This window comes from Achromobacter sp. 18P8.1.1, assembly GCF_057799415.1.
Genome location: NZ_JBYOKH010000039.1, coordinates 1 through 56,574, shown reverse-complemented (window position 1 = coordinate 56,574; position 56,574 = coordinate 1). Strand labels below are relative to the sequence as shown.

Annotated in this window: 50 protein-coding genes, 1 tRNA gene and 1 pseudogene (1 of these 52 only partly in view); 20 read left to right on the top strand and 32 right to left on the bottom strand. The window is 64.7% G+C overall.

Annotated elements, in window-relative coordinates:
• Together nadC and AC27VE_RS22120 are read right to left on the bottom strand one after the other, a co-directional pair.
• A protein-coding gene (gene nadC, locus AC27VE_RS22125) for a carboxylating nicotinate-nucleotide diphosphorylase (protein ID WP_006225932.1) crosses the window boundary here: on the bottom strand, positions 1-794 show its 5' portion. 91 nt of this gene lie to the left of the window's left edge; 794 of the gene's 885 nt are visible here — the first part of the coding sequence; the start codon lies at positions 792-794; its stop codon lies off the left edge, out of view.
• An 82-nt stretch (positions 795-876) separates the two neighbouring features.
• On the bottom strand, positions 877-1,806 hold the full coding sequence (locus tag AC27VE_RS22120; protein WP_488704967.1) for an NUDIX hydrolase: 930 nt from the start codon (positions 1,804-1,806) through the stop codon (positions 877-879).
• A 212-nt stretch (positions 1,807-2,018) separates the two neighbouring features.
• Between AC27VE_RS22120 and AC27VE_RS22115 the strand changes: the two genes are divergently transcribed.
• Positions 2,019-2,249, top strand: coding sequence for a hypothetical protein (locus AC27VE_RS22115; RefSeq protein ID WP_006225930.1), 231 nt, complete (start codon positions 2,019-2,021; stop codon positions 2,247-2,249).
• 15 nt (positions 2,250-2,264) lie between these two features.
• On the opposite strand, the gene AC27VE_RS22110 is transcribed toward AC27VE_RS22115, so the two are convergent.
• Positions 2,265-3,203 carry a LysR substrate-binding domain-containing protein gene (locus AC27VE_RS22110; protein ID WP_488704966.1) on the bottom strand — a complete coding sequence of 313 codons (939 nt, stop codon included), beginning with the start codon at positions 3,201-3,203 and terminating at the stop codon, positions 2,265-2,267.
• Between the two features lie 139 nt (positions 3,204-3,342).
• Here AC27VE_RS22110 and AC27VE_RS22105 point away from each other — a divergent pair, with 139 nt between their 5' ends.
• Entirely contained in the window at positions 3,343-4,332 is a 990-nt protein-coding gene (locus AC27VE_RS22105) for a Bug family tripartite tricarboxylate transporter substrate binding protein (RefSeq protein ID WP_488704964.1), read from the top strand.
• Between the two features lie 73 nt (positions 4,333-4,405).
• A complete protein-coding gene (locus tag AC27VE_RS22100) occupies positions 4,406-5,698 on the top strand; it encodes a hypothetical protein (RefSeq protein ID WP_488704963.1) in 1,293 nt (430 codons plus the stop codon).
• Here the strand turns inward: AC27VE_RS22100 and AC27VE_RS22095 are convergent.
• Positions 5,695-6,345, bottom strand: coding sequence for a DsbA family oxidoreductase (locus AC27VE_RS22095; protein ID WP_454676131.1), 651 nt, complete (start codon positions 6,343-6,345; stop codon positions 5,695-5,697). The two genes, AC27VE_RS22100 and AC27VE_RS22095, sit on opposite strands and share 4 nt — an antisense overlap.
• 181 nt (positions 6,346-6,526) lie before the next feature.
• The gene (locus tag AC27VE_RS22090) at positions 6,527-8,392 is read right to left on the bottom strand and encodes a PhoX family protein (protein WP_488704962.1); all 1,866 of its coding nucleotides are present in this window, start codon (positions 8,390-8,392) and stop codon (positions 6,527-6,529) included.
• A 188-nt stretch (positions 8,393-8,580) separates the two neighbouring features.
• On the opposite strand from AC27VE_RS22090, the gene AC27VE_RS22085 reads away from it, so the two are divergent.
• Positions 8,581-8,937, top strand: a complete 357-nt coding sequence (locus AC27VE_RS22085; RefSeq protein WP_488704961.1) for a hypothetical protein — start codon at positions 8,581-8,583, stop codon at positions 8,935-8,937.
• Positions 8,938-9,262: 325 nt separating this feature from the next.
• Here AC27VE_RS22085 and AC27VE_RS22080 read toward each other — a convergent pair whose 3' ends face one another.
• A complete protein-coding gene (locus AC27VE_RS22080; RefSeq protein WP_488704960.1) occupies positions 9,263-10,135 on the bottom strand; it encodes a hypothetical protein in 873 nt (290 codons plus the stop codon).
• A gap of 485 nt (positions 10,136-10,620) precedes the next feature.
• On the opposite strand from AC27VE_RS22080, the gene AC27VE_RS22075 reads away from it, so the two are divergent.
• Complete coding sequence (locus AC27VE_RS22075) at positions 10,621-11,439, top strand: hypothetical protein (protein WP_488704959.1); 819 nt, start codon at positions 10,621-10,623, stop codon at positions 11,437-11,439.
• Between the two features lie 205 nt (positions 11,440-11,644).
• Here AC27VE_RS22075 and AC27VE_RS22070 read toward each other — a convergent pair.
• The 5 genes and pseudogenes from AC27VE_RS22070 to AC27VE_RS22050 form a co-directional block, all read right to left on the bottom strand.
• Positions 11,645-12,112 (bottom strand): annotated as a pseudogene (locus AC27VE_RS22070) (Arm DNA-binding domain-containing protein).
• 188 nt (positions 12,113-12,300) lie between these two features.
• Positions 12,301-12,391: transfer RNA gene (locus tag AC27VE_RS22065), tRNA-Ser, on the bottom strand.
• A gap of 138 nt (positions 12,392-12,529) precedes the next feature.
• Complete coding sequence (locus AC27VE_RS22060; RefSeq protein WP_488704958.1) at positions 12,530-14,083, bottom strand: SpoVR family protein; 1,554 nt, start codon at positions 14,081-14,083, stop codon at positions 12,530-12,532.
• The gene (locus AC27VE_RS22055) at positions 14,080-15,339 is read right to left on the bottom strand and encodes a YeaH/YhbH family protein (protein ID WP_488704957.1); all 1,260 of its coding nucleotides are present in this window, start codon (positions 15,337-15,339) and stop codon (positions 14,080-14,082) included. Before AC27VE_RS22055 ends, AC27VE_RS22060 begins: the two co-directional genes overlap by 4 nt.
• 12 nt (positions 15,340-15,351) lie before the next feature.
• Positions 15,352-17,268 (bottom strand): PrkA family serine protein kinase, encoded by a 1,917-nt coding sequence (locus AC27VE_RS22050; RefSeq protein ID WP_377785558.1) that lies wholly within the window; start codon positions 17,266-17,268, stop codon positions 15,352-15,354.
• A gap of 882 nt (positions 17,269-18,150) precedes the next feature.
• Here AC27VE_RS22050 and AC27VE_RS22045 point away from each other — a divergent pair.
• Both AC27VE_RS22045 and AC27VE_RS22040 read left to right on the top strand, forming a co-directional pair.
• Positions 18,151-19,407, top strand: coding sequence for a DUF3142 domain-containing protein (locus tag AC27VE_RS22045; RefSeq protein ID WP_488704956.1), 1,257 nt, complete (start codon positions 18,151-18,153; stop codon positions 19,405-19,407).
• Positions 19,394-21,904: a hypothetical protein gene (locus AC27VE_RS22040; RefSeq protein WP_488704955.1), complete on the top strand. Its 2,511-nt coding sequence runs from the start codon at positions 19,394-19,396 to the stop codon at positions 21,902-21,904. Before AC27VE_RS22045 ends, AC27VE_RS22040 begins: the two co-directional genes overlap by 14 nt.
• Here the strand turns inward: AC27VE_RS22040 and ribD are convergent.
• Positions 21,901-23,052, bottom strand: a complete 1,152-nt coding sequence (gene ribD, locus AC27VE_RS22035; protein ID WP_488704954.1) for a bifunctional diaminohydroxyphosphoribosylaminopyrimidine deaminase/5-amino-6-(5-phosphoribosylamino)uracil reductase RibD — start codon at positions 23,050-23,052, stop codon at positions 21,901-21,903. The two genes, AC27VE_RS22040 and ribD, sit on opposite strands and share 4 nt — an antisense overlap.
• Positions 23,053-23,231: 179 nt before the next feature.
• Here ribD and AC27VE_RS22030 point away from each other — a divergent pair, with 179 nt between their 5' ends.
• Entirely contained in the window at positions 23,232-23,795 is a 564-nt protein-coding gene (locus AC27VE_RS22030; RefSeq protein ID WP_088590308.1) for a cysteine hydrolase family protein, read from the top strand.
• A gap of 19 nt (positions 23,796-23,814) precedes the next feature.
• Positions 23,815-24,777: a GlxA family transcriptional regulator gene (locus AC27VE_RS22025; RefSeq protein WP_315139048.1), complete on the top strand. Its 963-nt coding sequence runs from the start codon at positions 23,815-23,817 to the stop codon at positions 24,775-24,777.
• A 45-nt stretch (positions 24,778-24,822) separates the two neighbouring features.
• Here the strand turns inward: AC27VE_RS22025 and nrdR are convergent, their stop codons facing one another.
• Together nrdR and glyA are read right to left on the bottom strand one after the other, a co-directional pair.
• Positions 24,823-25,302 carry a transcriptional regulator NrdR gene (gene nrdR / locus AC27VE_RS22020; protein ID WP_006226702.1) on the bottom strand — a complete coding sequence of 160 codons (480 nt, stop codon included), beginning with the start codon at positions 25,300-25,302 and terminating at the stop codon, positions 24,823-24,825.
• A 215-nt stretch (positions 25,303-25,517) separates the two neighbouring features.
• Entirely contained in the window at positions 25,518-26,768 is a 1,251-nt protein-coding gene (gene glyA / locus AC27VE_RS22015; RefSeq protein ID WP_488704953.1) for a serine hydroxymethyltransferase, read from the bottom strand.
• 204 nt (positions 26,769-26,972) lie between these two features.
• On the opposite strand from glyA, the gene AC27VE_RS22010 reads away from it, so the two are divergent.
• Positions 26,973-27,611, top strand: coding sequence for a LysE family translocator (locus tag AC27VE_RS22010; RefSeq protein WP_035213896.1), 639 nt, complete (start codon positions 26,973-26,975; stop codon positions 27,609-27,611).
• 72 nt (positions 27,612-27,683) lie between these two features.
• On the opposite strand, the gene AC27VE_RS22005 is transcribed toward AC27VE_RS22010, so the two are convergent.
• The gene (locus AC27VE_RS22005; RefSeq protein ID WP_088590302.1) at positions 27,684-28,337 is read right to left on the bottom strand and encodes a YbhB/YbcL family Raf kinase inhibitor-like protein; all 654 of its coding nucleotides are present in this window, start codon (positions 28,335-28,337) and stop codon (positions 27,684-27,686) included.
• A gap of 71 nt (positions 28,338-28,408) precedes the next feature.
• A complete protein-coding gene (tyrS, locus tag AC27VE_RS22000) occupies positions 28,409-29,638 on the bottom strand; it encodes a tyrosine--tRNA ligase (protein WP_006226698.1) in 1,230 nt (409 codons plus the stop codon).
• Positions 29,639-29,905: 267 nt separating this feature from the next.
• Between tyrS and AC27VE_RS21995 the strand changes: the two genes are divergently transcribed.
• Positions 29,906-31,315 (top strand): M23 family metallopeptidase, encoded by a 1,410-nt coding sequence (locus AC27VE_RS21995; RefSeq protein ID WP_488704952.1) that lies wholly within the window; start codon positions 29,906-29,908, stop codon positions 31,313-31,315.
• Between the two features lie 80 nt (positions 31,316-31,395).
• Positions 31,396-32,529, top strand: a complete 1,134-nt coding sequence (locus tag AC27VE_RS21990; RefSeq protein ID WP_488704951.1) for an anhydro-N-acetylmuramic acid kinase — start codon at positions 31,396-31,398, stop codon at positions 32,527-32,529.
• A gap of 96 nt (positions 32,530-32,625) precedes the next feature.
• Here AC27VE_RS21990 and erpA read toward each other — a convergent pair whose 3' ends face one another.
• The 12 genes from erpA to pmbA form a co-directional block, all read right to left on the bottom strand.
• Positions 32,626-32,997 carry an iron-sulfur cluster insertion protein ErpA gene (erpA, locus tag AC27VE_RS21985; RefSeq protein WP_006226695.1) on the bottom strand — a complete coding sequence of 124 codons (372 nt, stop codon included), beginning with the start codon at positions 32,995-32,997 and terminating at the stop codon, positions 32,626-32,628.
• A gap of 86 nt (positions 32,998-33,083) precedes the next feature.
• Complete coding sequence (locus AC27VE_RS21980; protein ID WP_488704950.1) at positions 33,084-33,830, bottom strand: DUF6776 family protein; 747 nt, start codon at positions 33,828-33,830, stop codon at positions 33,084-33,086.
• 45 nt (positions 33,831-33,875) lie between these two features.
• The gene (gene argC, locus AC27VE_RS21975) at positions 33,876-34,940 is read right to left on the bottom strand and encodes an N-acetyl-gamma-glutamyl-phosphate reductase (RefSeq protein ID WP_006226693.1); all 1,065 of its coding nucleotides are present in this window, start codon (positions 34,938-34,940) and stop codon (positions 33,876-33,878) included.
• Positions 34,941-35,139: 199 nt separating this feature from the next.
• The gene (gene rpsI / locus AC27VE_RS21970) at positions 35,140-35,532 is read right to left on the bottom strand and encodes a 30S ribosomal protein S9 (RefSeq protein WP_006226692.1); all 393 of its coding nucleotides are present in this window, start codon (positions 35,530-35,532) and stop codon (positions 35,140-35,142) included.
• 9 nt (positions 35,533-35,541) lie between these two features.
• On the bottom strand, positions 35,542-35,970 hold the full coding sequence (gene rplM, locus AC27VE_RS21965) for a 50S ribosomal protein L13 (protein WP_006217309.1): 429 nt from the start codon (positions 35,968-35,970) through the stop codon (positions 35,542-35,544).
• 307 nt (positions 35,971-36,277) lie between these two features.
• Positions 36,278-36,988 carry an ABC transporter ATP-binding protein gene (locus tag AC27VE_RS21960; protein ID WP_315527890.1) on the bottom strand — a complete coding sequence of 237 codons (711 nt, stop codon included), beginning with the start codon at positions 36,986-36,988 and terminating at the stop codon, positions 36,278-36,280.
• Positions 36,985-37,773 (bottom strand): ABC transporter ATP-binding protein, encoded by a 789-nt coding sequence (locus AC27VE_RS21955; protein WP_427958815.1) that lies wholly within the window; start codon positions 37,771-37,773, stop codon positions 36,985-36,987. The genes AC27VE_RS21960 and AC27VE_RS21955 overlap by 4 nt, the downstream gene beginning before the upstream one ends.
• Positions 37,766-38,647: a branched-chain amino acid ABC transporter permease gene (locus AC27VE_RS21950; protein ID WP_006226689.1), complete on the bottom strand. Its 882-nt coding sequence runs from the start codon at positions 38,645-38,647 to the stop codon at positions 37,766-37,768. Before AC27VE_RS21950 ends, AC27VE_RS21955 begins: the two co-directional genes overlap by 8 nt.
• Before the next feature lie 3 nt (positions 38,648-38,650).
• Positions 38,651-39,532, bottom strand: coding sequence for a branched-chain amino acid ABC transporter permease (locus AC27VE_RS21945; RefSeq protein ID WP_169271846.1), 882 nt, complete (start codon positions 39,530-39,532; stop codon positions 38,651-38,653).
• Between the two features lie 165 nt (positions 39,533-39,697).
• Entirely contained in the window at positions 39,698-40,852 is a 1,155-nt protein-coding gene (locus tag AC27VE_RS21940) for an ABC transporter substrate-binding protein (RefSeq protein WP_006226687.1), read from the bottom strand.
• 261 nt (positions 40,853-41,113) lie between these two features.
• Positions 41,114-42,211, bottom strand: coding sequence for a TRAP transporter substrate-binding protein (locus AC27VE_RS21935; RefSeq protein WP_006226686.1), 1,098 nt, complete (start codon positions 42,209-42,211; stop codon positions 41,114-41,116).
• 287 nt (positions 42,212-42,498) lie between these two features.
• Positions 42,499-43,863, bottom strand: a complete 1,365-nt coding sequence (pmbA, locus tag AC27VE_RS21930) for a metalloprotease PmbA (protein WP_427956643.1) — start codon at positions 43,861-43,863, stop codon at positions 42,499-42,501.
• 58 nt (positions 43,864-43,921) lie between these two features.
• Here pmbA and yjgA point away from each other — a divergent pair, with 58 nt between their 5' ends.
• The 6 genes from yjgA (at position 43,922) to AC27VE_RS21900 (ending at position 48,950) form a co-directional block, all read left to right on the top strand.
• Positions 43,922-44,473 (top strand): ribosome biogenesis factor YjgA, encoded by a 552-nt coding sequence (gene yjgA / locus AC27VE_RS21925; RefSeq protein WP_006226684.1) that lies wholly within the window; start codon positions 43,922-43,924, stop codon positions 44,471-44,473.
• Positions 44,474-44,505: 32 nt separating this feature from the next.
• Positions 44,506-45,183, top strand: coding sequence for an alpha/beta hydrolase (locus AC27VE_RS21920; RefSeq protein WP_006226683.1), 678 nt, complete (start codon positions 44,506-44,508; stop codon positions 45,181-45,183).
• A 408-nt stretch (positions 45,184-45,591) separates the two neighbouring features.
• A complete protein-coding gene (locus AC27VE_RS21915) occupies positions 45,592-46,596 on the top strand; it encodes an ABC transporter substrate-binding protein (protein ID WP_488704949.1) in 1,005 nt (334 codons plus the stop codon).
• Positions 46,596-47,408, top strand: coding sequence for an ABC transporter ATP-binding protein (locus AC27VE_RS21910; RefSeq protein WP_006226681.1), 813 nt, complete (start codon positions 46,596-46,598; stop codon positions 47,406-47,408). Before AC27VE_RS21915 ends, AC27VE_RS21910 begins: the two co-directional genes overlap by 1 nt.
• A 3-nt stretch (positions 47,409-47,411) precedes the next feature.
• Positions 47,412-48,248 carry an ABC transporter permease gene (locus AC27VE_RS21905; RefSeq protein WP_088590297.1) on the top strand — a complete coding sequence of 279 codons (837 nt, stop codon included), beginning with the start codon at positions 47,412-47,414 and terminating at the stop codon, positions 48,246-48,248.
• Positions 48,249-48,257: 9 nt separating this feature from the next.
• Positions 48,258-48,950 carry an isochorismatase family protein gene (locus tag AC27VE_RS21900; protein WP_488704948.1) on the top strand — a complete coding sequence of 231 codons (693 nt, stop codon included), beginning with the start codon at positions 48,258-48,260 and terminating at the stop codon, positions 48,948-48,950.
• A 48-nt stretch (positions 48,951-48,998) separates the two neighbouring features.
• Here the strand turns inward: AC27VE_RS21900 and AC27VE_RS21895 are convergent, their stop codons facing one another.
• A complete protein-coding gene (locus AC27VE_RS21895) occupies positions 48,999-51,440 on the bottom strand; it encodes a bifunctional acetate--CoA ligase family protein/GNAT family N-acetyltransferase (protein ID WP_424626600.1) in 2,442 nt (813 codons plus the stop codon).
• A gap of 129 nt (positions 51,441-51,569) precedes the next feature.
• Between AC27VE_RS21895 and gltX the strand changes: the two genes are divergently transcribed.
• Complete coding sequence (gene gltX, locus AC27VE_RS21890) at positions 51,570-52,976, top strand: glutamate--tRNA ligase (RefSeq protein ID WP_488704947.1); 1,407 nt, start codon at positions 51,570-51,572, stop codon at positions 52,974-52,976.
• Between the two features lie 269 nt (positions 52,977-53,245).
• Here gltX and AC27VE_RS21885 read toward each other — a convergent pair whose 3' ends face one another.
• The 3 genes from AC27VE_RS21885 to AC27VE_RS21875 all read right to left on the bottom strand — a co-directional run bounded on the left by AC27VE_RS21885 (position 53,246) and on the right by AC27VE_RS21875 (position 56,142).
• Positions 53,246-54,448: an MFS transporter gene (locus tag AC27VE_RS21885; RefSeq protein WP_088590293.1), complete on the bottom strand. Its 1,203-nt coding sequence runs from the start codon at positions 54,446-54,448 to the stop codon at positions 53,246-53,248.
• A gap of 98 nt (positions 54,449-54,546) precedes the next feature.
• The gene (locus tag AC27VE_RS21880; RefSeq protein ID WP_006226675.1) at positions 54,547-55,053 is read right to left on the bottom strand and encodes a hypothetical protein; all 507 of its coding nucleotides are present in this window, start codon (positions 55,051-55,053) and stop codon (positions 54,547-54,549) included.
• Positions 55,054-55,242: 189 nt separating this feature from the next.
• Positions 55,243-56,142: a LysR family transcriptional regulator gene (locus AC27VE_RS21875; RefSeq protein ID WP_427956650.1), complete on the bottom strand. Its 900-nt coding sequence runs from the start codon at positions 56,140-56,142 to the stop codon at positions 55,243-55,245.
• 85 nt (positions 56,143-56,227) lie between these two features.
• Between AC27VE_RS21875 and AC27VE_RS21870 the strand changes: the two genes are divergently transcribed.
• A partial coding sequence (locus tag AC27VE_RS21870) for an alpha/beta fold hydrolase (protein WP_488704946.1) occupies positions 56,228-56,574 on the top strand: 347 nt, incomplete at its 3' end.

Sequence of the window (56,574 nt, the reverse complement as noted above, 5' to 3'; positions counted from 1 at the left end):
GCCGTCTCGGGCGTGATGCGGCCCGACGCTTCCGTGATGGCCCGACCGCGCGCCATGGCAACGGCGCGGCGCAGATCCTCTAGGCTCATGTTGTCCAGCAGCACCACGTCCACGCCCAGCGACAGCGCCACTTCCAGCTGCGCCAGGGTGTCCACTTCCAGTTCGATCTTGACCATATGGCCGACGCCGGCGCGTGCGCGCTGCACCGCCGTGGCGACATCGCCCGCCAGCGCGATGTGGTTGTCCTTGATCAGGACCGCGTCATCCAGGCCGAAGCGGTGGTTGCTGCCGCCCCCCACGCGCACCGCGTACTTCTGCACGGCGCGCAGGCCCGGCATGGTCTTGCGCGTGCAGGTGACGCGGGCGCCGTAAGCCGAAATGGCGCGGGCAATGGAGGCGGTGGCCGTGGCCACGCCGCTCAGGTGGCACAGGAAATTCAGCGCCACGCGCTCGGCGGTCAGCATGGCGCGGGCATTGCCGCGTATGCGGGCGATTTCCATGCCCGGCCGCAGGTCGCTGCCGTCGGGCTGCGATACGGTAAATGCGATAGCGGGATCCATCGCGCGAAACGCCAGGCGGGCCAGGTCCAGGCCGGCCAACACGCCTTCCTGGCGCGAGACCAGGCGCGTTTCCGCCACGGCGTCTGCCGGCACGATGGCATCGGTGGTGAGGTCGCCGGCGCGACCCAGATCTTCCAGCAAGGCCGCGCGCACCAGCGGCTCCAGCATGACGTCCGGCAAGGGGGGGACAGCCAGGCGGGAGGCGGTCACGGGCGCTTCGGCTTTAATGCTCATTTTGAGTATTTGTGAGTTAAAAAAAGGCGCGCAGAGATTGCGCACCATTTATGCTAAAGACGAGCATAAGCCTTGTCAAGCGTCAAAGTGCACGCGACAGGGGCAATTTGCTGCCGGCGATCGCGCGCTCCAGCAGCACGTCGCGGCGGAATCGGAACAGCTTGGCGGGGCGGCCGGCCGTGCCCGTCGCCATTTCGCCCGTCTCTTCCACCAGCGCCTGCTGCTCGATCAGACGGCGGAAATTCTGTTTGTGCAGGCCTCGCCCGGCCAGCGCTTCCACGGCCAGTTGCAACTGCAGCAAGGTGAATTGCGCGGGCATCAGTTCAAACACCACGGGGCGGTACTTGATCTTGGCGCGCAAGCGGGCGATGCCGGTAGCCAGGATGCGGCGGTGGTCATGGCGCATCGGCTCGCCCGGCAGCACCGCCCGGCCTGCGCCGCGGCGCGCGGCTTCGGGCACCAGGCCGGCTTCGAACAGCAGCTCGTAGCGTTGCAACACCATGTCTTCGTTCCAGGCGGATCCTTCCAGCCCGAAGGTGATGGCGGCGCGCTGATGACGGCGGGCTCGCACGGCCGCATCGGCGCTGTCTTCGCACCAGGCCGCCAGTTGCGGCACGATCAGTTTTTCGACCAGCGCCGGCGTGCCGGCGCGGCGGTCTTCCCACGGGAAATAGCGGTACCAGTCCTGCCAACCCACCTGCGCCACGCCGGTTTCGCCGGCTTCGCGGGTCAGGCCCAGATAGCTGACGGACATGACCCGCGCGCCCGACTCGTCGGAGCGGTCGCCATCGGCGAAGGTGTAGAGCTGCTCGACATAGCCCAGCGGGTGATGCGTCTGCGTTTCCACCCACGCGCGCAGCCCGGCCTGCAAGGACCGGTGAGACAGTTCGAACGGCCCGGCAGGCAAAGCCCGTGCGTCATCCGTCGTCAGCACGCGAGGCTCGCCGTTGGTCACGGCGACAAGCACGGCAACGAGTTCGGCATGGACGGAGCGTTCGACGGATTCGGTCAAGTTCGGCGTAGGAGTTGGAAGTGGAAAAGTCAGGGTTTGGCGTGCGCGACGACGGCATGCGCGGCGCGAACCGAATTATAAGGTTCTGTCCCTGCAACAGCCCCTTGCAAACGTGACATCGCAATCCGCCTCAGCGCCGGCCCGACGGCCTAAGATGAAACCTGAATCAGGCGCGTCGCCATCCTGGGACGCCCGCAAGCGGAGTCGCCAACATGTTGAAACCCGCCCCTGAAGTCCCCACCGAAAAGCCCGCCGCCGCCGAGGAAAAACCGCAGGCTCCCGATCCCCGCAAAGGCACGGGCATCATGCCCATGCCGGACCAGAGCAAGATGGTTGCCGGCATGCCCCGGCGCGGACGCGCCATCGAAGAGCCGGGTGATCCCGGCGTCATCACGCCCGAAGACGACGTGCTGGATACCTCTTACGAGAACCGCAAGGGCTAAGGCAAAGCCCCCCGTTCATCCAACCGGCCTCGGCGCCTGGTCGTCGGGGCCGGTCTCGTCGTCCAGCGCCGCAAAACGCGCTTCCAGGACGTGGGCGAAGGCCTCGGTCACGTCGGACGGCGCGATCTGCGCCGGATACGCCATGCTGACCTGCACGGGCAGGCGTGGCGTGAACGGCCGTATCGCCAGCTGGCCGGAGAACACCCGCGCGATATAGGCGTTGACCACACCCACGCCGCTGCCGGCCGCGGCCAGCGCGCAGATCGTCGACGAATAAGTAGTTTCGATTTCCCCCTGAGGCTGCACGGCACGCGCCCGCATGGCGCCGCGCAATTGCTGGTGCACATCGTCGTCCGCATTCAGCACCAGCAGCCGGCGCGCATTCAGGTCGCCGATGTCGACCGATTCCTGCCCCGCCAGCGCGTGGTCGGGCCGCATGACGCACACCGCCGAACTGCGATGCAAGCGGCGCAGCGACAGGTTCGCGTCGTCCAGTTCCGCCGTGGTGATGACGACGTCGTACGTGCCATGCAGCAAGCCTTCGCGCAGGTACTGGCTGCCGACGGTTTGCATGTTGATGTGCACATCGGGGTACTGCTGCAGGAAGGCTTCCAGCGCAGCGGGCATCACGCCCAGCCCCAGCGCCGGCGTGCACGCCAGCCGCAGCACGCCGGTGCCGCTGCGGCGCATCGCCGCCACGCGGTCCTCGATGCGCTCCAGGCCCGCGAAGTGGCGCTTGACCGTATCGAACAAGTCCTTCGCCTCACGCGTGGGGCGCAAGCGCCCCCGCTCCAGATCGAACAGCTTCACGCCGCAGGCCTGCTGCGCCTGCGCCAGCAGGCGGCTGACCGACGGCTGCGTGGTGCGCAGCATTTGCGCGGCGCCCGTGGTGGTGCCGGTCAGCATCACGGCACGGAAGGCTTCTATCTGGCGAAAGTTCAGGGGCCGGCTCATAGGCGTTCAATGTATAGCAATCTTGCATAGCCTATGACTAAAAAAGAATTTTTTCAAATACATGGCCGCTCCTACACTCGGTTTTCCAAGGGTGCCATCAGACGCGCCCGCCACAGCATCATCCGATAGGGGAAAGACCATGAATCCATACCGTCCCTGGCGCCGCGCGCTGCGCGCCCTGTGCCTGACGGTCGCGGGCGCGGCGCTGCCGTTGGCCGCCCAGGCGCAAGCCAACTACCCCGACCGCCCGCTGCGCATCGTGGTGCCCTTTACCGCCGGCGGCAGTTCCGACATCCAGGGCCGCCTGCTGGCCGAGCACCTGGGCAAGCTGTACGGGCAGTCGGTCGTCGTGGAAAACCGTCCGGGCGCGGGCGGCCACATCGGGGGCAAGTTCGTGGCGGACTCCGGGCCGGACGGCTACACCCTGCTGCTGGGCTCCATCGGCCTTCACGCGACCTATGGGGTGTACAAGTCGCTGAACTACCGGCCCGCCCAGGACTTGAAGGTGATCACCATCGTGGCCGAAATGCCGCACGTCGTGGTCGCCACGCCCGGGCTGCCGGCCAACACGCTGGCCGAACTCACCGCCCTGGCCCGTGCCAAGCCCGAATCGGTCCACTTCGGCTCGGCCGGCGTGGGCTCGTCGGTGCACATGGTGGGCGAGCTCTACAAGATGGCCGCGCAAGCCCCCATCGTGCACATCCCCTATCGCGGCAGCTCCGCCGCCACCAACGACCTGCTGGGCGGGCAGATCGAACTGCTCTTCGAGAACGTGCCCACCACCATCGGCTACATCCAGGCCAACAAGCTCAAGGCCCTGGCGATCACGGGCGCGACCCGCTCGCCCGCCCTGCCCGACGTGCCCACCGCCGCGGAAGCGGGGCTGCCGGGCCTGACGGTCACCTCCTGGACCACGCTGGCGGCCGGCCGCGACGTTCCAGACGCCCTGATCGAAAAGATCAGCGCCGACCTGCGACGCGTCTATGCCGACCCGGCCTTCCGCGCCGGGCTGGAGAAGCTGGGCATGACGCCCGTGGGCAATAGCCCCGCCGAGGCCCGCGCGTTCGTCGAGCGCGAACGGGCGCGCTGGAACAAGGTCATCGAAACCGAACACATCACCGCCGGCTGACGCCGGTGCGCGGCGGCCCGCCGCCGCGCGCCTTCCCACCCCGGGCACCGCCCTTTTCCCCCGAATGCCATCCATGAACCGCATGATCGCCACGCCCATCCCGTGCCGCCGTCTGGGCGCGCGCCCGCACCACCACTTCTTCGGCTACTACAACAAGACCGTCTGGCACCGCGACGGCCGCTACGTGCTGGGCAACCGCACGCCGATGATGGACGCGGTGCTGACGCCGTCGCTGCGCGCCGAAGTGGGCTACTTCGACCGCGAGGACGGCGACCGCTATCACGCGGTGGGGGCCACGACTGCCTGGAACTGGCAGATGGGCTGCCAACTGCAATGGCTGGACGGCGCGACCTCGCCGCAGATGATCTACAACTGCCGCAGCGACGACGACAGCGGCGTCTATCCCGGCTTGCGCTCGGCGATCCACGACGTGGTCACCGGCCAAACGCGCTATCTGCCGCTACCCATCTACGTCGCCGCGCCGAACAGCCGCTACGCGCTGTGCGTGGACTACCGCAGGCTCTACATCACCCACCAGACCATCGGCTATAGCGACAATGCGCCTGTCGAAGTCGCGCGTGCGCCGGCCTACGACGGCATCCACACGCTGGATCTGGCCACGGGCGCGCACCGGCTGCTGGTCAGCTACGCCGACCTGAGCAACTTCCACCCGCGCGCCTCGATGGAACGCGCCATTCACTGGGTCAGCCACATCGAAGTGAACCCGTCGTCGTCGCGCATCCTGTTCCTGCATCGCTGGACCGAGCGCGTGGAAGACGAGACCTGCTTCCTGCACCGCCTGATCACCATGAACGCGGACGGCAGCGACATGCGCCTGCTTGAATGTTCCGACCATCCGCTGCCGCAACTGGCGGACGATTTCGATCCCACCGCCGTGGGCACCTTCGATTACGAGAAATCCGAATACCAGATTTCCCATCCGCTCTGGCGCGACGACCATTCCATCATCGTCTGGGGTCCGCATGCCGGCAGCATCCACTACCACCTGTATGAAGACGCGCCGGACGGCCGTGTGCAAGTCGTGGGCGACGGCGTGTTGACGGAAAACGGGCACATGAGCTTTTCGCCCGCCGATTCCCGCTGGCTGCTGAGCGACACCTATCCGGATGCCGCCACGCATGAACGCATTCTGTTCATCTACGACATGCAGACCGGCCAGCGCCACGCGCTGGGCAGCTTCTACGCCGACCCGGGCCTGTCCAAGGAAAATCGCTGCGACCTGCATCCGCGCTGGAGCCGCGACGGCACGCAGGTATGCATCGATTCCGTGCACGAGAGCGAACGGCAGATGTACGTGCTGGACGTGGCGGCGATCGTGCAGGCGGCAGGCACCGCGGCGGACTAGCCTTCCTGCGCGACCTGGCGCAACGCCTGCTCAAACGCCTCGGGCGGCTGGCCGCCCGACACCAGATACTGGCCGTTGATGATCACCGACGGCACCGACGTGATGCCGAGCTTGCGCCATTCCTCTTCTTCGGCACGCACCTCGTCGGCGTAGCGGCCGCTGGCCAGCACCTCGCGCGCGGCGGCCTCGTCCAGGCCGGCGTCGCGCGCGGCTTCCGCCAGCACGTCCGCATCGCTGGTGTCGTGGTTCAGGTAGTGATAGGTCTGCAGCAGGCTCTTCTTCAGCGCGATCTGTTGCGCCTGGCCTTGCAGGCCGGCCCAATGGATCAGGCGATGCGCATCGAAGGTATTGAAGGAACGGTTGTCGTCGTCCATGCGCATCGGCATGCCAACGGCGGCGGCCCGTTCGCTGATGACCTTGCGGTTCGCCTGCACGCGCTCGCGGTCATACCCGTACTTCGCCATCAGGCGTTCGATGGTGTTCTGCCCGCCGGCGGGCATGTCGGGATTCAATTCAAACGGCCTGAAATGCAACGCGACCTCGGCCGTGCCTTCAAGCCGGCGCATCGCTTCCAGCAGTCCGCCCAGGCCCACCGCGCACCAGGGGCACGCCACGTCGGACACGAAATCGATGGTGATCTTGGCCATGGCCTTCTCCGGAATGCCGACGGATGCCGCAGCGCGCCGCAGCCGTCAGGAAAATGATTGTCGATATTCCAGAGAGTAAATCAAACCTGGCGGGCGCGATGGAACCCCGTTGGGGCGCCACCCGCAAGCGGCCTGGAAAGCCGGCGCGATACCTCCGCCCTGCCTTCCAGGCCGCCGTCCGTCAGGCGCCTACCGGCTTGCCATCCTGGCGGCGCACCACCACGGTCGCCGACCGCGCATCGCCGCCGCCCGCCCGCACCGTATTCCAGTCCTTGTTGGGATGCTGGATGTTGATGAAGAACGTCGTCAGGTCCGGCGTATAAGCGATGCCGGTGATCTCGCAACCCAGCGGCCCCACCAGGAAACGCTTGGACTCGCCCGTCTTCTGGTCGATGTAGTACATCGAGTTATTGCCGAAGATATTGGTGACGTCCGTGCCGGTGCCGGCATCGGTCTGCACCCACAGTCGCCCCTTGGGGTCCACGCGGATGCCGTCCGGGCTGGAGAACTCGTCGCCCTTGATGTTGCCGGTGATGTTCGATGCCGCGCCGTCCGCCGCGTCCTGGCCAGCCAGGAGCAGCAGTTCCCATTCGAACGTGGTGGCCAGCGGCGAATCCCCGCGCTCTTTCCAGCGCACGATGTGGCCGTGGCGATTGGTCACGCGCGGATTGGCGGCGCTGGTGCGGCGGCGGCTGCTGTTGTTGGTCAGCGTGCAATAGACCGTCTTGTCCACGCCCACCGTGATCCACTCGGGGCGGTCCATCAGCGTCGCGCCCGCCACCCGGGCAGCCGCCTTGGTGTTGATGAGCACGTCGGCCTGGCTGTTGAAGTCGATCAGCGTATTGGTGGGGACGTCGGTCGGACGCACCTGCGTGTAGTTGCCCGGATCGATGGCGCCCACGATCAGGTTGTTCTTACCCACCGCCAGTTCCACCCAGTTGCCGCTGCCATCGTCGTTGAAGCGCGCCGCGTACAGCGTACCTTCATCGAGCAGCTTGCTGTTGTTGGCGCGATTGGCCGCGTCAAAGGGCTTGCTGGGCACGAACTTGTAGATGCAGCCCGGCGTGCCGTCGTCGCCCATGTAGAACGCGACGCGGTTGTTCTCGTCAACCATGAAGGCCGTGTTCTCGTGGTCGAAGCGGCCCATCGCCGTGCGCTTGACGGCCGTCGAGCCCGGGGTGCTGGGATCAATCTCGACCACCCAACCATAGCCGTTCTCGGGCTGCGTCGGATCCAGGTAATTGTCGGTCGTCTCTTCGCAGGTCAGGTAGGTGCCCCACGGCGTATTGCCGCTGGCGCAGTTGTTTAGCGTGCCCACCACCGTCGCGCCCACGACCGAGGCGGCCGGGCCGCTCACGTTGTAGACGGTGTTGCCGGTATAGCGCTTGTTGTAGCGGGAATCGGCCTTGACCGCCCACTTGCCATCCTTGTCGCGCGCAATCTCCACGACCGATACGCCCACGTTGGACAGGCGGGTCTTCACGCCTTCGACGGACACGTCCAGCGTGCTGTTGTCGAGGCTCTCGTGGTTCAGCACCAGCAGGCCGCCCTGGTTGGGATCCACCCCGTCCAGCGCATAGAAGTGCATGCCGTCGTGCTGGCCGCCGGCCTGGGTCTCGGTGGCCGGGTACGACTGCGGCACGCCCAGATAACCGGCCGACCCGATCACGCACTTGTCGCCAGCCGAATACAGCACTTCGGCCACATAACCTTCGGGAACCGTGACCGTGTCGGCCACGATCTTGTCTCCCAGCGGCTTGAACGTGACGGAATAATCCGGACCCGGCTCAGGCGTCGGCACAGGCGTCTCGGGCTTGGGTTGTTCCGGCGGCGCAGCCGTGTCGTCGCCATCGTCGTCATCGCTGCTACAGCCGGCCAGTGCGGTTACGCCAAACACCGACAGAACCGACAGCCCGAAACTGTTCTTCAACAGCGTCCGGCGGGTGGGATTGGCGGCGATGATCTCGTCGAACATCTGGCCGGGAACGGTCACTTCCCCTCGGGCTTCACGGGAGGGCGCGCGCAACTTGTCTGTCAGGTAGGACATTTGGATCTCTATGTTTGAGGACTAAACGGCAAGCAATTTGTCAGCTGATTGAAAGTTGGCTGACGAACGGCTGAGAGATTACGAGACCGATATGACAGACTGGAGACGTTCCGATGAATTCATTGCGCACAGTTTTAGGTAGCATGACGTGCATCAGCGGATGATGCACTCAGCCAAGGCGGCCTTCCATGTCTTTCGCGCGTACCTACTTCCTGAACACGCTAAGCGATGATCAACTGGCTGCATTGCTGGGCCGGCGCGAGGACTTTTTCCTTGAGAATGTCGTGGACATGACCGGCACGGTGCGACGCGCGCAGGCAGTGATCGCCCAGGCGGGACTGACCAGCCGGTACCTGCATGAACCCGCCAATCCCTTCTTGAACCTGCACCACGACATCATCGGCGCGATTCCGCTCATCGGGCCGTTGTGGGTGCTGGGACTGGGTGCGCTCAGGCTTGGCCGCCCGGGCGCGGACGTGACTCTCAAGCAAACGGCCGAACAATCCGTCAGCGTGATGTTTTCGCGCAAAACCCGGGGCGCCTGATCAGCGAATGCGCCCTATCGCGAGCGCCGCGCGCGCTTTCCACGCCGCATTTCCACGTTTGTGCGACAGCAAACAAAAAGCCCCTGACTTCTTTCGAAGTCAGGGGCTTTTTTTAATTCTGGCGGACAGAGGGTCAGCCGAACAATAGCCGGAACACCGCATTAATACTCATATCTTTCAGTACGGCAACCGAAAGGTACCCGCAAAAATACCCCTTTCTGTGTGATTGCTTAATTGATAGAGCACCGTACGGCCGCTTACCCGACCCACCGTGACTCTCGCGCTGGACACATCAGGGAGCTGCCGGAGGTCATCGCGATCATTACTACGCCATCTTATGCAGATGTTTAGCGAACTGCTCGACTGTCATGAGCACCTTTCCACGCGGCCGCCACAACGCATTAAATGCCCGCAGAAGGAAGTTCGTTTCGTTGCTGACGACCACATCAGCGCTAAGGAGGGGAACCATTATTTTGATATCGTCGACAGCATTTCGATCCAGCCGAGCGTTTGGAGTCGCGGTAGGCTCCAGCCCCACGTAGACCAAGCCCCGCATACTTTCGGTGAAGTACGGATACCGCTCCTTCGCGGCGGACCAGCGCGCAGCAACTTCTTCCGGCTTCCGCGTTTTCAGGTGCTTTTTAATTACGGATCGACCCAAAGAGTCTACAAGTCGCTCAAACGGGCCGGTCAAGTGCGCAGCTCCGGCGCCTGAGATTATCAATGCAGAGTTGTCGCGCTCCGCTGTTTGCGTAAGTCGCTCGTCTCTCAAGATTGCATGGATGTCATCGTTCGCCCGGCGTGCTTCTTCGAGATGTCGCTTCGCCTTTTCCCAGAGATCCCACGTCCCATCAGGCGGTGCCTGCTCAATATTGACGAACGCTGTGCGAGCATCTTTGGGCGAAAGATTCGGGTTTGCTTGGCGCATCAAATTGCGAATTATCTCCGAATGCCAAACAGTGGCTAGATCGTCCACAAGCTCGCCGCAGGTGTCCCGCATGAAAGGCGCCCACTGCCGCAACAACAACTCGCGCCGTCTGTCGCTGCCGTAGGTGTATACGACCTCCTTCAGAAGTTGATCGGAGTAGATGGCCACTACTTTGCGACGGCGGCACAGCGCACGCATTGGACTACTTTCTAGCAGCTCAAACGTATCCGGGTGGAAGCAGTTGGAATCAAGCACAACACGAAGGGGCATCGAGTGGTTCTCCAGGAGATTGGCAAATGGCCGCCGAACACTGACAGCCGCGCAATTATGGGGCGCTTTGCCGGCGGGGTAGTTTACGGGGGAGGCTGGGAAAAACCTAACCTTCCTAACCGCACATAGCGAATTGGCCGGAGATCCTTTATTCATGCGGGTTTCCGGAGCTTGAGAAAACCTAACCATTTCCTAACCAAAGCCTAACCCGGTTAGGTTTCTATACCCTAACCTTATAAAAAATAGATATCCTTATAAATCAATGCCTTACGGCGTGGTTAGGTTTCAGGTTAGGTCAGGTTAGGTTTTAAACCTAACCAATATTATTCATACAACTCAATAACTTAAACCCGATTTTCAGGCCCGGTTAGGAAGGTTAGGCTTTTCCCTGCCCTTCCCCAAATGATCGTATCGACCTGCGTTGATAGCTAATGGCAACCCGGGCAGAATATGCGCACCCCCGTTTTAAACCCGTTGGAGACATTGTGAGCACACCGTCAAATTTAGAACGATACAAGAAGGACTTCGAGAGGTTAAAAGCCGATGGCAAGTTGCTTGAACAAGCGTTCGCTCGCTCTTGCTACGGAAAAGAATACGACGACAAAATACTGGAGCGTTTCAACGGCGATAAAGAAAAGGCGACCGCTTATCTCAGTGCCCTGCCCAGCTTTTCGCACACCTACCAAAGCTGGTATTCGGAATGTATCGCGCTAATCAAACAGCTTCTTCCGGACCGGTTAAGCGATTTCGTGCGCTTGTATGAAAAACCCAGGGCACGGAAGGAAATCGACTATGAAAGCTACCGCATTGAGGACGCTTTGCAGGGCCTTCAAGTGACGCGTGGGGGGGAAGTGAAAGTGGACGACACTGCTGCTGCCCCTCTGCTCTCCCAACAGAACGCAATCGTCGATTCTCTGAGTCGGCGATTCGAGAGTTCGCTATATGACATTCGCGCGCTCGTTCAAGCCGACTTGCTGGACTCTGAGTTGGATGCTGCCAAGGAGCTGCTCAAGCATAAGTTCACACGGGCCGCTGGGGCAGTCGCGGGTGTCGTCCTCGAAAAGCATTTGCATGAGGTGTGCGTTCACCACAACATCGCTCTTTCTAAGAAGCATCCAACTATCGCAGACTATAACGAGGCATTGAAAACCGCCGGAACCATTGACACATCGCAATGGCGATTCAATCAGCATTTAGCGGATGTACGCAACCTATGCGACCACAACAAGGAAAAAGATCCAACCATTGATCAAGTCTCGGACTTGATCGACGGGGTTACGAAGGTGACAAAAACAATCATGTAGGCAAAATACACCCACGCCTCTATAGCTGAGAATCACGCTGCACGCACTCCGGCATACTGCCGTAAAGGGCGGAAAAGTGGGGCATCCATCCGGCGAGCAAGATTGATTGAAAACATGCACAAGTCCCAGGTCACTATTGTGAGGGGAGCTGCCCCCAGAATGCGTTCACACTGCGTCGTTCTGCGTCGCCAGGCTAGGCTCCAAATCAGGCTGGAGATGAGCTTAGAGCCTGCCGCCAGGGGGTGACGCGCGGGCGAGTCTTTTCTCGCACATTTAGCGCGCAGGCGTGGAGGGGGGAAGACTGCGCGCCAAGGGGTCCGCGCGCCAGCTTCTTCGCCCACATTTCGCGCGCGACGCCTTCGAAGTCATCGGCCGCGGCCGCCCGAATGGCGTGCTTGTTCTGCTTGCGTTCTGCCATCGGATCCACGCCGGCCGCCAACTGCGCGCGCGCGGCGGCGTGCTTCTCGCGTGCCAACTTGGCGGACACCTCCGGGTACACCCCGAAGGCCATCGTTCTGTCTTTCTCGGCATATCGCTAGTTGTAACGCCAGTACCGAGTACCGTCAGACTTAACCAGAATGTGTAGCCCACCGCCGTCGGCCATCTTGTACGGCTTATCCCGCCCCTTTGCGGCGCGGATTGCGGTGTCTGTCAGCTTGGCGAGCGTGGCCATATCTCCCCTATGAAAACGGGTACTTTTTACGGGAAATGGCCCATCAGGGCCGCGATACCCGGCAAAGTACCCGAAATAGGGGGTTGCTTCCAGTGGTGCTTACTTGGCAAACCTGGGCAAGAAAAAACCCGCACAGCTAATGCTGGTGCGGGTTTCAGGGCATTGCTGGGCAATACCGGTACGAATCTTGGCGGACAGAGGGGGATTCGAACCCCCGATACGCTTTTGACGTATACACGCTTTCCAGGCGTGCGCCTTCAACCGCTCGGCCACCTGTCCTAATTGCTCACGTCGAAGCGGGTCAGAAACACCACTACGAAATTTGCGAATCCGCGATTCTAGCAGAATCTGAACGACCACCACAAGTCGCCAAAGAAAAAGGGACGCACTGGGCGTCCCCTTTGCCTTGCCCCGCCCTCAGGTGGAGGCTGGCGCCTCTTGCTCGCGATACGAACTGATGGTGCCGTCCGGCTCGGTTTCTTCCAGCCGCACCTTGAAGCCCCACAGGCGCGCCAAGTGCTTCATCACCTGCTCGGCATCGTCGCCGGCCAGCGGCCGGCCGCGGCTCTTCAGATGGCGCAGCACGAGCGACCGGTCGGAGTCGCGGTTGAAGCGCACCACCTGGATATCCGGCACCTGGTTGTCGCGGTTGTGCTGCGCGGCCAGCAGGCGGCGGATGTCGCGGTAGCCTTCGTCGTTGTGGATGGCGGCCACTTCCAGCTTCGGATTGGCCTGATGGTCCGAAATCGCGAAGAAGCGAAATTCGCGGATCAGGCGCGGCGACAGGTATTGCGAGATAAAGGACTCATCCTTGAAGTTGCGCATGGCGAAGTCCAGCGTCTTGCCCCAGTCGCTGCCGGCAATGTCCGGGAACCACTTGCGGTCCTCGGGCGTGGGGGCCTCGCAGATGCGGCGGATGTCCGACATCATCGCAAAGCCCAGTGCATAGGGGTTGATGCCGCCATAGCCGCGCTCGTCAAAGCCGCGTTGGCTGACGACGTTGGTGTGGCTTTGCAGGAACTCCATCATGAAGCCGTCGTCCACCAGGCCCTTCTCGTGCAGGCGGTTCAGGATGGTGTAGTGCCAGAACGTAGCCCAGCCTTCGTTCATGACCTTGGTCTGTGACTGCGGATAGAAGTACTGGGCGACCTTGCGCACGATGCGCACCAGTTCCTTCTGCCATGGAGCAAGCTTGGGCGAATACTTCTCGATGAAGTACAGCAGGTTCTCTTCGGGCTCGGGCGGGAACACCGAAGCCTCGGCGCGCGTGTCCTTGTCGGCTTCCAGGCGCGGCAAGGTACGCCACAAGTCGTTGTATTGCAGCCGGGCGTGCTCCTGGCGTTCGGCCTGGCGCGCGGCCTCGCCCTTGAACGACATGGGCGTCGGGCGCTTGTAGCGGTCGACCCCGTGGTGCGACAGCGCGTGGCACGAGTCCAGCAGCGCCTCCACCGCATCGATGCCGTAGCGGTCTTCGCAGGACATCACGTACTTGCGCGCGAACACCAGGTAGTCCAGCACGCCGTCCGCGTCCGTCCATTGGCGGAACAGGTAGTTGCCCTTGAAGAAGGAGTTGTGGCCATAGCACGCATGCGCGATCACCAGCGCCTGCATCGTCATGGAATTCTCTTCCATGAGGTAGGCGATGCAAGGGTTGGAGTTGATGACGATCTCGTACGCCAGCCCCTGCATGCCGCGGCGGTAGTATTGCTCGTTGCGGATGAATTCCTTGCCGTACGACCAATGCGGATAGCCGATGGGCAGGCCCGCCGACGCATAGGCGTCCAGCATCTGTTCCGAGGTGATCACCTCGATCTGGTTCGGATAAGTGTCCAGCCCGAATTCCGCCGCGACCTTGGAGATCGCTTCGTCATAGGACTGGATCAGTTCGAACGTCCATTCGGAACCTTGGGAAATCGGCCGCGCGCCGCTGGCCGATGCCGGCTCCACGAGAGCACCCACGATGGCATTCATGCGGTTTCCTTCTTGAACAGGTCATGGAACACGGGGAAGATCTCGCCGCGGTCGCAGATGCGCCGCATGACGAAATGCGGCTCCAGCTTCTGTTCATACTCCGCCCACAGGCTGCTCTTGCGAGCCTCTTGCGAGTCGGGGATTTCGATATAGGCGAAATAACGGGTCGACGGCAGCAGATGCTCGGCCAGGAAGCGCGCGCTCTTGCCGGCGTCGGCGCCGAACGAATCGCCATCGCTGGCTTGCGCCGCGTAAACGTTCCAGGCCGCGGGCGGATAGCGCTTTTCCAGGATCTCGCGCATCAGCTCCAGCGCGGACAGCACGATGGTGCCGCCGCTCTTGGGGTCGTAGAAGAACGTCTGCTCGTCGACTTCCTCGGCGTTGTCCGTGTGGCGGATGAAGACCAGGTCCACGTGCTCGTACTTGCGCGACAAGAACAGGTACAGCAGCGTGAAGAAGCGCTTGGCCAGGTCCTTCTTGCCTTCGTCCATGGAACCGGACACGTCCATCAGGCAGAACATGACCGCGCGCGCCATCGGAATGGCGACCGACACCCGGTTGCGGTAGCGCAGGTCCAGGTCGTCCAGGAACGGCACGCGGGCAAGGCGCTCGCGGCAGTCCTCGACGTCCTGTTCCAGCGTGCGGATCTCGGTGGCGGGCGCACCCGCCGCACGGGCCTTGGCCAGCGCCTCTTCGGCGTCTTCAAGATCGGCGCGCGCCTTCACGTTCAGCGCCACCCGCCGCGCCAAGGACGACTTGAGCGTGCGGCTGATGCTCAACATGCTGGGCGAACCGGTCGTGGTGTAGCCCGCGCGCTGCCATTTCTTCTGGCTGACTTCACCCAGCTGGTTGCGCGCCAGATGCGGCAGTTCCAGATCCTCGAAGAACAGGTTCAGGAATTCGGCCCGCGACAGGCTGAAGGTGAACTGGTCTACCGATTCGCCTTCGCCGGGCTCGGACCCGCCCTCGCCTTGCCCGCCCTGCGGCCGGTCGATGGTGTCGCCCTTGGCAAATTCACGATTGCCGGGGTGCACCATCTCGCGGTCGCCGCCCGATCCGTGCCGGAACGTCGGCTCGGAAATATCTCGGGCGGGCAGGTTGATCTCTCCGCCTTGATCCATATCCTGAATCGAGCGGTCACGGATCATCCCGTGAACCGCCTTGCGGATCTGGTCCTTGTAGCGCCGCAAAAAGCGCTCACGATTGACGGCGCTTTTATTGCGCCCGTTAAGACGGCGATCGATCAGTGAATTCATGATTCACCTCGCTCAGGAAGACTTCCTCACACGGAGATACCACTCGCACAGCAGTCGGACCTGCTTTTCCGTGTAACCCTTTTCAACCATCCGATCCACGAAGCTCTGATGCTTGGACTTGTCCTCGGCTGACGCCTTGGCGTTGAACGAAATCACCGGCAGCAGATCTTCCGTGTTCGAGAACATCTTCTTCTCGATCACTTCGCGCAGCTTTTCATAGCTGGTCCACGTCGGGTTGCGGCCATTGTTGTTGGCGCGCGCCCGCAGCACGAAGTTCACGATCTCGTTGCGGAAGTCCTTCGGGTTGGCGATGCCCGCCGGCTTTTCGATCTTCTCCAGTTCGTCGTTCAAGGCGCTGCGGTCGAAGCTTTCGCCCGTTTCCGGATCGCGGAACTCTTCGTCCTGGATCCAGCAATCGGCAAACGTCACGTAGCGGTCGAAGATGTTCTGACCGTACTCGGAGTACGACTCCAGGTACGCGGTCTGGATTTCCTTGCCGATGAATTCCGCATAACGCGGCGCCAGGAAGCCCTTGATGAACTCCAGATAGCGCCGGCGGATTTCCTCGGGGTAGTCCTCGCGCCCGATCCGTTGCTCCAGCACATACATCAGGTGCACCGGGTTGGCGGCCACTTCCGTCTGGTCGTAGTTAAAGACGCTGGACAGGATCTTGTACGCGAAACGCGTGGAGACCCCGTTCATGCCTTCGTCCGTGCCGGCGTAGTCCTTGTATTCCTGCAAGGCCTTGGCCTTCGGGTCCACGTCCTTCAGACTTTCGCCGTCGTAGACGCGCAGCTTCGAATAGATGCTGGAGTTCTCGGGTTCCTTCAGGCGGGTCAGCACCGAGAACTGCGCCATCATGTCCAGCGTTCCCGGCGCGCACGGGGCGGCCGACAGCGAGCTGTGATGCAGCAGCTTTTCGTAGATGCGGACTTCTTCGGACACCTGCAAGCAGTAAGGCACCTTGACGATATAGATCCGGTCAAGAAAAGCCTCGTTGTGCTTGTTGTTGCGGAAGGTCTGCCATTCGGACTCGTTCGAGTGGGCCAGGATCGCGCCGTTGAACGGAATCGCGGAGAAGCCCTCCGTGCCCTTGAAGTTGCCTTCCTGGGTTGCCGTCAGCAGCGGATGCAGCATCTTGATCGGGGCCTTGAACATTTCCACGAACTCAAGCAGCCCCTGGTTGGCCAGGCACAGTCCGCCGGAATAGCTGTAGGCGTCCGGATCGTCTTGCGAATGGCGGTCCAGCTTGCGGATGTCGACCTTGCCGACCAGCGACGAGATGTCCTGGTTGTTTTCGTCGCCCGGCTCGGTCTTGGCGATGGCGACCTGGCGCAGCACCGACGGATTCAAGCGCACGACACGGAACTGCGAGATGTCGCCGTCGAATTCCTTCAGGCGCTTGACGGCCCAGGGCGACATGATGCCGCTCAGGTAGCGCCGCGGAATGCCGTATTCCTTTTCAAGCGTGTCGCCGAAGCGTTCCGGATGGAACAGACCCAGGGGCGTTTCGTTGACGGGCGAACCCTTCAAGGCATAGATGGGATAGCTTTCCATCAAGGCCTTGAGCCGTTCCGCGATGGACGACTTGCCGCCGCCCACCGGTCCCAGCAGATAAAGGATTTGCTTGCGCTCTTCCAGCCCCTGTGCGGCATGTTTGAAGAACGCGACGATCTGGCCGATCACGTCCTCCATGCCGTAGAACTCCTGGAACGCCGGATAGCGCCGGATGGTCCGGTTGGAAAACAAACGGGAAAGACGTGGGTCGTTGCGCGTATCCACGATTTCGGGTTCGCCAATCGCCGCCAGCATGCGCTCAGCGGGGCTGGCGTACGCCATGGGATCGCGTTTAGCGAGGTTCAGATATTCCTCAAGGGAAAGCTCTGACTCCTGCTCTTTTGCATACTGCGACTTGAAGCCTTCGACGATGTTTTGCACGGAAACCTCCTACAACACGCGAAAAATTCAGTACGTCCCTACGTGTCCCCATTGTGCCTCAGTGCCTGCGCATTACTAGACAAACTAGCGATAAGCATTGTCGGCCAGGTGTTATGTTGCTTTCGCCACACAGCAACCATGAAGCACGATCGGGGCCCTTTCCATTTAGGCCGCATCCCGCAGATACAAGTTCCGTCAGGGAATGCAACTTACGTGAAGAAGTTATCGGGCATGCCTTCAGCATATTGCTATGGCGAGCACGCTTACCGCGGCCGCACATGAAATGGTCAGCAATCATTTGAAGGGATGAGCGATATCCCGGTGGATTCTTATGATTCGGGCGTAAACCCGATGCGCCCGCTATGCGATGGCAGCGGACGGTCTGAACAGCGCCTTGGCGTCCTTGTTCAGCAGCGTGCCGGTTCGGTCGTGAAAAGCGCCGATATCGCGGCACGGGAATCCGTGGTGACGTGGGCGCGTAGCACCGTGCGGTGAAGGCCGTTAGCACGTAGCGCCAAGTCATGACCCTATGCTAAAGCCAATTGACCGTTTTGTGGCAATTCATTTGACGCATCGGCCAAAATAGTGATGAGGGTTTTCGCCATGAAAAAACCTGTGTGGGAATCGCTCGCAAACTTGATGCGATCGCCATGCCGCATGCGGCGCGGATGCGCTGAGAAAGGCATTTCGCGCGGTTTCAATCGCACAATTAGCAGCCGCGCATGCCGAGTGCTAGTACCCCTTGCGCGAACGCGGATACTTCGCGCGATGGTTGCCGCAGCCAAGCAAACGCGCATCGCCTTCAACGAATAGAATCACGCATCTCGACGCACTCCGCGTTGACCTGAACACGCGATTTTCCGACGCTGCGTCATGTTGCTCCGCTTGCGGCAAGCCTTGGGCCTGATTCTGAACCCTGCGAAAGCGGCGGTTCAACGCGGCGCCGCCATCGGTTTCGCAGCCCTGCTGCTGACGTTAAGCGCTTGCGGAAAGCCCCCGCCCGACCTGTCCAACGATGCTTATGTCTGGCAGCGCCAGTGGACGCCAGCCGTGCAGGAAGCCTTGTCCGGCGGCGCCGACGCCGTGCAGGCGTGGCGCGTGCTGATCGCAGAAATGAGCGCTGACGGCCGATGGTTCGATGCCGCGCCGGACCTGAACGCCCTGGCCGCGGCCCGTCGTCCGGTCGTCATGGTGTGGCGGCTGGATGGCCGGGTCGATGCGTTGAACGCGGAAGGCACGGCGACGCGGATCGCCGCGGCGCGCCAGGCATGGCGCCACGCCGGCATCACGGTGGCGGGCGTTGAAATCGATTACGACTGCGCCACGTCGAAACTGCCGGCTTACCGGGACTTCCTCGCCGCATTGAAACGCCGCCTGGGCCCGGACAGCGCCTTGTCGATCACCGCCCTGCCCACGTGGCTCAACAGCCCCGAACTGGACGCCTTGCTCAAGGTGGCCGATGAATCGGTGCTGCAGGTGCATGCGGTGTTGAACCCCACGCAAGGCCTGTTCGACGCCAAACGCGCGCACGCATGGTTAAGCGCCTTTGCGGACCGCACCCAAAAGCCCTGGCGCGTAGCGTTGCCCACTTACGGCAGCCGTGTCGCCTGGGATGAAGACGGCAACGTGGCGGCCATCGAAAGCGAACGTCCCGCGCTGCAGCCGGGCGGCCGGGCCACGGAGCTTGTCGTGACGCCGGCCGCCATGGCGGCCTTTGTCGACCAGATCCATCAATCCCGCCCGCGGGGCCTGGCCGGCATCGTCTGGTTCCGGCTGCCCACCGCGCGCGACGAACGCGCCTGGAGCCTGGCCACCTGGCGAGCCGTGCTGTTGCGCCAAGCGCTGCAACCCAAGCTGCACGTCGGCGCGCAAGCGATCGCCGATGGCGGCGGCACGCAGGACCTGGTGCTTTCCAATACCGGCAACGCCGACGGCGCGCTTCCCTTCATCGTCCGTTGGAACGGCGTTTGCCGCGGCGCGGACGGCATCAACGGCTACACGCTGGAACGCGACGGCGCGGGGCTCTACCTGCGCCGCGCGCAAGACGGCCTGCTGCGCGCGGGCGGTCAACGCCCTATCGGCTGGATACGCTGTGAAACCCCACCCACCACCTTCCATGTACAACCGTAGATCGATCATCCGCCTGACCTTGTTGGCGTGCGCTGTCGGCGCAGGCATTGCTGTGGCTTGCGGTCCGGACTTTCCGGCGCAGTTGCTGGACGACCGGACCGGCACCTTGAGGAGCACGCCAGCCAACTCCTTCAGCTTCGAGGTGGCGCGCCTGGTTGCGCCCGCCGACGCGCTGCGGGCGCAGGAATCGGCGGCATTGCCCGACGGCAGCTACCGGCAAGACGCCATTCCGGAAGACTTCGACCCCGCGCTCAACGCCGCGCAACGCGCTACCGTCCGTGCGATGCGGGCGATGCCCGACGGCGATCAGGCTTACGCGGCGGGCGATGGCCTGCCCGACGCCATCCGCCTGTACGCCGCCGCAGCGGTCGACATCCGGTCCGCCGCGCCCGCCGATGCCGACGCGGCGCTGGCGCGAGCCCGAGCGCGTTTGCTCGACATCCTGGCGTTGCCCGAACGCCAAGGGGCTGCGCGCAGCGTCTGGGCCGCTTATATGTTGGCTGAAATCGGGGCCGGCGAAACCGGGGACGCGGCAGTCGCCACGCCCAACGGCTCATCCGCCGCGTATGCGCGCGTGCGTCAGCTAGCGCAAAAGGGCGCGCCAGATCCCCTGGGCCTGGCGGTCGCCAGCTACGGCCAGGAGGCCCGCCTGCTGCTCAATGGATCCCTGGGAACGTGCGCGGCCGAGGACTTCCTGGCCGCGACGGCGTGCCCCGACGCCATTGCCACCCCCGCATTGAAACAGGCGATCCGCCTGTATGCGGAGCAGGCGGCGCGCGGTTCAGGCAGCGGCATGGCGTCGCTACGCCTCATCGCAAGCTGGGCGTTGGCGACACCAGTGCGCGCCAGCCGGCTGATCGATGACCCCGTCGCGCAACGGCTGCTGGTCGCCTATGCGCTGGCCAGAGTGGGCGATATCGTGGACGGCAACCCCGACAGCGCGTTCGACATGTTCGCCACGTTCGACCTGAACGGGCAGCGCGGCTACGCCGATGCCGGAGCCGGCGCGGGCAACGTCACGCCCAACCCCGCGCTGCAAGCACTGGCGACGGCGCTGGCCAAACAAGACGTGAGCCGCATCCAGGACGCCGATCGCGTGACCGCGCTGGCCTATCGCGTGGGCCGCTACGATCTGGCGCAAGGCCTGGCCAGCCGGCTCGACACGCCGCTTGCCTGGTGGGTGCGCGCCAAACTGGCGATCCGCCAGGGGGACATGGCCGCGGCGGCGCAAGCCTATGCGCGCGCCGCGAGCGCATTTCCGACCGCCACGGACACCGGTCTTGAAGCCTCGGGCATGGCCCGGCTGAAGGCCGAACAAGGGGTGCTGGCGCTGTCCCGCGGCCAATATATAGAGGCGTTGGACCTGCTGCTGCATGCCTCGCTGCCGGCGGCGGCCGCCGACACCCAGGAAGAAGGCTGGCCGATGTCGCCATACTGGAACGATGCGGCCTATGTCGCGGAACGCGTGTTGACGACGGACGAACTCAAGGCCTATGTAGACCAGCAGGTGCCGGCCTCAGCCGTGCCGCCCGCCCCGGCCGGCTTCGCGCAGTTCGACTACCAGCGCTTCTACGACTGGATGGTGAAGCATCCGATCGCCGATGGGGACCGCCTGCGCGCGCTGCTGGCGCGCCGCCTGATGCGCGAAGGCCGCATGGATCAGGCCCTGGCCTACTTCCCGCAAGACGCCGACGCCCGCTTCGCCACCCTGGCGTATGACGCCGCCGGAGCGTGGCGCGTCACGCCGGCCAGCAGCCATCGGCACGCCGTCCAATACACGGCCGCCCTGCAACAAGCCGGCAGCGCCTGGGGCCGCACGGCGCGGGCAGAAGCCTGGTTCAAGGCCGCGCAACTGGCCCGTCGCCATGGCCTGGAAATCATGGGCTACGAGCAGGATCCCGACTTTGCGGTGTACGACGGCAACTACACCTATGGCGCAGGCCGCAGCCCGGAACCGTGGCGTCAAAGCGCGGATGGCGGCAATCAACCACCCCAAGACACGCCGGCGCAGCGTGCGGAGGCGGCCCTGCCCGGGCCGCTGGTGACACCCGAAGAACGCATGCGCTTCGCCGCCAGCGAAGCCAAGCCGTATGCGCGCTTCCACTATCGGCAGGTCGCAACCGACCATGCGCTGCAATCGGCGGCGCTGCTGCCGAACCGTTCACAGGCGTTCGCCGCCGTGCTTTGCCAAGGCACCCGCTACATCATCGACGACTCGCCCGAACGCGCCCAGGCGGTGTACCAGCGTTATGTAGAGCAAGGCGCCCAGGTACCTTTCAGCGCGACGTTCGGGCGGGAGTGCCCCGCACCGGACTTCCAGGCGGCGGCCTGGTTCCATTACACGCAGGCGTGGAAGGCATGGGAACGCTTGCGCCGCGATCACGGCGGGCTGCTGCTGGCCGCCGGGCTGCTGATGATTATCGCGGGCGCCGCCTGCGTCTTCGCATGGCGCCAGTGCGCGGCGCCCCGCCGGCCGCAGGCGAACGGACGAACTTAGGCGAGCGCGGGCAGCGCCACGCGCTGCATCAATTGCCGCCAGGTGCCAGGCACCCTGGCGCGCAAGCGCATGTCGGCGCCCAGCCGCGCGGCGTCGATGAATTCGTAGCGCTGGGCGGCGTCCAGGTGTTCCAGCATGGGCAGGCGCACCATGCCCGCCGCATCGCCCAGCAGGACGGGCGCCAGATACAGCAGCAGTTCATCCACGCAGCCCGCGGCAACCAGCGCGCCCGACAGGCCCGCCCCCGCCTCCACATGGACTTCGTTGAACTGCTCCTGGGCGAACCAGCGCATCATGGCCGGCAGGTCCACGCGATCCGGCGCTTGGGCCGGCAGCACCACCACGCGCGCGTTCTTGTCGGCCAGGCGGGCTGCCTTGGCCGCGTCTTGGCGGGCGGTGAAGACGATCACTTCGGCGCCATCGAACAGGCGGGCGCCCTCCGGGATCTCGAAACGGCCATCCACCACTGCCTTGCGCGGCTGGCACGGCGTGTCCACCCCACGCACATTGAGTTGCGGATCGTCCTTCAGCACGGTGCCCATGCCCGTAAGCACCACGCAGCTGCGCGCGCGCCAATGGTGACCATCGGCGCGGGCCTCGGGGCCGGTGATCCATTGCGACATGCCGTTATGCAGCGCGCTGCGGCCATCCAGCGACGCCGCCATCTTCATCCACACCCAGGGCAGCCCCCGGCTCATGCGCGAGATGAAACCCGCGTTGACCGCCAGCGCTTCCTCGGCGCACACCCCCGTCACGACCTCGATGCCCGCCTCGCGCAAGCGCGCCAGGCCTTGTCCGTTGACGAGCGGATTCGGGTCCCCGATGGCCACGACCACCCGCGCCGGGCGGGCCGCCAGCACGGCGTCCACGCAGGGCGGCGTGCGGCCGAAATGGCTGCAGGGCTCCAGCGTGACGTACATCGTGGCGCCCTCAACCGATTCATTACGGTGCTGGGCGTCGCGCAGCGCGCAGATTTCGGCGTGCGGACCGCCGGGCGGTTGGGTCGCGCCTTCGCCCAGCACACGCCCGTCGCGCACGATGACGCAGCCGACCCGAGGGTTGGGCGCCGTGGTGAACAGCACGCGGTCTGCCAGCGCCAGGGCGCGTCGCATCCAGTAGATATCGTCGGGGGGGCTTACGGTCGTCATGGCAGGAATTGTATGTCCGTCGCGGCGCCTGCGGGCGCATCCCGCCCCTGCTGGAAGGGGTATGCTCTCAGCATGTCCGTTTTGGGCCGTCAGGCGTCTTTCAACGATCTCGCGCACGGCGGGAGTCCGCAGCAGAATGGCGTCGTACCCCCTGAAATCCTTGGCCTGGAGCCCGGAACATGAAACAAGCGCTGATCGTCATCGACGTACAAGAATCTTTCCGGCACCGTCCGTTTTGGGACGAAACCGAGTACCCGGCCTTCCTGGAGCAAATCCAGGGTTTGATCGATTCGGCCGCCGCCCAGGGGATTCCCGTGCTGCAGGTGTTCCACGTCAGCAAGTCCAGCGACCCGGCCAATCCGTTCTCACTGGCCTCGGGCCACGTCAAGACGCTGCAGGAACTGCGTGTGGCGCCCACCGCCGTGTTCCACAAGACGGTGCATTCCTCGCTGTACGCCGAAAGCGCGGACGGCCGCTCCTTGCATGACTGGCTGTGGGAAAACGGCATCGAAGGCATCATCGTCAGCGGCATCCGCACTGAACAATGCTGCGAAACCACGTCGCGCCACGCCAGCGACGCGGGCTTCAAGGTGGTCTTCCCCACCGACGCCACCCTGACGTTCGCCATGCAAAGCCCGTCCGGCAAGCACTACACGCCGGCCGAGATCCGCGACCATACCGAGTTGGTGCTGCAAGGCCGGTTTGCACGCGTCACGCGCGCCGCCGACGCGCTGGCGGCCTGACCCGGACAAGGAAAGCGCCATGATCCCCGTGTACTTCGTGCTGTCGCGGGGCATCGTCCTGCTGGACCTGGCCGGTCCCGCAGAAGCCTTCCGCGTGGCCAACAAGCTTTGCCCCGGCACGTTCGAGCAGCATTTCTGCGGCCCTTCCGAAGCCGTGGAAAGCGGCATCGCGGGCCTGCACCTTGCCCACATCCAGCCGCTACCGGCCGTCTTGCCCGCGCACGCGCTGGTCATCATTTCGGGCGTGGTGGGCCAGCCCACACGGCTGGACGGCCCGGACGCCCACGCCGTCATCGATTGGCTGGCGGTGCGCCACCCGGCGGACGGCTTCACGCTGATGACCGTTTGCGCAGGCGCCCTGTTCGCCGCCGCGGCCGGCTTGACCCGGCAACGCGACTGCACCACCCACCACTCCTGCCTGGCGCAGTTGGCGGACATCGACCCGACCGCCCGCGTGCACGACAACCGGATCTTCGTCGAAGACGGCAACCTGGTCAGCAGCGCCGGCATCACGGCCGGCATCGACCTGGCGCTGCACATGGTGTCGCGCCACTGCGGGCCGCGCGTCGCCAGCGAGGTGGCGCGCGACATGGTGGTCTATCAGCGCCGCGCCGGCACGGATTCCACGCTGTCGCCGTGGCTGGAGCACCGCAGCCATATGCATCCGGGTGTGCACCGCGTGCAGGACGCCGTCGTGCGCAACCCCGCCGCACCGTGGTCCGCGCAGTCGCTGGCGGACCAGGCGCACACCAGCGCCCGCCACCTGACGCGGCTGTTCCGCGAGCACGCCGGCTGCACGCCGATGGACTACCTGTATCAGATACGCGTCGCGCTGGCGCGCGACCTGCTGCGCGAAACCCGGCTGGACCTGGAGCGCGTGGCGGAAAAATCCGGCTTCGGCTCGGCCCAGCACATGCGCCGCGTCTGGCGCAAATTCCAGCCGCAGACGCCCAGCCTGGCGCGTTCGGCGACCTTGCAATAACGGCGCCGAAGCGCCGTCTATCGTCCTGCCGCACCTCGCCGGGCGCTATTCCTTGCGCAGCTTGCCCGGCAGCAAGGGCCCCTGCATTTCGCGGATGGCCTCGACGAATTCGCCGATGTCCTCGAAGCTCTTGTAGACCGACGCAAAGCGCACGTAGGCCACCTTGTCCAGCTTGCGCAGCTCGGTCATGACCAGTTCGCCGATGTGTTCGCTGGGCACTTCGCGCAGGCCGCTTGCCAGCAACTGTTCTTCGATGCGCGCCACGGCCGCATCCACATCCTCGGTGCTGACGGGGCGCTTGCGCAGCGCCAGGCTCAGGCTGGCGCGCAGTTTGGCGGGATCGTACTCGCTGCGGCTGCCGTTGCGTTTCACAATGGAAGGCAGGGCCAGCTCCACCCGCTCATAGGTGGTGAACCGCTTGTCACAGGACAGGCAGCGGCGGCGACGACGGATCGCGTCGCCCTCTTCCGAGACGCGGCTGTCGACGACCTGTGTTTCGGCATTGCCGCAAAATGGACACCGCATGTGTGTTCCCTAAAGGCACGGATAGCAATAATTGAGCATATTGTAACGATGCGCCCCGCGGGAAGCGCCAATACGGCTTATTCGTCCCCAATACTACGGACAGCCGGCTCGAGGATAGCGCCTGCCGCCCGGAAAGCAAAGGGACGGCGCCTTGCGGGGCCGTCCCTTTGGTCTGGCCCCTGCGGCGGATAGCCTGGGGGCCGGGGAAGTGCTGCTTACTGCTTGCCGTAGACCGGCAGGCGCGACGTCAGTTCGTTGACGCGGGCGCGTACAGCGGCGATGTTGGCTTCGTCACGCGGATTGTCCAACACGTCGGCGATCAGGTTGGCAGTCAGTTCGGCTTCGGCTTCCGTGAAACCGCGGGTGGTCATGGCCGGCGTGCCCAGGCGGATGCCGCTGGTCACGAAAGGCTTTTCCGGGTCGTTCGGGATGGCGTTCTTGTTGACCGTGATGTGGGCCTGGCCCAGCACGGCTTCCGCTTCCTTGCCCGTGATGCCCTTGGCACGCAGGTCCACCAGCATGACGTGGCTTTCGGTACGGCCGGAGACGATACGCAGGCCGCGCTTGACCAGCGTGTCCGCCAGCACCTTCGCGTTCTTGACCACTTGCTGCGCGTAATCCTTGAAGCCGGGTTCCAGCGCTTCCTTGAACGCCACGGCCTTGCCGGCGATGACGTGCATCAGCGGACCGCCCTGGATGCCGGGGAAGATCGCCGAGTTGATGATCTTCTCGTGCTCGGCCTTCATCATGATGACGCCGCCGCGCGGGCCGCGCAGCGACTTGTGCGTCGTGGACGTGACGAAGTCGGCGTGGGGCACCGGATTGGGGTAGGCGCCGCCGGCGACCAGACCCGCGTAGTGGGCGATATCGACCATGAACAGCGCGCCGTTTTCACGGGCGATGCGGGCCATGCGTTCGAAATCGATGTGCAGGGCGTAGGCCGATGCACCCGCGACGATCAGCTTGGGCTTGTGTTCGCGGGCCAGTTGCTCGACTTGCTCGTAGTTCAGGACTTCGTTTTCGTCCAGGCCGTACGAGATGAAGTTGTACAGCTTGCCCGATGCGTTGACCGACGCGCCGTGCGTCAAGTGGCCGCCTTCGGCCAGGCTCATGCCCAGCACGGTGTCGCCCGGCTTCAGCACGGCCATGTACACGCCCTGGTTGGCCTGCGAACCCGAGTTGGGCTGCACGTTGGCGGCTTCGGCGCCGAAAATCTGCTTGAGGCGGTCGATGGCCAGCTGTTCGACCACGTCCACGTACTCGCAACCGCCGTAGTAGCGCTTGCCCGGATAGCCTTCGGCGTACTTGTTCGTGAGCTGCGTGCCCTGGGCTTCCATGACGGCCGGGCTGGCGTAGTTCTCCGAAGCGATCAGCTCGATGTGCTGCTCTTGGCGAACGTCTTCCTTCTGGATGGCGGCCCAAACGTCCGGGTCAGCCTTGGACAAGGTGAGGTTGCGGTCAAACATGACGGGGGATTCCTGAGGCGGTAAGAGAGGAGAAAGCCGTGTCGGGTGGGTAAACCCGAAGAATGCTGAATAGTTTACCGCGTCAGGCGGATTCAATTGCCGCCAACATGGGGGCAAGCGAGGCAAAATACCGGCGATGGGCACGAAAACCACGCTAACGCGTCGTGCCCGGAAACCGCTCTCAACCCGACTTGAGAAACTTTCATGCAAAGCGCCACCCTCATAACCTACTCGCTAGTAGCTGCCGCCAGCGTCATCAGTCCGGGCCCCGCCACCATGCTTGCCATCCGCAACGGCGCGGCGGGCGGCGTGCGCGCCGTCGTGCCGTCCACGCTGGGCAATGTCACCGGGTTGTTCCTGCTGTCGGCCGCGGCCATGCTTGGCCTGGGCGTAGTGCTGCAATCTTCGGCACTGCTCTTCACGGCGCTGAAGATTGCAGGCGCCGCCTACCTGATCTATGTCGGCCTGCGCCACCTGCTGGGCCGCGCCCACATCGCGCCGCCCGAGGACGCCGCCATCGCCGCCCCGCCGCGCCGGCCGGGCCGGCTTTACCTGGAAGCCACGTTTGTGGCCGCCATGAATCCCAAGCCCATCCTGTTCTTCACCGCGCTGTTTCCGCAATTCCTGAACGCGCACGAGCCGCTGCTGCCGCAGTTCTTCATCCTGACCGGCATCTTCATGGCCATGTCGCTGGTGTCGCTGCTCACCTACGGCGCCCTCGCCCGCCGCGCCCGCCGACTGCTGCGCCAACCGCGCATCGTGGTCTGGCTGAACCGCCTGGTCGGCTCGATCTTCGTCGCCTTCGGACTGGCGCTGCTGCGCCTGAAGCGTTCGACCGCCTGACGGACGGTGGGTGGGGAACGCAAAAAAAGGGCCGCAATCGCGGCCCTCTTTACGCAGCGTCAGCGGCTGGCGCTACGCCTCGGTCGCACCGATCTGCTTGGGCGCCAGTTTCGGATTGAGCGTGTAGGTGCCCGTCACCGAGGCGTGGGCCAGCACGTGCTTCTGCATGGCGCGCAGTGCGTCCTCGCCGGTGAAAGAGCCGTTCAGGTTCAGGCTGTGCACGTCCAACGCATACAGCGTGAAGACGTAGCGGTGCACGATCGAATCGTTCCAGGGCGGGCACGGGCCGTCATAGCCGAAATAGTCCCCGCTCATGTCGTGGTCATTGGCGAACCACGAGGAATACGAATTGATGCCCTGGCGCGCATCCATCGGCGCCAAAGGACCGCCCTTGCCGCGCGGCGTGATGCCGTTGGAGAAGGCGCCTTCATCGATTTCGCGCAGATCGGCCGACAGGTCCACCAGCACCCAGTGGAAGAAATCCACGCGGGGCAGGTCGGCCGGAACTTCGCGGCCTTCCTGGTTGACGTCGTCAGGCCGCGACGGCACGTCCGGATCGTGGCAGATCAACGCAAACGACTGCGTTCCCGGCGGGACGTCGTCCCACGAAAACTGCGGGTTGTAGTTGTCTGCCAGCGCGACGTGCGATTGCGCATCGATCTTGCCGAAGGCGTAGCGCTCCGGAATCGACTCGTGATCGGAAAAAGACAAACTCGAAAGTTTCATGTCGTGCTCCTTGAAGTGCCGCAGGGGCGTACCGCCCCTGCCTGTACCCTCAGCGTATCAAAACTTCGCAATCATGGGTTCAAGTTAACACGCGCGAACTTGCGCTTGCCCACCTGGACGACGTAAGTCCCCGCGGGCAATTGCAACGATTTATCCTCGACTCGATCGCCGTTGACGCGCACGCCGCCCTGCTCCACATTGCGCTGCGCCTCGGAACCCGATGCAACCAGGCCCGCTTCGCGCAGCAGCTTCAGGATACCCACCGGCGCGCCGCCGATATTCACTTCGGGCATGTCTTCCGGAATGGCGCCGTCGCGAAAGCGTGCTTCAAAGGACGCCAGCGCTTCGTCGGCCGCGCGCGCGGAGTGAAAGCGCGTGATGATTTCCTGAGCCAGCATGACTTTGGCATCACGCGGGTTGCGCCCGCCATCGGTCTCTTGCTTGAGGGCGGCGATCTCTTCCAGCGAACGGAACGACAGCAGTTCGAAGTAACGCCACATCAGCGTGTCCGAAATCGACATGAGCTTGCCGAACATCGAATCGGGCGACTCCGAAATGCCGATGTAGTTGCCCTTGGACTTGGACATCTTCTCTACGCCGTCGGTGCCTACCAGCAGCGGCATCGTCAAGATGCACTGGGGCTCCTGGCCATATTCCTTTTGCAGCTCGCGCCCGACCAGCAGGTTGAACTTCTGATCGGTGCCCCCCAGCTCCAGATCGGACTTCAGCGCCACCGAGTCATAGCCCTGCATCAGCGGATACAGGAATTCGTGAACCGAAATCGGGATGCCGCCCTTGAAGCGCTTGGTAAAGTCCTCGCGTTCCATCATGCGAGCCACGGTGTAGCGCGATGCCAGCTGGATCATGCCGCGTGCGCCCAGCGGATCGCACCATTCGGAGTTGTAACGGATCTCGGTGCGGGCCGGATCCAGCACCAGGCTGGCCTGCGCATAGTAGGTCTTGGCATTGGCCTCGATCTGCTCGCGCGTGAGCGGCGGGCGGGTGCTGTTGCGGCCGCTGGGGTCGCCGATGGTCGACGTGAAATCGCCGATCAGGAAGATGACGTTATGGCCAAGGTCCTGCAGCTGGCGCATCTTGTTCAGCACCACGGTGTGGCCCAGATGGATGTCCGGCGCGGTGGGATCCAGCCCCAGCTTGATGCGCAGGGGCACGCCGGTGGCGCGGCTCTTGGCCAGCTTGCGGGCGAATTCGGACTCGACCAGCAACTCGTCGCAGCCGCGCTTGGCTATACGCAGATCGGCTTCGACTTCGGGAGTGATAGGGGCTTCTGAGGGTGACATGGCAGGGGGACCAACGCGGCTTCAGCCGACAAAAAGGTGTAAAAAGTGACGAAAACTATCGAAAATTCTAGCCGAATCAGCTAGGATACCGCCCAATCATACGCAACTGCTATCTATACGCAGTTCGCAGTTGCGGTTCGGCCTACCACCCGTTGTTCACAAGATGCGCCCTGCGCCAGCAGCCCTTGCCCCCGAATCCGTGGCGCGCAGGGGCCGTTCGTGTTACGCACCCTGCGAGCTCAAGCCACCTGAGAGGGTATCTTCACGATGAATCGTGGCCTCCACGAACTGGCGAGTAGCATCAAGCGCAAAGTTGCTGCCCTGTTTGCGCCCGTTGAGCCCAAGCCCCATCGCTCGGGACTTTTCCGTCGCACTCTTCTCGTCTCCGCTATCGGTCTGTTTGCAGGCGCCGCCGCCCTCGGCATGGTGCAGCAACCCGACCGCACCGAACTCCCCCCGTCCCGCATCATCCAGAGCGTGCTGCCGCTGACCGCCGAGCAAGTCGAAGTCAGCAGTCCCAGCGCCGCGCCGTACATCAGCGAAACCCGCATCCGTGCGGGCGATACGCTGGCTGCCGTGCTGCAACGCCTGGAGCTGGACGCCCCGAACCTGCAGACCTTCCTGACGCACGACGCCAGCGCCCGCAGCATCTACAAGCTGTACCCGGGCCGCTCCGTCCAGGCCGCCACGGACGACCAGGGCAACCTGATCTGGCTGCGTTACATCCACACCCCCGGCAATGAGACCGACGGCCAGGTCGTGACGCGCATGCTGCACGTGGCCCCGTCCGGCGACAGCTACAAGGCCGAGGAAGTCACCGAAAGCACCGACCGTCAGACCCGCGTTGCCGTGGGCACGATCAAGTCGTCGCTGTTCGGCGCCACGGACGCCGCCGGCATCCCGGATTCGGTCACCATGCAGATGGCCGACATCCTCAGCGCCAAGATCGACTTCCTGCGCGACCTGCGCCAGGGCGACCAGTTCCGCGTGGTCTACGAAGTGCGTTCGCACGACGGCCGCTACGCCGGCGCCGGCCGCGTGCTGGCCCTGGAATTCATCAACGGCGGCAAGACCTACAGCGCCGTCTGGTTCAGCCCCGACGAAAAGAGCGGTTCGTACTACGACTTCGACGGCACCAGCCTGCGCGGCGCGTTCCTGCGCACCGCCCTGAAGTTCAGCCGCATCAGCTCGACGTTCGGCATGCGCATGCATCCCATCCACAAGACCTGGACGGGCCACAAGGGCGTGGACTACGCCGCGCCCTCGGGCACGCCGATCCACTCCACTGCGGACGGCACGGTCGAGTTCTCCGGCTGGCAGAACGGCTACGGCAACGTGGTCATCGTGAAGCATCACGGCAAGTACTCCACGCTGTATGCCCACCAAAGCCGCATCGCCGAAGGCATCACCAAGGGCTCGAAGATCTCGCAAGGCCAGTTGCTGGGCTACGTCGGCGCCACCGGCTGGGCCACCGGCCCGCACCTGCACTACGAGTTCCGCGTGGACAACCAGCCGATCGACCCGCTGTCGGTAGACCTGCCGGTCGCCCGTGCCCTGGAACCTGCGGAAGTCCGCGCGTTCAACCAGGCCGTGGGACCGTACAAGCAGCAGATCCAGCTGCTGACCGAGTTCCAGCAGACGCTGCCGGATGCCCTGACCAACGTGGCCAGCCGCTAACCGGCCCGCCACAGCAAAACGTCCCAAAAAGGCGGCCCGCGCAGATTCTGCCGGCCGCCTTTCTTCTTTCCGAGGCGCCTGTGAATTCCTCCGCTCCCCGCCCGCAGGGCAACCCAGCGCTCTACATCGGCTTGATGTCCGGCACCAGCGTCGACGGCGTCGACGGCGTGCTCGTCCGCCTGGACGCCGGCCAGGCGCCGCAGGTGCTTGCCAGCGCCAGCCTGCCCATGCCCGAGAACCTGCGCCGCGAGCTGCTGGCGCTGAACCTGTCCGGCGACGACGAACTGGCGCGCGCCGCGCTGGCCGCGAACGCGCTTGCCCGCCTGTACGGCCAGGCGGTCGCCGCCCTGCTCCAGGACGCCGGCCTGAAAGCGGACGCCGTGACCGCCATCGGCGCGCACGGCCAGACCGTCCGGCACCGGCCGGACAGCGGCTATACCGTGCAGCTCAATGCGCCTGCCTTGCTGGCGGAATTGACCGGCATCGACGTGGTGGCGGACTTCCGCAGCCGCGACGTGGCCGCAGGCGGCCAAGGTGCACCGCTGGTGCCGCCATTCCACGCCGCGATCTTCGGGGCGCAGCATGGCCGCGCCGTCCTCAATCTGGGCGGCATCGCCAACGTCACGCTACTGGCGCCCGGCCAGCCGGCGCGCGGCTTCGATACCGGCCCGGCCAACGTCTTCCTGGACGCCTGGTGCCAACGCCATCTGGGGCAGCCCTATGACGCCGACGGCCGCTGGGCCGCCTCCGGCCAGGTGGTGGCGCCCTTGCTGGAACAACTGATCGCCAGCGAGCCCTGGTTCGCCCTGCCCCCACCCAAGTCCACCGGCCGCGACCTGTTCAACCTGCAATGGCTGGACGACCGACTGGCCGCGTTCGACGGCCCCAAGCCGGCCCCTCAGGACGTGCAGGCGACGCTGCAGCGCCTGACTGCCAGGACGGTCGCCAATGCCATCGACGCGGCCGCTGCGGGCACGCAAGAGGTCTTCGTGTGCGGCGGCGGCGCGTATAACGCCGACCTGATGCGCGAACTGGCGTATTGCCTGCAGCGTCCGGTGCAAGCGACCGATGCGCTGGGCGTACCCGCACAGCAAGTCGAAGCGCTGGCCTTTGCGTGGCTGGCGCAAGCGTTTGTCGAACGCCGGCCCGCTGGGCTGCCGGCCGTGACGGGCGCGCACGGCCCACGGATCCTGGGCGCGCTCTATCCTGCTTGAAGCGGGCATGAAGGGCGGACCGCACCACATGCCGCCCAAAAACAAAAAGCCCTTCGGCATGCCGAAGGGCTTTTGCTTTCCCGAACCGGTGAGGAATTACACCGAGAACGAGGAACCGCAGCCGCAGGTGGTGCTGGCGTTGGGATTGCGGATGACGAACTGCGCGCCTTCCAGGTCTTCCTTGTAGTCGATCTCGGCGCCGACCAGATATTGGAAGCTCATCGGATCAACCAGCAGTTGAACGCCGGCCTTGTCCAGCACGGTGTCGTCTTCGTTCACGACTTCGTCGAACGTGAAGCCGTACTGGAAGCCCGAACAGCCGCCACCTTGGACAAACACGCGCAGCTTCAGCTCGGGGTTGCCTTCTTCGGCCAACAAGTCCTTCACTTTGGCGGCAGCCGAGTCAGTAAATACCAAAGGAACAGGCGGGGCGGCCTGGAGGTCGACGGTTTCGGTCACTGCATTCATGGTTCACTCCTGGCCGGATAGGCCATATTTCGGTGAGCGGCAACGGCGCTCGCATAGTGTCACTATAGCGCAGGGCTTGACTAGACTCAAAGTTCCAGTTTGATACTGCGCGATGCACGGACGGTATCGCCTTCCAGGACGCTGACGGTAACGCTTTCGGGGACAAAACCCTCTGGGACCGCCAGGACCCCCTGGCTGCGCTGGTATTGGTCGAATTGCAGGGCCAGAGACGCCGCCGTGGTGGATTCGCCCGTGGCCGTCACGGGCCCGGTTTCGGCCTTGACCTGCAGGGGCGCCAGATCCACGGTAACCGTTTCGCCCTTCAGGACGCCCGTGGCCTGGAAACGCAGCGCGCCCGCAAAGGAGGCCCCGCCGTTGCGCCCGCTGCGCATCAAGAGCACCTTGTAGCGCAGGCCGCCGCCTTCGCGGTCGATCTGCACGCCACGGATGTCCACCGAGCCTTCCGGCCCGGGAGGCAGCAATTGTTCGTAGAACGCCAACTGGTCTCGCACGCGGCCAACTTCGGCCTGCACGGCGCGCAGCTGGGTCTCCAGTTCCTGGCGGGCGGCACGCTCGATGACGAGCTCGCCATCGGCGGTATCCAGCTGGCCCTGCGTGTAGCGCAATTGCGTGGCCTGCTGGCGCATGGCTTCTTGCTGCGCCTCGGCCTGCGCCGCGCTGATCACGACGGCATCCTGCGGCTGGGCTTGCCGCTGGGCATGGAAGTAGCCGGCGGCACCACCCAGCAGCACACCGACAAGCAGCCCTGCCGCCACGCGCAGCAGCCCGCCGGCAGGGCGGGATGGATGTGTGGCGGGGGAATCAACTGACATGGGAAGCAGAGGGGCAGCGGCCGGAGCCGCCGCCCGATCCGGGCATCAGGGCAGAATTGCGACCTGATCCAGGCCCGTCGATTCGGGCACGCCGAACATCAGGTTCATGTTCTGGACGGCTTGGCCGGCGGCGCCCTTGACCAGGTTGTCTTGCACGACCAGGACGATCAGCTGGTCGCCATTGCCGGGACGGCTCAGCGCGATGCGCAGGTTGTTCGAGGCACGCACCGAACGGGTTTCGGGCAGGCTGCCAGCCGGCATCACGTCCACGAAGGGTTCGTCGGCGTAGCGTTGCTCGAACAAAGCCTGGAAGTCCGTGTCGCGGGCCTCAGGCAGGATGCGGGCGTAGATCGTGGAGAACATGCCGCGGATCATCGGCACCAGGTGCGGCACGAAGGTCAGGCCGACCTTGCCGCCGGAGATCTTCTCCAGCTGGGCAACGATTTCCGGATGGTGGCGGTGACCGGCCACGCCATAGGCCTTGAAGTTGTCGGACGCTTCCGAGAACAGCGAGCCCACTTCCGCCTTGCGGCCGGCGCCCGACACGCCCGACTTGCAGTCGGCGATCAGGGTTTGGGCATCGACCAGCGGCTTGCCGCCTTCCAGCAGCGGCGCCAGGCCCAGCAGCACGGTGGTGGGATAGCAGCCGGGGTTGCCGATGACGCGCGCGCGGGCGATGGCTTCGCGGTTCAGTTCCACCAGGCCGTATTGGGATTCGGCCAGGATGTCCGGGCAGGTATGGGGAATCTTGTACCAGCGTTCGAAGGTGGGGATGTCCTGCAGACGGAAATCGGCGGCCAGGTCGATGACGCGGGTGCCTGCGGCGATCAGTTCCTGGGCTTGCGCCATTGCCACGCCGTGGGGCGTCGCGAAAAACACCACGTCGCAATCCGTCAGCGTGGCCTTTTCCGGTGCCGAGAAGGCCAGGTTCACGCGGCCGCGCAGGTTCGGATACATGTCAGCCACCGGCAGCCCGTCTTCCTTGCGGGACGTGATGGCGGTCAATTCCACATTGGGATGCTGCGACAGCAAGCGCAGCAGCTCGACGCCGGTATAACCGGTGCCGCCGACGATACCAACCTTGATACGGGTGTTCGATGCTTGGGCCATGATGGTGTGCTCTTCGTAGAACGAGGCTAGATTGTATCGCTCGGGAAACGGGTCTTGCGGCACCGTGCCAAAATTGGTGCGCGAACCCCTTTGTCCGACCGGACGGGGCGCGCGGAGTTCCGCGCGGGGCGGCCGGGGCATCTGTCCCGCGTCCGCCCAAAAACAAAAAACCCGCCGAAGCGGGTTTTTTGCAGCAACATTAACGCTTGCTGAACTGCTTGCGACGACGTGCCTTGCGGAAGCCGACCTTCTTACGTTCGACTTCACGGGCATCGCGGGTCACAAAGCCAGCTTGCGACAGTGCGGGCTTCAGGGTCGCGTCGTAGTCGATCAGGGCACGCGTGATGCCGTGACGGACTGCGCCGGCCTGGCCGGTTTCACCGCCGCCGTGGACGTTGACTTTGATGTCGAACGATTCCAGGTGGCCGGTCAGTTCCAGCGGCTGGCGCACGATCATGCGGCCAGTTTCGCGGGCGAAGAACTCGTCGACGGGCTTGCCGTTGACAACGATCTTACCCGTGCCCTTCTTGATGAAAACGCGAGCCACCGAAGTTTTGCGACGGCCGGTTCCGTAATTCCAGTTACCGATCATGGCGTTTCCTTAGATATCCAGCGTCTTGGGCTGCTGGGCGGTGTGCGGGTGCTCGGCACCGGCATAGACCTTCAGCTTCTTGATCATGGCGTAGCCCAGAGGACCCTTGGGCAGCATGCCCTTGACGGCCTTCTGAATGGCGCGACCGGGAAAACGCTCTTGCATTTTCTCGAAGTTCGTTTCGCGGATACCGCCCGGGTACGTGGTGTGGCGGAAGTACTTCTTGTCCTTCGCCTTGGTACCGGTAACGACGATATCGGATGCGTTGATGATGACGATGTAATCGCCAGTATCAACGTGCGGCGTGAATTCAGGTTTGTGCTTGCCACGCAGACGACGTGCGACTTCGCTGGCCACACGACCGAGGACTTTGCCCTTGGCGTCGATCACAAACCAGTCACGTTGGACTTCATGCGGCTTGGCCACAAAGGTCTTCATGATGGTTCCTAAGAATAAAAAGTTCTTGCTGACTAGAACGTCTAGCCAGTGTTCTTTCCCCAACTAGACAAGAGTCCTGGCGACGTGAAATCGTTGGATTTCAAGTTCCGGGCCTTATCTTTATGACGTCCCGCCTAAGCGTTATTACCCGCCCGTGCAATGGTCAAAATGAGGGAAAGCCTGAAATTCTAACACGGATGATCAAAAAGTGGGCAAGCGCAAAAACCTCAGGCGGTGGCTGGCCGCAAGCCATGTTGCAGCCAGCGCACATGCAATTCAGGGACAAATCCCCGAGGCAGGGACGCGCTCAGGCGCCCAGATACGCTTCCAGCACCCGCGGGTGGCCCAGCAATTCGCGGCCGGTGCCGGTCAGCGCCATGGCGCCGTTCTCAAGCACATAGCCGTTCTGGGCGATCTTCAGCGCCTGGCGCACGTTCTGCTCCACCAGGAACAGGGTCAGGCCGTCGGCGTTGATGGCGCGCAGCGAACGGAAGATCTCCTGCACGACGATCGGCGCCAGGCCCATCGACGGTTCGTCCAGCAGCAACAGGCGGGGCTTGGCCATCAAGGCCCGGCCAATGGCCAGCATCTGCTGTTCGCCGCCTGACAGGTTGCCGGCGATGCCGGTGATCCGCTCTTTCAGGCGCGGAAACAGGTTGAACACGTATTCCAGGTCGGAATCCACGTTCTTCAGGCCGCGGCGGTAAGCGCCCAGCTCCAGGTTTTCCAGCACCGTCATGGTGGTGAGGATGGCCCGGCCTTCCGGCACCTGCACAATGCCGCGCGCCACGAGCTGGTGCGGGGCCAGGTTGGTGACGTCTTCGCCTTCGAACAGGATGCGGCCGCGCGCTTTGGGCAGCAAGCCCGACAGCGCCAGCAGCGTGGTCGATTTGCCGGCGCCGTTGGCGCCGACCAGGGCGGTGATTTCTTTGGCGTTCAGGTCCAGGTCGATGCCGCGGACGGCTTCGATATGGCCGTAGTTGACCTCGAGTCCGCGGACTTCCAGCATGACGCTCATTTGGCGGCCTCCGCTTGTTCGGTGTCTTCGTCGTCTTCGCGGCCCAGGTAGGCCTCGATGACCTGCTCATTGTTGCGGATCTCTTCGGGACCGCCGCAAGCGATGATCTTGCCGAAGTTCAGCACCGCGATGCGTTCGCACAGGCCCATGACGAAGCGCATGTCGTGCTCGATCATCAAGATGGTGTAGCCGCGGTCGCGGATCGCCAGGATCTCGCGCATGAGTTCGGCGCGTTCGCCGGTGTTCATGCCCGCGACCGGCTCGTCCAGCAGCAACAACTTGGGCTCGGTGGCCAGCGCGCGCGCCAGCTCCAGGCGGCGCTGTTCGCCGTAGGACAGGTTATCGGCCAGGTCGTTGGCCTTGTGATCCAGGCGCATCCACGTCAGCAGCTCGTGGGCGCGCTCGCGGGCGCGCTTTTCGTGCTCGCGGTAGCCCGGCAGGCCCAGCAGCAGGCTGGGGAAGCCGTAGTTCATGTGGCGATAGGCGCCCACCACCACGTTTTCCAGCAACGTCATCTCTTTGAAGAGACGGATGTTCTGGAACGTGCGCGCAATGCCCATGCGCGTGATGCTGTGCGGCTTCTTGGCCAGCACGCTTTGGCCGTTGAACGTGATCGAGCCGCCGCTGGGCGGCAACAGGCCGGTGATCAGGTTGAACACCGTGGTCTTGCCGGCGCCGTTGGGGCCGATCAGGCCGAAGATCGCGCCTTCGGGCACGGACAGGCTGACGTCATGCAGCACATGCAAGCCGCCGAAGCTCTTGGAGACGGAAGAAAGCTCAAGCATGGCGCTTGCCTCCCTGGCCGCCCCGGCCTTGACGCGCCCAGCGCTTGAAGCGCGCCGGGTCCCAGATGCCTTGCGGCAGGAACAACACAATCACCACCAGAATCACTCCGTTCGCGATCAGACGCAAATCCGCGAAGCCGCGCAGCAGCTCGGGCAGCACCGTAATGATGAAGCTGCCCAGGACAGGACCCGCCAGGCCGCCGATGCCGCCCAGGATGGCCATGGTCAGGATTTCAACGCCCCGGTCGAAACCGTATTCGTTGGGACCGATGAAGAAGGTCAGGTGCGCGTTCAGGGCGCCGGCCAGGCCTGCGATCATCGCGCCGGCCACGAAGGCCAGCATCTTGTTGGCACGCACGTCGATGCCCATCAGGCCCGCGGCCGTTTCGTCGCCGCGGATGGCGTCGAACGAGCGGCCGATCTTGGAGGCGCGCACGCGCCAGAGCACGAACAGGACGATGACGACCGCCAGCACCACATGCCACCACTGCGTCAGCTGCGGGATGCCGTTCAGGCCCAGCGCGCCGCCGGTGAGGGACTCGGTGTTCAGGATGGTCACGCGCACGACTTCACCGAAGCCCAGCGTGGCCATGGCCAGATAGACCCCTGACAAGCGCAAGGTCGGCAAGCCGATCAGCGCCGCCACCAGCGCAGGCGCCGCCATGCCGCCGGCCAGGGCGACCGTGAACGGGGCGTCGTAGTTCATGGTGAGCAGCGCGGCGGTGTACGCCCCGATGCCCATGAAAGCGGCGTTGGCCATGGCCAGCATGCCGCAGGCCAGGGTCAGCCAGATGGAGAGGGCCAGCAAGGCATTGGTGCCCAGCGTGAGCACCAGGTTGCCGTAGATGGCCCAGAAGTTTTCGAATCCGCTCATTCTTTAAGCCTTGCGTTGAACCACTTTGCCGAACAGACCTTGCGGGCGCACCAGCAGGATCAGGAACAGCAGGCCGAAAGCCACCGCATCGCGCATGGTGGAACCGACGTACGCAACCGACAGCACCTCGGCGAAGCCCAGGAAGAGCCCGCCCAGCATGGCGCCGCGGATGTCGCCCATGCCGCCCAGGATGATGACCGCGATGCCCTTGTGCAGCATCGGCTGGCCCATCAGGGGGAACAGCGCGTTCGAGTACAGCCCGATCAGCACGCCGGCCACGCCGCCCAGGGCAGCTGCGGCGAACGAGGTGGTGACGAACAGGCGCTCGACGTTGATGCCCAGCAGCCAGGCGGCCTTGGGCGATTCGGCAATGGCGCGCAGCGCGCGGCCGAATTGCGTGCGGCGCATGACGTACATCAGCACGGCCATCAGCGCGAACGACAGGAAGATGATGCCCAGCTCGATGACGGTCAGGTGCAGACCGGCAACTTCGATCACTTCCTCGGGCACGGTGCCGTGCGGGAAGCGCAGGTTGCTGGCGCCGAAAATGCTTTGGGCGCCGTTATTCAGGATGATGCCCACGCCAATCGTGGCGATCATGGGAATCAAGTGCGGCGCGTTGCGCTTGCGCAGGGGCTTGAGCACCAGGTAGTCGATGATGACCCCGGTGAAGCCGGCCACGAAGAACGCGACCATCAGCGCACCCCACAGGGGCAGGCCGAATTGCTGAACGACGAACAGTGCCGCGTAGGCGCCAACCATGAAGACGGCGCCATGCGCCAGGTTGATCACCCCGAGCACGCCGAAGATCAGCGTGAAGCCCAGCGCGAACAGTGCATACACACAGCCCAGCGACAAGGCATTGACGAATTGTTGTTCGAACATGATGGGACTTTCCAGATCTATGAGGGCCTCCACGCGCCCGCTGCGTGGTCCGGCTCTCCCCGAGGGAGGCCATTTTTGTCTTGGGACGGCCCTACGATAAAAAGCGCCTTGCGGACAGCGCTGCCGTCCGCAAGGCGCATCCCCCCGCGCGGGGATGCGTACTGCTTACTTCTCGATGACGTACTTGCCGTCCTTGGTCACGCTGACGATCGGCGCCTGGTCGGCGTCGTAGCCGGCCGGCTTGCCGGCGCGGTCGTTGGCTTGACGGAACTTGAACGCGCCAGTGGCACCGGTCCAGGTCACGGAAGGCAGGGCGTCGCGCAGGGCAGCGCGGTCCTTGGGCAGTTCGCCGGTGATCTTGGTGTTCTTCAGCGCCTGGGCCACGATGTACATGGCGTCATACGACTGGGCTGCGAACTGGTCGGGCGAACCGTTGAACTTGGCCTTGTAGGCGTCGATGAACTTGACGTTCTCGGGGGCCTTGTTCTCGATCGACCACGGGCTGCCGATCCACAGATTGTTCGATGCGCCGCCAGGGGCCAGGTCGAAAATCTTGACCGAGTTCATGCCGTTGCCGCCGATGACGGGCACGTTCAGGCCCAGTTGGCGGGCCTGCACCATGATGGGAGCGCCTTCGGCCAGCAGTGCGGACAGCACGATGGCGTCGGGGTTGGTGCCCTTGATCTTGGTCAGCTGGGCCTTGAAGTCCACGTCGCCCTTGGCGAACGTTTCGGTCGTGGTGACCGGGATCTTCTGGTCTTCCAGGGCCTTCTTGAAGTTGTCGTAGCCGCTCTTGGTGAAGACGTCGTCGTTGCCGTAGAGCACCGCCACGTTCTTCAGGCCGGTCTTGGCCTTGACGGTGGAGATGGTGGCCGGCAGCACGTCGGCTTCGGTGACCGAGTTGCGGAACACGTAGTTGCCGATGGAGGTGATGCCGTCAGCGGTGTTGGACGTGCCGAAGGCGACCGTCTTGGCAGCCTGGGCGATCGGGTCGGCGGCTTGGGCCGAGTTCGACAGCGTCGGGCCGAAGACCATCAGGACGTTGTCCTTGAAGATCAGTTTCTTGAAGACGTTGATGGCTTCTTCTTTCTTGCCTTGTTCGTCCTCGACCACCAGCACGAGCTTGTTGCCGTTGATACCACCCGCAGCGTTGATTTCGTCAGCGGCAAGCTGGAAACCATTGCGGATCGAGACGCCGTACTGGGCGGCGCCGCCGGACAGGGCTTCCGCCACACCCAGCTTGATGTCAGCCGCGTGCGCAGCCGGGACGATACCGGCGGCGATCAGCGCGGCCAGCAGCTTCTTGGTCTTGGATTGCATGGTTGATACCACCTTAAAGTCTGTCTCGGAATATTGGTAATCCGGGCTGGTGTAATCCCGCCGGATTGACGTCTTATGCCGCCTAAAGGCGCCATGATTGCGCGTCAAGACCCGGGATATTACTCCTTTGTATCAGGCCGAAACTCGAATGTGGTTCGAGAAAAGCCCGAAAACCGCCCATTTTTTTGTAAAAAACGCGGTATTACTAGCAAAAACCCTACTCTCCGCCGAATGCCGTTCAGCCTGCGGCGGACCTCCCTGCTACCTGCCCGACAGCGCCACGCCCAGGTACTGGCCATAGGCGCTTTCGGTCAAACGGAACCACGGCATCTCGCTGTCGCGAAAGCCCATATAACTGTCGAGTATGGCCTTGAACTTCGGGTCTTTAGCCGCCAAGTCCTTGTAAGCCTGTTGCGTCGTTTCGAACGCCACGTCCATGATGGCGCGCGGAAATGTGCGGATTTGCGCGCCGCTTGCCGTCAGTTGCGCCAGCGCCGCGGGGTTGCGGGCGTCGTAGCGCGCCGTCAGGGACACATGCGCGGCCAGCGACGCGGCCTGCACCACCGCCTGGTAGTGCTTGGGCAGCTTGTTCCAGGCCTCGTCGTTGATGTAGAGGGAAAGCTGCTCGCCGCCCGCCCACCAGCCGGGTGCGTAGTAATACTTAGCTACCTTATTCAGACCCAGCTTGTCATCGTCATAGGCGCCCGCGCCGGCCACGGCCTGCAGGCCGTCTTTTTCGAAGGCCTCGGCCAGCGGCTTGGCCGGGTCCGCCGGTTGCGGCGACACGCCCATGCGCCCGAGCACGTCGGCGGCCAGCCCGCCCACCCGCATCTTCAGGTCTTTCAGGTCGGCCAGGCGTTTGATTTCACGGGTGTACCAGCCGCCCATCTGCGCCCCGGTGTTTCCCAGCGGGAAATTGATGATCTTTTCCGGCTTGAAGAGCTCGCGGGTCAGGCGCAGGCCGTCGCCTTCGCTCATCCAGGCGTTCATCTGGCGCGCGTTCAACCCGAAGGGCACGGCGGCGTCGAAGCAGAAGGCGGGGTTCTTGGCGAAAAAGAGGCGCGACGATCCGTGGCCGCATTCCACCTTGCTGGTGGAGACGGCTTCCAGCAGGTCCGACGCGGGGACGATCTCGCCGTCGGGGAAGTGGCGAATGTTGAACTTGCCGCCCGTGGCTTCCGAGACGAATTTGCAGAAATGCTCGCCGGCGCCGATGCGCAGGTCCAGGGCAGCGGGGAAAGCAGACGACAGGCGCCAGCTCAACGACGGCATGTCCTGCGCGAACGCAGGCGTGCTGACGGCGGCCCCCGTGGCGACGGCGCCGAGTCCGGCGTGCTTCAAGAATGAACGTCGTTGCATCTCTTTGCTCCTTACTGCAACACCTGGGACTTCGAGCAATACCCGCCGGATATTACACGGGGATATCGGTGTTGGTGGCTAGAGGAATTCCCGAGAGGGGGGAGATGATGGGTTGCGCGCGTTGGACGCCTGCGTCCTGGCTGGTCGGGTGCCGCGCTTCACCCATCCTACGGGGGAGGGTTCCGATGTCTTGGGATGGCCCAGGTTCACAGGATGGGTGTAGCGCGAGGAAACGCGGATCAGGACACCGGCATGCGCCGCGCGCAACCCATCGTTTCCCCCGGCGATCACGTTCCCGCGATGGCCATTTGCTCGATCAGGATCGAGCCGGTGGTCTTGGTGCCGCGCGAAATGGTGTCCGCGCCCACGGCGACGATCTGCTGGAACATGTCCGCCAGATTGCCGGCGATGGTGATTTCCTGCACGGCATGCTGGATCTTGCCGTTTTCCACCCAGTAGCCGAATGCGCCGCGCGAGTAATCGCCCGTGACGTAGTTGACGCCCTGGCCGATCAGTTCGGTGACGAGGAAGCCCGTGCCCAGCTTCTTCAGCATGGCTTCGAAATCGTCGCCGCGCTTGGTCAGCGTGGAGCTGAACACGAGGTTATGCGAGCCGCCGGCGTTGCCGGTGGTAGCCATGCCCAGCTTGCGGGCCGTGTAGGACGACAGGAAATAGCCTTCCAGCACGCCGGCCGACACCACGCTGCGGCGGCGCGTGCGTACGCCCTCGTCGTCGAAGGGCGAGCTGCCCATGCCGCCACGGATGTGGGGGTCTTCGGTCAGGTTGATGTGCTTGGGGAAGATCGGCTTGCCCAGCGAATCCACCAGGAAGCTCGCCTTGCGGTAGAGCGCCCCGCCGTTGACGGCCTGGGTCAGCGCGCCGACGAGCCCCAGCGCCAGCGGCGCTTCAAACAGGACGGGGAACTTGCCGGTGCGGATGCGGCGGGCCGACAGGCGGCTTAGCGTGCGCTCGGCGGCGTAACGGCCGATGGCCTCGGGCGAGGCCAGCTTGGCCGGATCGCGCTCGGACGTGTACCAGTAGTCGCGCTGCATGCCGTTGCCGCGGCCCGCGATGGGCGCCACGGACAGGCTGTGGCGCGAATACGGGTAGCCGCCCAGGAAGCCCCGGGTGTTGCCCATGACGAACTGGCCTTCGTAGGTGCCCACGGTGGCGCCGTCGGTGTTCGTGATGCGGGCGTCGACGTCGCGCGCAGCGCGTTCGGCGCGCAACGCGAGTTCGGCGGCTTCTTCGGTGGACACGCTCCAGGCGCGGTGCAGGTCCAGGTCGGGGAATTCGGTGGCCAGCTGGTCGGCGTCGGGCAGGCCGGCGGCCGGATCGGCAGCGGTATGGCGGGCGATGTGCCAGGCGGCTTCGACGGTCTGGCGCAGCGCCGCTTCGGAAAAGTCGGAGGTCGAGGCGGACCCGCGGCTCTGGCCGGCGTAGACCGTCAGGTCCAGCGAGCGGTCGCGTGTCTGCTCAACGGTTTCGATGTCGTTCTTTCGGACCGAGACCGACAGGCCCAGGCTTTCCGAGACTTCCGCCGCGGCGTCGGAAGCGCCGATCTGGCGCGCGTAGGCGAGGGTTTGTTCGACGAGTTCGGAAAAACGCGCGTGATTCGCCGCCAGCGGCAAGGATGAGGAGGATTTAACCATTGCTGTCCAATTTGCAGAGACGGTTATCATAGCCAAGTCTGTCATTGCGCAGTTTTCCATGAATTCCCATACTGAAGAAGAATCCGTCGACGACGGTTACGATGAAAACGGCTACGACCGTCCCAGCAAGTCCCAGGTCAAGCGTGAAATGCACGCCCTGCTGGACCTGGGCAAACAGCTGATCGAACTGTCCCCCGAACGCCTCAAGCAACTGCCGCTGGCCGAACGCCTCTATGAGGCGATCCGCATGGCGCAGCGCACGACCGGCCGCGAAGGCCGCCGCCGCCAGGTCCACTTCGTGGGCAAGCTGATGCGCGACGCCCCCGCCGACGAGATCCGCGCCCAGCTCGATGTCTGGGAAAACGGCTCGCGCGAAGAAACCGCCGCCATGCACCGGCTGGAAACGTTGCGCGACCGCCTGCTGGACGACGACGATCTGCTGACCAAGCTGCTGGCGAACAATCCGCAAGCCGATGCGCAGCAACTGCGCACGCTGATCCGCGCCGCGCGCAAGGAAAAGCTGGGCAATGCCTCGCTGCTGCAGGGCCAGGAACCGCAGAAGAAGCACTATCGTGCGCTGTTCCAGGCCTTGAAGACCCTGACGCTCTGATTTCCCTTCCCTGAATTTCCCGCCGGCCGTCCATGAACGCTTCCACCGACCTGCTCGATTGCATCGAGATCGAAACCGCCCCCAATCCCACGCACGCCGTGATCTGGCTGCACGGCCTGGGCGCCGACGGCAATGACTTCGCGCCCATCGTGCCGGAACTGGACCTGCCCGCGGGCCTGGGCGTGCGCTTCGTGTTTCCGAACGCGCCGGTGCAGCGCGTGACGATCAACAACGGCATGTCGATGCGCTCCTGGTACGACATCCTGGTGATGGACCTGGTCCGCGTGGAAGACGCCAAGGGCATCCGGGCATCCGAGGCCGCCATCCACAAGCTGATTGCGCGCGAAAACGCCCGGGGCATCCCCACGTCGAACATCGTGCTGGCCGGGTTTTCGCAAGGCAGCGCCATGACGCTGCACACGGGCCTGCGCCTGCCGGAGAAACTGGCGGGCATGATGGCGCTGTCGGGTTACCTGCCGCTCGCGGATACCGCCGAAGCCGAACGCCACAGCGCCAACAACGCCACGCCGATCTTCATGGCCCACGGCCAGTACGACCCGGTCGTGTCGCTGGCGCGCGCCGAGGCGTCGCTGGCTGAACTCAAGCGCCTGGGCTACGACGTGCGCTGGCACACGTATCCCATGCCGCATTCGGTGTGCGCCGAAGAAGTCCGAGACATTTCGGCGTTCTTGAATGGCGTGTGGGGTTGATCTCGGGTTGATGATGGGTTGCGCGCGTTGGGCGTCAGCGCCCTCTCGCGCCTGATCTCGCGCTTCACCCATCCTACGAAGCACGGCAAGCTTTCGCCTGTCCGGCGCGCGAAACCCATCGTTTCGCGCCGGCCGCTATAGCCCACGCCCAAACGGCCAAATCCCATTCCTGTATACCAAGTGGTATTCAAGCCCTGAATTTTCCGGGCTTGGCTGGCGCTCGTCCATAGAGAAAAACGCCAATCGCAAAATACTTGTCGCCTGTTTGTATTGAATATAGTATTCGATCCATGCCTTAGGGCCCGGGCAGTGATCGTTCGGGCTTCCCTGTTGTTGTTGTCGATTCCATCCCATTGGCCGTGTTGCGCCGGGTTTCGGCGTGCCATACAAGACGCAGGAGAAAGTCCCGTGAAATCCTTGCCATTGCCCCGCCTGGCGGGCGTAGCGCTGCTTGCGCTGTTCATTCCGCTGGCCGCCCACGCCGAAGCCCTGAATCCCCCCGTGAAGGTCCGCTACGAAGAGGTGGTGCGTTCCATCCTCTACGTGCCCAAGTACGTGGCCCTGTCGCAGGGGTACTTCAAGGATGCCGGGCTGGACGTGTCGATGAAGACATCCCAGGGCACCGACAAAGGCATGACGGCCCTGCTCTCGGGCAGCGCCGACATCGTGCTGATCGGTCCCGAGGCATCCATCTACGTGCAGAACAGCGAATCGCCGGTCAAGCCGAAGATCTTCGCCGGCCTGACGGCCACCGACGGGTTCTTCCTTTTGGCGCGCAAACCCATCGAGAAGTTCGACTGGTCGATGCTCAAGGGCAAGGACGTCATCGGCTTTCGGCCGGGATCCAACCCCATCGTGTTCCTGGAAACCGCGTTGCGCAAGCACGGGCTTGACCCCCAGAAGGACGTGAAGCTGCTGAACAACATCGGCATTCCGGCGCGCGCCGGCGCGTGGATGGCGGGGCAAGGCGAATACGGCATCTTCCTGGAACCCGAGGCCGGCGAACTGGTGCGCAACGGCAAGGGTTATATCGTGGCCTCCGTCGGCCATGAAGTGGGCCAGGTGGACTACACCGTCTTCACCGCCACCGACAAATACATCCGCGACAACCCCAAGGTCATCCAGGCCTGGACCGATGTGGTCGCGCGAGCCGAAAAATACGTGAAGGACACGCCCGCCGCCACGCTGACCCCGCAGATCATGACGTTCTTCCCCGGCATGGACCAGGGCGCCGTGACCGAAGCGATCGAACGCTACAAGCAGTACCAGATCTGGAAGACGTCGCCGCTGGTGACGGCCGAGGCCATGGCGAAGCTGCAGGACATGCTGATCGCCAGCGCCGTCATGAAGGAAACCGCCCGCGTGAAGTATGAAGACGTGGTGGTGGCCGACTTTGCCAAGAAGGTGCCGTGATGGGAGCCGCCGTCCATAACCTGAAGCCGGCCGTCGCCACGGCGAAGATCGAGCTGCGCGAGGTCTGCCTGTCGTACTTCACGACCGAAGGCGAAACCGAGGCGCTGTCGAACGTGTCGTTCACGCTGGCGCCGGGCGAATTCGTCAGCCTGATCGGGCAAAGCGGCTGTGGCAAGAGCACCCTGCTATCGCTGATTGCCGGGCTGATCCCGCCGACCTCGGGCGCCGTGCTGATCGACGGCCAGGGCGTGACCAAGCCCAATCCGCGCATCGGCTACATGCTGCAGCAGGACTACCTGTTTGAATGGCGCACCATCCTGGACAACGTGATGCTGGGCGCCGAGATCCAGGGCCGGCGCGATGCGCGCAGCGAGGCGCGCGCCGTGCATCTGCTGGAGAAGTGCGGGCTGGGCGCGTTCCTGTCGCACACGCCGCGCCAATTGTCCGGCGGCATGCGGCAGCGCGCGGCGCTGGCGCGCACGCTGGTGACCGAGCCCGACGTGATCCTGCTGGACGAGCCCTTTTCGGCGCTGGATTCGCAGACGCGGTTGGCGATCTCGGACGAAGTGGTGGACATCCTGCGCCGTGAGGGCAAGACGGTGGTGCTGGTCACGCACGACATCGGCGAGGCCATCGCCATGACGGACCGCGTCATCGTGCTGTCGCGCCGGCCCGGCCGGCTGAAGAGCCAGTACCGTATCCACTATGGCGACGGCGCCCGGCCGACGCCCTTCCAGGCGCGCTCGCGGCCGGAGTTCAACACCTATTTCAAACAGCTCTGGGACGAGTTGGACGTCCACGTGGAGGGTTGACCCATGAATGCGCCCATCGCCAATACCGTCCCTCTGCGCGCCGTTCCCGCGCCCAGCGCCAAGTATCTGGACTACCTGCGCCGCGACCGCGCCCGCAAACGCAACATCCGGCTGTCGCAGGCGCTGCTGCTGGTGGTCTTTCTGTGCGCCTGGGAAATCCTGCCGCGCATGCACATCCTGAATCCGCTGCTGACCAGCTACCCGAGCGCCCTGTGGCCCACCTTTATCGAACTGTGGAACAACGGCCAGCTCGGCAAGCACATCATGACGACGCTGTCGGCCACGCTGGTCGGCTTTACGCTGAGCATGGCGATCGGCATCGTGGTGGCCGCCGCGCTGTGGTGGTCGGACTTCCTGTACAAGGTGCTGGACCCCTTCCTGGTGGTCGCCAACGCCATGCCCAAGATCGCCTTCGTGCCGATCTTCTACCTGTGGCTGGGGTCGGACTACGCCGTGTACGGCATGGCCGTGGCCATCGCGGTGTTCGTCACCATCATGGTGGTGTATGCCGGCTTCCGGGGTATCGACCTGAACAAGGTCAAGCTGGCCCACACGTTCGGCGCCAGCCGCTGGCAGGTGCTGACCAAGGTGGTGCTGCCCGGCAGCGTACCCACCCTGATCGCGGCCGTGAAGATGAACATCGGCCTGGCGCTGGTGGGCGTCATCGTGGGCGAATTCCAGTCCGCGGATTCCGGCCTGGGCTTTTTGATCATGAACGGCAGCCAGGTATTCAAGCTGAACATCGTCATGACCGCCATCGCCATGCTGGCGCTGATCTCCAGCGTGATGTATCTCATCATCTACCGCGTCGAAGCCGCCGTGGCGCGGCGCTACGGATAAGGAACCGCCATGGAATTCCCGCAATGGGTACAGGATCGCGTCGTGGCCCGGCAAGGCTGCCTGCATCCGTATGACGAACTGCCCGCCGCCCGGACGGCGGTGGTCGTGGTGGACATGCAGCAGTACTTCACGCTGCCCGGCTACCAGGGCGAATGCGCGCCGGCGCGCGAGATCATCGCGCCGGTGAACCGCCTGTGCGACGCCGTGCGCGCGGCCGGGGGCACCGTCGTCTGGGTGCAGACCGCATCCGACAACGCCGACGCCTTCTGGTCGCACCATCACGGCGTGATGCTGACGCCCGAACGCAGCGCGCGCCGGCTGGAAACGCTGCGCCGCGATTCGCCGGGGTTCCAGCTGCATCCGGACCTGCATGCGCACGACAAGGACCTGCGCGTGGTCAAGCGCTTCTACAGCGCGATGGCGCCCGGATCGTCCGAGCTGGAACTCCTGCTGCGCGGACTGGGCGTGGACACGCTGCTGATCGCGGGCACCGTCACCAACGTGTGCTGTGAATCCACCGCGCGCGACGCCATGATGCGGGACTTCCGCACCATCATGGTCGACGACGCGCTGGCCGCGGTGACGCCCGCCGAGCACGAGCATTCGCTGCACGGCTGGATGCTGTTCTTTGGCGACGTGTTGTCGGTGGACGAGGTGGCGGCGCGGCTGACGCCGGCGCAAGCAGCCAGAAAGACCGCCTGAGGGACCTGACCCCGCACGGGGTCAGGCCATCGGGTCAGACCATGGGGGTCAAACCAGACCCAGCCAGACCCGGCGCATCGTCGGGTCTTCCGGGTCGGCGTCGTTGGTGAAGCCCAGGCTCGTCATCAGCGCCAGCATGGGCCGGTTCGTCGACAGCACCAGGCCGTCGATGTATTCCAGCCCCTGCTCGCGCGCCGCGTCGATCAGCGCCGTCATCAACTGGCGGCCCAGGCCGCGGCGCTGCCAGTCGTCGCCGATCACCAACGCGTACTCTGCCCCGCGCCCGTCGGGGTTGCGCAGGTAGTGCGCGAAACCCACGATGACTTCGCGCGGATGGCCGCGGTTGGCCGGGTTGGGCACTTGCGTGGCCGCCACCAGCGCCAATTCGCGGTGGTAGTCCACCTGCGTGTAGCGCGACACCATGCGCGGGGTCAGTTCGCGCATCATCGACACGAAGCGCATGTAGCGAGAACGCTCCGACAGGCCGCGGATGAACTCCTGCAAGGCGTCGCCGTCTTCCGGGCGGATCGGGCGCAGCACCCACGGGATGCCGTCGCTGAAACGACGCACCTGCACCAGGCGCGCCGGGTATGGGTGGATCGCCATGTGCGGATAGCCCGAGGTCTGCGGCGTTTCACAGCCCGGGGTTTCAGTCAGTAGCAGGCGCAGGCCGCCGGCGCGCAGATGCGTTTCGCCGGCGTAGAGAGGATCGATGTCCAGCGTTTCGATGTCGGGCAATTCCGACACCATTTCGGACACCAGCACCACCGCCTGCTGCAGGGACTCGGCGGCAATATGGCCGATGCGCGGTGCCAGGACGCGGCGCCACAAGCGGCTGCGTTCGATCAGTTGCCGGGCCAGGAAGCCGTTGAGCGGCGGCAGGTCCATGCCGCGATCCGACACAGACAGCATCGCGTCCGGGCCGCCCGCGCCAAAGCGGATGACCGGACCGAACTGCGGATCGCGCCGCACGCGGATGGCCATCGGACGGGATTCGGGCTCGACCGCGGCAACCTCCACCGGCATGTCGCGCAGCGGTACGTAGAACAGGCCCAGCAGGGTGCGGATTTCAGACGTGTTCAGTTCGCGCCGGCAGTCGGCGCGCACCCGCGCGATGACTTCGCGCGCCGCGGCCAGGTCCGGCACGTGGCTGGGGGGTTCCTGCGGCTGCGTCTGCAGCAGCAACTGCTGGTTGTAATGGTGGGACGCCAGCACGCCAAACGCGTCGGCGGCGGATTCCGGCGTCCGGAAAGCGGACGTGCCCGCGTCGTCCAGCATGCGCCGCAAAGGCCGCATGCCGGCGTCGCCCATGAAGCAACTGACGACGGGCTTTTTCGCCTTGGGCGCGATCTGCGCCAGTTCGCGCGCGACCGCCGGCATGTCGGCCAGCGCATCGGGCGCCAAGAGCACCAGCACGCCATCGACGCCCGCGTCGTCCAGCACGGTTTCCAGGATGGCGCGGATGCGCTCCGGCGTCAGCGGCGTATAAGTGATGACCGGATTGGCGCTGGCCGCGTCCGGCTCCAGCATGCCCTCAAGTGCGCGCCGCGTGGCGGGCGCCAGTTCGGCGCGCAGCACGGCGGCGTCGGGGCCGATCAGGTCCATGGCCAACTGCGGGGGGCCGTTGCCGTTGGAGATCAGCGCCACGCGCCGGCCCTTGGGGCGGCGCGTGTAGCCCAGCACCTTCACGGCCGAGAACAGCTGCACGAAGTAGCGCACACGCACCGCGCCGGCGCGGCGCAAGGCGGCGTCGAAAATGGCGTCGGCGCTGTCGGCGTCGGACCGGCCGGCCTTCAGCACGATGACCGGCTTGACGCTGGCGGCGGCGCGCAGCGTGCTCATGAATTCGCGGGCGGGGCCCACGTCTTCCAGATACAGCACGATGCTGTCGGTGCGCGGGTCGCTGGCCAGGTAGTCCAGCACCTTCGACAGGCCCACCACTGCCTCGTCGCCCAGCGACACGGCGGTGGAAAAGCCGATATGCACGTCTTCGGCCCAGTCCATGACCGCCGCCATGATCGAGCGCGACTGCGCCAGCAGCGCCACGCGGCCGGCACGCGCCAGCACCGGGTGCTGGCTGAAGTTCAGGCCCGCATGGGGACGCTGGGCGCCGAAGGAGCGCGGCCCCAGCAGTTCGCAGCGGTTTTCTTCGGCCCAGGCCCGGCACAGGGCCAGCGTGCCGCGCGGATACGGGTCGGGCAGTTCGTGGGGCAAGAGGATTACCGAGCGCGGCGCCAGCGGCGACAGGCGCCGCAGCGTTTCCGGCAGCACGGCCGGTGACACGCAAACCAGGGCCAGATCAGGCCGTTCGCCCGGGGCCAGCCCTTGCAGGGTGGCGGGCAGTTCAGGCGCGGCCCCCGTTTCGCAGGCCACCACGGTGGTTTTCGCCTTGAGCGCGGGCGACAGGGAGGCCGTCGCCGGCAGGGGCCTGTCGGCAACGATCACCAGCGAGCCGGGTTCGAACATCGGGGCAAGAGCGTGTCGCAGCATAGGGGGCAGGCGCTTATCGGGCCCTAATCTAAAATACCGTTCATCGTAACAAGACAATCCCGTCGTCCGCTTGATGTGGACCCTGCCTGACGCCGCTTTGTGGCGCCGCAGCCGCTATCATTGCCACCTATGACCTCCAACGCCTCCTCCCCCATTCGTACCCGTTTCGCGCCTTCGCCCACGGGCTTCCTGCACCTGGGCGGCGCGCGCACCGCGCTGTTCTCCTGGGCCTTCGCGCGCCATCACCAAGGCACCTTCGTGCTGCGCATCGAAGACACGGACGTTGAACGCTCCACGCCGGAAGCGGTGCAAGCCATCCTGGACAGCATGGAATGGCTGGGCATGCAGCCCGACGAAGGCCCCTTCTACCAGATGCAGCGCATGGACCGCTACCGCGAAGTGGTCGCGCAGATGCTGGCCGCCGGCACCGCCTACCACTGCTACAGCTCGCCCGAAGAAGTGGAAGCCATGCGCGAAGCCGCCCGCGCCCGCGGCGACAAGCCGCGCTACGACGGCACCTGGCGCCCGGAACCGGGCAAGACGCTGCCGGCCATCCCCGACGGCCGCAAGCCCGTCGTGCGCTTCAAGAACCCCCAGGAAGGCGCCACCTCCTGGAACGACATGGTCAAGGGCACGATCAGCTTCGACAACACCGAACTGGACGACCTGATCATCGCGCGCCCGGACGGCACGCCCACGTACAACTTCTGCGTGGTGGTCGACGACTGGGACATGGGCATCACGCACGTCCTGCGCGGCGATGACCACGTCAACAACACCCCGCGCCAGATCAACATCCTGCGCGCGCTGGGCGCGACCCTGCCCGAATACGGCCACGTGCCGATGATCCTGGGCCCGGACGGCGAAAAACTGTCCAAGCGCCACGGCGCGGTCAACGTCATGGAGTACGACAACGACGGCTACCTGCCCGAGGCCATGATCAACTACCTGGCCCGCCTGGGCTGGAGCCACGGCGACGACGAACTCTTCTCGCGCGAGCAGCTGGTGTCGTGGTTCGACACCAAGCACCTGTCGAAGTCGGCCTCGCAATGGGATCCGAAGAAGCTGAATTGGGTCAACGCCCACTACATCAAGCAGATGGACAACGCGGAACTGGCCGAACGCGTGGCCCCGCGCGTGGCCAACCGTGGCGGCCATCCGGAAAAGATCGACCTGCCGGGCGTCATGGGCCTGCTGAAGGACCGCGCGGAAACGCTGGAGCAACTGGCTGACGGCGCCATGCTGTTCTGCGCCGAGTTCAAGCCGGCTGCGGCCGAGCTCGTCGAACAGCACCTGACCGCCGCGGCACGCGAAGCACTGGCCGATTTCGCCCAGCGCGCCCAGGACACCGACTGGACCCGCGAAGCCATCTCGGCGCTGATCAAGGCCGTGCTGGCCGACCGCGGCCTGAAGATGCCGCAACTGGCGATCCCGCTGCGCGTGGCCGTCACCGGCCAGACGCAGACGCCCGCCGTGGACGCCGTGCTGGCCCTGCTGGGCAAGCAGACCGTGCTGGCCCGCCTGGCCGCAATCTGAGGCCGAGAGGAGGGTTGGCCGGAGGCTGGCATGGCGTTATCCCGTAGGATGGGTGGAGCGCGCGCGTCTTTGCGCAAGAAGAACGCTCTCGAACGCGCGCAACCCATCACGCGACCGTCATTTCATAGCGAAATCGAAGAGGCATTGGGGCACTGCTTGATGGGTTGCGCGCGCTGGATATCGGTGTTCTCGCCATTACCCTCCGCGCGCTCCACCCATCCTACAGCCTCTCAGCCGGGGCCTCCATCACCCCCATCCCCCCGGCGCCGTCAGCCGCCGGCCTGAATCGCCGCCCGCGCCTTCAGCGCCCGCGCAAAGAACGCGCCCAAGAGCGGCAGCAGCACGGCAGATCCGCCGAACAGCGCGGCGGCGCCGATCTCGTCGACCACCGCGCCCGCCAGGGCCACGCCGGCCGCCTGTCCCATGAACAGGCAGGACGCGAACCAGGCCACGGCGGTGCCGCGCGCCGACGGCACCATCTGCGTCGCGTTGGTCTGCAGCGTGGCGTGCAGCAGGTAATAGCCGAAGCCGGCCAGCACGCTGGCAAGCAGGCTCCACATCCAGACCGGCCCCAGCAGGTAGGACAGGAACGCCACGCTCAGCACCAGGCCGCCCGCGATCGCCAGGCCGCGTTCGCCCAGGCGCTTGAGGATGCGGCCGGCCACCACCGTATAGATCAGGCCGCCCACGGCGTACACCGCCACCAGCGCGCCGGCCGCGGTCAGCGAAATATCGAAGCGTTCATGCAGATACGACGGCGCGAACGCCAGGGCGCCGAACACCAGCAGGCCTTCGGCGAAGACCGTCGCCAGCACGATGCGCGCCCACGGCGTGCCCAGCACCAGGCGCGCCTGCGCCACGAAACCTTTAGTGCCGGCCCCCGCCTCGACCCGGCCGAAGCCCGAGACCTGCTGGCGCCGCACTTCCAGGTGCAACAGCACGCCCACGGCCAGATACCCCACGACCAGCGCGGCAAAGGCCCAGCGCCAGCCGATGGTGTCGGCGAACAGTCCGCCGGCCAATTGCCCGGCCGACATGCCCAGGATGGTCCCGGTCAGGAAACGCGCCAGCGTCGCCTGCCGGCGTTCGTAGGGCACGTTGTCGCCAATCCAGGCCATCGACAGCGGCACGATGCCCGCCCCCGCCGCACCTGACAGCGCGCGGCACAAGACCAGCACATCCAGGGACTCGGCCATGACGGCGCCCGCGCTGCCCAGTGCGCAGGCCACGGTCGCCACGCTGACGACGCGGTACTTGCCGTAGCGGTCGCCGACAGGCCCGAAGAACATCTGCAGCACGCCGTAGGCAACGGCGAACGCCGTCACGGCGCGGGCGGCCTGGCCGGTGGTGGTGCCGAATTCCGCCGCCAGTTGCGGCAGCATGGGATCACAGATGCGGAAAGCGCTGGCGCTGACGAAAGCGGCCAGGGCAAGCAGCGCGATAGCGCGTGCTTCGGAGGACATGGCGGGCATGGAGGTCCGGCGGCGAGGCGAAAGTCGAAGCCCGCACCTTACCGCAGCCCGGCCGTCTTGGCGAAGCCGCCGGGCGGAGTGTCCGCCCGGCGCAACGCTTAGTAAGGCAGGCGGTAGCCCGGAGGCATGCGGCGCGCGGTCACGACCTGGCCGCCGGTCTTCAGTTCGCGCAGCGTCAGCTTGGTCTTCTCGACCTTTTCGACGCGGTAGCGGTTCAGGTAGATCGGATCGTTGGCGTCCACCAGTTCGCCGGCGGATTTGGTGGTCCGCATCGTGTAGATGCCGTCTGCCACCGTCCAGCAACCGGTCTCGCGCAGGGCGGGACGCGCCTTGCGGCCGATCTTCAACAGGGTTTCATAGGCCATCGTGCCATCGGCGGACAACACGATCAGCGATTGCAGGTCGCCGCTGACGTCGCGCGGCTTGCTGTTCGACAACCACGTGCCGATCATCGGGTCGCCGCTTTGGGCGGGTACGCAAGCCACCGGCTTGGGCGGTTCCGCGGGCTGGGCCTCGGTGATGACGGCGGGTTTCCTGGCGACGCAACCGGCCAGGACCAGAACGGCGCAGGCGATGCCGGCCGAACGCAAATACACACTGCTCATGTCTTCCTCAACACGTCTGTCGACGCGCCGCACCGATCACACCGGCACGTCCTTCGCGCAGCAAACATGACGCACTCTAAAGAGCCGCCTGGGAAGAATCAACGACGATCCGCGCGGAGTGCAATTGCGCAACAGTCGGGCGTTCAAAGCCCCGGGTTTAGCCCTGGAAAACGCACGAATGCGTTGGTTTCAAGCGACACTGCGGCCGCCCCGCACCGCTTTGGCGCGCAGCATTTCTTCCATGCGCGCGGCCGCCGGCGAGAGGCTGCGCCCCGCCAGCCGCGTGATGCCCAATTCGCGTTCGATCCGCGGCCGCGACAGCGGCACGAACGCCAGCCCGGGCGAGTCCGGCGGCACGCCCAGCCGCGCCAGTACAGTCACGCCCACGCCGCGTTCCAGCATGGCCAGTAGCGACATCATGTTCGACACGAACACCTGCCGGTCCAGCATGAAGGCGGCCTGCGGATAGCCGGCAAGCTGCCGGTGCGCCACGGTGCCCACGAGCGGCAGGCCCGCGATCTCGCGCCACGTCACCGACTTGCGCCCGGCCAGCGGATGGCCGCGATGGCAGACCAGGCCGAAGGCGTCGCGCAGCAGCGGCTCGAACGACAGGCGGCGATCCTGCAACACCGGGCTGCACACGCCCAGTTCGACCTCGCCTGCCAGCACCATGCGTTCGACGCCTTCGGAGTTGTCGTCGAACAGGCGCAACGCCACCGCCGGATAGCGCTCGCGGTAGGTGGCCACGAGTTCGGGCAGCCAGTGCGTCGCCACGGTGGCCACAGAGGCCATCGTCAGCGTGCCGGCGCCGTTGTTGGCCAGCCCGGACAGCGCGCCCGCCACGCGGTCGTGATGCTCGACCAGTTCGCGCGCCAGCGGCAGGCAATCCTGCCCGAAGCGCGTGAGCGTGTTGCGGTTGCCGCGTTCGAACAGCGGCTGCCCCAGGCGCTGCTCCATTTCACGGATGGACAAGGACAACGCCGGCTGCGAGCGGAAGGCCCGGGCGGCCGCCGCGCGGAAACTGCGCAGCTCTGCCACCAGCAGGAAATGCCGGTAATGCGTAATGGACAGGTCAGGCAAGGATCGCATCGGGCAGCTTGATTTGGAAAACTTATCGAATCATAGGAAAAATAAAGTTTTCTGATCATAGGGGCGCACTTAAGATGGCCGCAAGATGAACGCTGCCGCCCCCACTTCCGCCCCCATCGCCACGGACCCGCTGGATTTCAGCCTGGCCGACCGCCTGCCCGCCCGCGCCGCGGGCCGGGGCCGCCTGATCGTCGGCGCGCTGCCGCAAGACGGCCGGCCCGGCCTGCTCTTCGTGCCGGGCGCCTATCACGGCGCCTGGTGCTTTGCGCACTATCTGGACTACTTCGCCGCCGCCGGCCTGGCCTGCGCGGCGCTGGACCTGCGCGGCCATGGGGCGCTGCCCCAGGACGCGGCGTTTGCGGCCACCACCATCGCCGACCTGGGCCAGGACGTGGCCCACGCGCTGGATGCGCTGGAAGGCCCCACGGTCGT

Excerpts from the sequence above, each read along its gene's own strand:
- AC27VE_RS21885 (WP_088590293.1), bottom strand. The coding sequence starts at position 54,448 with ATGCCCGCCATGTCCTCCGAAGCACGCGCTATCGCGCTGCTTGCCCTG.
- AC27VE_RS22005 (WP_088590302.1), bottom strand. The coding sequence starts at position 28,337 with ATGAAACTTTCGAGTTTGTCTTTTTCCGATCACGAGTCGATTCCGGAG.
- AC27VE_RS22030 (WP_088590308.1), top strand. The coding sequence starts at position 23,232 with ATGAAACAAGCGCTGATCGTCATCGACGTACAAGAATCTTTCCGGCAC.
- nrdR (WP_006226702.1), bottom strand. The coding sequence starts at position 25,302 with ATGCGGTGTCCATTTTGCGGCAATGCCGAAACACAGGTCGTCGACAGC.
- AC27VE_RS22085 (WP_488704961.1), top strand. The coding sequence starts at position 8,581 with ATGTCTTTCGCGCGTACCTACTTCCTGAACACGCTAAGCGATGATCAA.
- glyA (WP_488704953.1), bottom strand. The coding sequence starts at position 26,768 with ATGTTTGACCGCAACCTCACCTTGTCCAAGGCTGACCCGGACGTTTGG.
- AC27VE_RS21895 (WP_424626600.1), bottom strand. The coding sequence starts at position 51,440 with ATGCTGCGACACGCTCTTGCCCCGATGTTCGAACCCGGCTCGCTGGTG.
- pmbA (WP_427956643.1), bottom strand. The coding sequence starts at position 43,863 with ATGGTTAAATCCTCCTCATCCTTGCCGCTGGCGGCGAATCACGCGCGT.
- AC27VE_RS22025 (WP_315139048.1), top strand. The coding sequence starts at position 23,815 with ATGATCCCCGTGTACTTCGTGCTGTCGCGGGGCATCGTCCTGCTGGAC.
- AC27VE_RS22060 (WP_488704958.1), bottom strand. The coding sequence starts at position 14,083 with ATGAATGCCATCGTGGGTGCTCTCGTGGAGCCGGCATCGGCCAGCGGC.
- yjgA (WP_006226684.1), top strand. The coding sequence starts at position 43,922 with ATGAATTCCCATACTGAAGAAGAATCCGTCGACGACGGTTACGATGAA.
- AC27VE_RS21920 (WP_006226683.1), top strand. The coding sequence starts at position 44,506 with ATGAACGCTTCCACCGACCTGCTCGATTGCATCGAGATCGAAACCGCC.
- AC27VE_RS22010 (WP_035213896.1), top strand. The coding sequence starts at position 26,973 with ATGCAAAGCGCCACCCTCATAACCTACTCGCTAGTAGCTGCCGCCAGC.
- gltX (WP_488704947.1), top strand. The coding sequence starts at position 51,570 with ATGACCTCCAACGCCTCCTCCCCCATTCGTACCCGTTTCGCGCCTTCG.
- AC27VE_RS22115 (WP_006225930.1), top strand. The coding sequence starts at position 2,019 with ATGTTGAAACCCGCCCCTGAAGTCCCCACCGAAAAGCCCGCCGCCGCC.
- AC27VE_RS21995 (WP_488704952.1), top strand. The coding sequence starts at position 29,906 with ATGAATCGTGGCCTCCACGAACTGGCGAGTAGCATCAAGCGCAAAGTT.
- AC27VE_RS21880 (WP_006226675.1), bottom strand. The coding sequence starts at position 55,053 with ATGAGCAGTGTGTATTTGCGTTCGGCCGGCATCGCCTGCGCCGTTCTG.
- AC27VE_RS22080 (WP_488704960.1), bottom strand. The coding sequence starts at position 10,135 with ATGCCCCTTCGTGTTGTGCTTGATTCCAACTGCTTCCACCCGGATACG.
- AC27VE_RS22095 (WP_454676131.1), bottom strand. The coding sequence starts at position 6,345 with ATGGCCAAGATCACCATCGATTTCGTGTCCGACGTGGCGTGCCCCTGG.
- argC (WP_006226693.1), bottom strand. The coding sequence starts at position 34,940 with ATGGCCCAAGCATCGAACACCCGTATCAAGGTTGGTATCGTCGGCGGC.
- AC27VE_RS22045 (WP_488704956.1), top strand. The coding sequence starts at position 18,151 with ATGTTGCTCCGCTTGCGGCAAGCCTTGGGCCTGATTCTGAACCCTGCG.
- AC27VE_RS22110 (WP_488704966.1), bottom strand. The coding sequence starts at position 3,203 with ATGAGCCGGCCCCTGAACTTTCGCCAGATAGAAGCCTTCCGTGCCGTG.
- rplM (WP_006217309.1), bottom strand. The coding sequence starts at position 35,970 with ATGAAGACCTTTGTGGCCAAGCCGCATGAAGTCCAACGTGACTGGTTT.
- AC27VE_RS21960 (WP_315527890.1), bottom strand. The coding sequence starts at position 36,988 with ATGAGCGTCATGCTGGAAGTCCGCGGACTCGAGGTCAACTACGGCCAT.
- AC27VE_RS21875 (WP_427956650.1), bottom strand. The coding sequence starts at position 56,142 with ATGCGATCCTTGCCTGACCTGTCCATTACGCATTACCGGCATTTCCTG.
- AC27VE_RS21950 (WP_006226689.1), bottom strand. The coding sequence starts at position 38,647 with ATGAGCGGATTCGAAAACTTCTGGGCCATCTACGGCAACCTGGTGCTC.
- tyrS (WP_006226698.1), bottom strand. The coding sequence starts at position 29,638 with ATGTCACCCTCAGAAGCCCCTATCACTCCCGAAGTCGAAGCCGATCTG.
- AC27VE_RS21980 (WP_488704950.1), bottom strand. The coding sequence starts at position 33,830 with ATGTCAGTTGATTCCCCCGCCACACATCCATCCCGCCCTGCCGGCGGG.
- AC27VE_RS21955 (WP_427958815.1), bottom strand. The coding sequence starts at position 37,773 with ATGCTTGAGCTTTCTTCCGTCTCCAAGAGCTTCGGCGGCTTGCATGTG.
- AC27VE_RS21935 (WP_006226686.1), bottom strand. The coding sequence starts at position 42,211 with ATGCAACGACGTTCATTCTTGAAGCACGCCGGACTCGGCGCCGTCGCC.
- AC27VE_RS22055 (WP_488704957.1), bottom strand. The coding sequence starts at position 15,339 with ATGAATTCACTGATCGATCGCCGTCTTAACGGGCGCAATAAAAGCGCC.
- erpA (WP_006226695.1), bottom strand. The coding sequence starts at position 32,997 with ATGAATGCAGTGACCGAAACCGTCGACCTCCAGGCCGCCCCGCCTGTT.
- AC27VE_RS22090 (WP_488704962.1), bottom strand. The coding sequence starts at position 8,392 with ATGTCCTACCTGACAGACAAGTTGCGCGCGCCCTCCCGTGAAGCCCGA.
- rpsI (WP_006226692.1), bottom strand. The coding sequence starts at position 35,532 with ATGATCGGTAACTGGAATTACGGAACCGGCCGTCGCAAAACTTCGGTG.
- AC27VE_RS21910 (WP_006226681.1), top strand. The coding sequence starts at position 46,596 with ATGGGAGCCGCCGTCCATAACCTGAAGCCGGCCGTCGCCACGGCGAAG.
- AC27VE_RS21940 (WP_006226687.1), bottom strand. The coding sequence starts at position 40,852 with ATGCAATCCAAGACCAAGAAGCTGCTGGCCGCGCTGATCGCCGCCGGT.
- AC27VE_RS22100 (WP_488704963.1), top strand. The coding sequence starts at position 4,406 with ATGAACCGCATGATCGCCACGCCCATCCCGTGCCGCCGTCTGGGCGCG.
- AC27VE_RS22105 (WP_488704964.1), top strand. The coding sequence starts at position 3,343 with ATGAATCCATACCGTCCCTGGCGCCGCGCGCTGCGCGCCCTGTGCCTG.
- AC27VE_RS21900 (WP_488704948.1), top strand. The coding sequence starts at position 48,258 with ATGGAATTCCCGCAATGGGTACAGGATCGCGTCGTGGCCCGGCAAGGC.
- ribD (WP_488704954.1), bottom strand. The coding sequence starts at position 23,052 with ATGACGACCGTAAGCCCCCCCGACGATATCTACTGGATGCGACGCGCC.
- AC27VE_RS21905 (WP_088590297.1), top strand. The coding sequence starts at position 47,412 with ATGAATGCGCCCATCGCCAATACCGTCCCTCTGCGCGCCGTTCCCGCG.
- AC27VE_RS21945 (WP_169271846.1), bottom strand. The coding sequence starts at position 39,532 with ATGTTCGAACAACAATTCGTCAATGCCTTGTCGCTGGGCTGTGTGTAT.
- AC27VE_RS22040 (WP_488704955.1), top strand. The coding sequence starts at position 19,394 with ATGTACAACCGTAGATCGATCATCCGCCTGACCTTGTTGGCGTGCGCT.